We start from the raw sequence: 57,671 nt of genomic DNA on the forward strand, positions 1-57,671 counted from the left end.
GCCGCCTGTTCCTTCTCGTCCCGACAAAATGGGCGGATGCGCTCTATGGCTTCGTCGCCCGCAACCGGTACCGGCTTGCCGGCCGGACCGCCACCTGCTTCGTTCCAACCCCGGAAGTCAGAAGCCGCTTCATTCTGTAGAGTCTGCCCCAGCGGATTCAGGCCTTTACCGCTTTTCGCCCTCCGTATCCTCGTTCAAGAGCGCGAGATATACTTCCTCCGGCGCCGATGCCGCACGTATCGATCTCAGCGTTTCCGGCGAGCGCAGCTTTCTCGCGATCGCCGCGAGGACATTCAAGTGCGTGGCAGTGCCCTCGGTCGGCGTCAGCAGAAAGCAGACGATATCCACCGGGATGTCGTCGATCGATTCGAAATCGATCGGTTTCTTAAGGCGTACAAAGAGGAAGAACGGAGCTGCAATCCCGCGAAGGGGCGCATGTGGAATCGCTATTCCTTCGCCGATCCCGGTCGAACCGAGCTTTTCCCGGTTGCTCAGGGCGCGAAATATCTCGCCCTCGTCAATACCGAGAGACCGGCTTGCGCTTTCCGCAAAGCGATGCAGGAGCTGCCCTTTCGAAGCAGCGCCGAGATCGATGACGACGCGCTCCGGGGTGAGGATGTCAGATATGTTCATGATGCACTCGCGTCCTGATCGGAACGACAACCTCAATTCTGTTCCGCTTCGCGCAGGCGATAGCCGACGCCGGTTTCCGTGGTGATGTATTGGGGCTGGTCCGGAGTGCGCTCGATCTTCTGGCGAAGCTGGCGGACATAGACCCTCAGATACTGAACATCCGTCGATTCACCCCAGATCTGGTTCAAGAGGTGCTGGTGCGTGATGACCTTGCCCGCGTACTGCACGAGGATGCGCAGGATGTCGTATTCCTTGGGCGACAGCTTGACTTCCTTGTCTGCCACTTTGACGATCCGCTTCACCAGGTCGACGGAAAGGTCGCCGGTCTTGAAGATCGGCCGTTCGCCCTGCTGCTGCAGCCTGTGGCGAAGCGCGACGCGGATGCGCGCGGCAAGCTCCTTCATGCCGAACGGCTTGGTGACATAGTCGTCGGCTCCGAGTTCAAGCGCCTTGACGATGCCGGTTTCATCGGTCCGGCTGGAAAGGATGACGATCGGCAGCTCCAATACGTCGCTGCGCCATTTCGCCAGGAGATCGTGACCGGCCATGTCCGGCAGGCCGAGGTCGAGAAGGATCAGGTCCGGCCGCTCTTCGGCAACCTGGCTTATCGCATCCCTGGCATTGATCGCTTCGAGCACGGCATAGCCTTCGCTCGTCAGGCCGACTCTCAGCAACTTCCGGATCGCCGGTTCGTCGTCCACGACCAGAATTTTCACGTTTGAGACTGTCATGTCAGATCTTCCACATTTGGCGTTCCCGCCGGGACCGGCATTGTGATGGTAAAGACCGCCCCGGACCGATCCGTTCTGTTTCCCGCCAAGATCGTTCCGCCCATCGCCTCGACGAAGCCCCTGCAAATCGAAAGCCCGAGACCGGTTCCCGCTCGGACATGGTCGCCCTTGCGAACGCGATAGAAGCTGTCGAACACGCGTTCGAGATCGCCGCTCGGGATGCCGGGGCCTTCATCCATGACCTGAAGAGTAACGGCGCTTTCGTCCACCCAGGCGCGAATTCTGATAGTCGAGCCCGGCGGAGCATATTTGGCTGCATTGTCGAGCAAGTTGAAGAGCACCTGCTCGGAGAGGACGGGGTCGAGCTTCAGCATCGGCAGATCCGGAGGCATTTCAATCACCGTCTTGTGCCGTGCCAGCATCTTGGCGGCCCGCCGGAGCGCCGTGCCGACCACGTCGCCGACGTCATGGAAGGAGGCGTTCGGCTCGGTCGCGCCCGACTCGATCCTCGTCATGTCGAGCAGATTGGCGATGAAGCGGTTGAGCCGCTCCGACTCGTCGACGACCGTCGAGAGCAGGTCGGTGCGGTCGTCCTCGGGCATCGCGCCGGAATAGTCGCGCAGCGTGCCGGCCGCCCCCATGATGGCGGCAAGCGGCGTCTTGAGGTCGTGCGAAATCGACGTGAGGAGAGCGGAACGAAGCCTGTCGGCCTCCGCGGCCAGCCGCGCCCGGTCGACGTCGGCGACCAATTGTACCCGCTCGATCGCCAGCGCAGCCTGGTCCGCCAGGGCATCGAACAGCCGCTGCTGTTCCGGCGTCAACAACGGTCCCTGCCTGTCATTGTCGAGACCGATGACGCCGATGGCGGTGCGGCCGGTCCGCAGCGGCAGATAAAGACGCTTGGCTCCCGGCAGTGTATCGGCGCCGCGACCCGCCGGCCGATCGTTTTCCCATGCCCAGCGAGCCGCGGCGATATCCGCATCGACGAGCGTATCGTCGGGCGGATAGCCTGCCTTGACCGCAATCGAGCCGTCTTCGGGCAAAAGGATCACCACTCGAACCTTGAGCATCGACGCGACCTGATGGGCGGTCGCCCACAACACGTCATCGAGCGTTCCGGTGCTGGCGAGCTTCTTCGCGAAGAGATAGAGATCCTCCGTCGTCCTGGCGCGCTGGCGGGCCGCGGCGGCCTGGCGTTGGACGCGGGCCGTCAGGTTGCTCGCAGTGACGGCGACTACCAGGAAGAACACCAGCGCCAGCACGCTTTCGGGATCCCGGATCGTAAAGGTGTACCGCGGCTCCAGAAAGAAGAAATTGAAGGCGAGCGCACTGACAAAGCAAGTATAGAGGGCCGGTCCCAGACCCGCCGTCACGGCAGAGGTGAGAACGCCGATCAGCAACACGAGCGCCAGGTTGCGGACGTCCAGCACCTGGTCAAGTAGCGCACTGAATGCGAGTGCAATCGAGATGTAGAGGGTGCTGAGAAGATAGGGCTGAAGCTTGACCTGTTTCGGCGGCGGCGCGGTCTTCACGCCCCTTGCGGCCGGCGGCGCGCGCTCCGCGCCGGACACCACATGCACGCTGATATCGCCTGCGTGCCGGATCAGGTCATGCGAGACGGACCCTTCGACCAGTTCGCGCCAGCGTGGCTTGTTCGGTTTTCCGGTCACCACATGGGTGACATTGTGGGCCGCCGCGTGCCGAAGAATGTCGCGCGCCACGCTCTGCCCCGGAATGGTCATGGCCTCGCCGCCCAGTTGCTCGGCAAGCCGCAAGTGCGAAGCCAGCCGGTCCTTGCCGGCGTCGGGCAGATTGATGGATCCGGACGTCTCGACGTGGATCGCGGTCCAGGGTGCCCGCAACCGGTCCGCCTGCCGCTTTGCGTAGCGGACAAGGGCCGCGCCGCGCGGGTCATGGTCGATGCAGACGAGCACACGGTCTCCCGCCGCCCAGGGACCCCGGATCGCATGCGCCTGCATGTGGCTCAGGAGCTGGTCGTCGACGCGCTCGGCGGTGCGGCGCAGTGCGAGTTCGCGAAGCGCCGTCAGATTGCCGGGAGAAAAGTAATTGGCTATCGCCCGCTTTGCGGTCGTCGGCAGATAGACCTTTCCCTCGTGCAATCGCTTGATCAGATCGTCGGGGGTGAGATCGATGATCTCGACATCGTCGGCGCGGTCGATGATCGAGTCGGGCACCGTCTCGCGCACCCGGATCCGGGTGATCTGTGCGACGATGTCGTTGAGGCTTTCGATATGCTGGACATTCAGCGTCGAATAGACGTCGATCCCCTGAGCGAGGATTTCCTCCACGTCCAGATAGCGCTTCGAGTGGCGGCTGCCCTCGACATTGGTGTGCGCCAGCTCGTCGATCAGGACCAGTTGCGGACGGCGCACGAGGATGGCGTCGAGGTCCATTTCATCGAGGACGTGGCCCTTATACTCCACCTTGCGGCGGGGTATGACCTCGAAGCCGTCGACGAGCGCCTGGGTCTCCTGACGGCCATGGGTCTCGACGATGCCGATGACGACGTCATTGCCCTCGGATTTCCGGGCCCGCCCGGAGACCAGCATCTCGTATGTCTTGCCCACCCCTGGCGCAGCACCGAGGAAGATCTTCAGCCGGCCGCTCGCCTCGCGTTCGGCATTCTCGAGGAGAGCGTCGGGCGAAGGCCTTGTGTCGACGTCGCGTCTTTCGTCGGGCATTGATAAGCATTCCCCTCGCGGTCAAGGCTGGGGCTGCGTTTGGCCCCAGCCCATTCCGTTATTGAGCAGCGGGCCCGTCAAGCGCAAGGTTCAATGCCAGAACATTGACCGTTGGCTCGCCCATGAAGCCCAATTCCCGGTCTTTGATGTAGCCATCGACCAGCGACTTGACCGCCACTTCATCAAGGCCACGCGCCTTGGCGACGCGGGGCACCTGGAAATAGGCCGCCTCGGGCGAGATATGCGGATCGAGGCCGCTGCCCGACGTCGTTACCAGGTCCATCGGGACCGGGGCAGCGGGGTTCGTCGCCTTCAGTGCCTCGGCGTCGGCCTTGATGCGGTCGATCAATTTCTGATTGGTCGGCCCAAGGTTGGATCCGCTGGAGCCGGCGGCGTTATAGCCGTCGCCAGCAGCGGAAGGCCGGCCGTGGAAATACCGGTCGCTGGTGAAGGCCTGACCGATCAGCTCGGAGCCGACCATCTTACCGTCCTTCTCGATCAGGCTTCCGTTCGCCTGATGCGGGAAGAGGGCCTGGGCGATGCCGGTCATTCCAAGCGGATAGACCAGTCCGGTCAATACCGTGAGTGCGATGATCATGACGATCGCGGGTTTTACTTGCTTCCACATGGGAGCGCTTCCTTATGCGAGGCCGAGCGTCGTGATGACGACGTCGATCACTTTGATGCCGATGAAGGGAACGATGATGCCGCCGAGGCCGTAGACCAGCAGGTTGCGCGACAACAGCGCGCCGGCGCCGATCGGCCGGTATTTCACGCCTTTCAGCGAGAGCGGGATCAACGCGACGATGATCAGGGCGTTGAAGATGATCGCCGAGAGGATGGCGCTCTCCGGCGTTTTCAGCCCCATGATGTTGAGGGCGCCGAGCTGCGGGTAGAAGGCCAGGAACATCGCCGGTATGATGGCGAAATACTTGGCGACGTCGTTGGCGATCGAGAAGGTCGTGAGGGCGCCGCGCGTCATCAGCAACTGCTTGCCGATCTCGACGATCTCGATCAGCTTCGTCGGGTCCGAATCGAGGTCGACCATGTTGCCGGCCTCGCGAGCCGCCACCGTGCCGGTGTTCATCGCGACGCCGACATCCGCCTGGGCGAGCGCCGGCGCGTCGTTCGTTCCGTCGCCGCACATCGCCACGAGCTTGCCTTTCGCCTGCTCCTCGCGGATGAGGCTGAGCTTGTTCTCCGGCGTCGCCTGGGCGAGGAAGTCATCCACGCCCGCTTCCGCCGCGATCGCCGCTGCCGTCATCGGGTTGTCGCCGGTGATCATCACGGTGCGGATGCCCATGCGGCGCAATTCGGCGAAGCGCTCCTTGATGCCGCCTTTGACGATGTCCTTCAAGTGGACGACACCGAGCAGCCGGCCGTCCTTGACCACGGCAAGCGGCGTGCCGCCCGCCTTGGCGATCTCATCGGAAATGGCTTGAACCTCGCGGGCGGTCTGCGGCTCGCGCACGACCAGGCTCGCAGTGCCGTTGGTGCTCGCGACCGTCGCATGATCGACGTGCTGGAGGACGGCGTCGACCGCGCCCTTGCGGATGCTGGAGCCGTCGAAATCGACGCCGCTCATCCGGCTCTGCGCCGTGAACGGCACGAAGTGGGCATGCAGGCTTCCCATGTCGCGGGCGCGGATGCCGTATTTCTCCTTGGCGAGCACGACGATGGAACGGCCCTCCGGCGTCTCGTCGGCAAGCGACGCAAGTTGGGCCGCATCGGCCAATTCCTGGTCGCTGACGCCGCGCACCGGCTTGAATTCGGTCGCCTGGCGATTGCCGAGCGTGATCGTGCCGGTCTTGTCGAGCAGCAGCGTATCGACGTCGCCTGCCGCCTCGACGGCGCGGCCGGACATGGCAAGCACGTTGAAGCGCACCAGCCGATCCATGCCGGCAATGCCGATCGCCGACAGAAGCGCGCCGATCGTCGTCGGGATCAGCGTGACGAAGAGCGCCACGAGAATGAGGACCGGGATATAGCCGCCGGCATAGGTGGCGAAACTCGGGATCGTCGCCGTCGCCAGGACGAAGATCAGCGTCATGCCGGCTAGCAGGATGTTGAGGGCGATCTCGTTGGGTGTCTTCTGCCGCTCGGCACCTTCGACGAGCGCAATCATGCGGTCGATGAAGGTCGAACCAGATGCGGCGGTGATCCGGACGCGGATCCAGTCGGACAGCACCTGCGTGCCGCCGGTGACGGCGGACCGGTCGCCGCCCGATTCCCGGATGACGGGCGCGGATTCCCCGGTGATGGCCGCCTCGTTGACGGAGGCGACACCTTCGATGACTTCGCCGTCCGAGGGGATGATGTCGCCGGCCTCGACGAGCACGACATCGCCGACCTTCAGGCTCGTGCCGGGGACGATCTTGAAGTTCTTGATATCGTCGCCCTTCAAGAGCTTCGCCTGGGTTTCCGTGCGCGTGCGGCGCAGCGATTCCGCCTGCGCCTTGCCGCGCCCCTCGGCCACCGCTTCGGCAAAATTGGCGAAGAGCACGGTGAACCAGAGCCAGATGACGATCTGGAAGGAGAAACCGATGTTCTCCCCGCCTGTGATCAGATCACGGAAAAGCAGGACAGTGGTCAAAGCGGAGACGACGGTGACGACGAACATCACCGGGTTCCGGGCAAGCGCCTTCGGATTGAGTTTCCGGAAGGCATCGCCAATGGCGGGTATGAGAATGCGAGCGTCCAGGATGCTCGTGGATTTGGACTGGCTCATAGGAGACTCCAGCTGAATGTTGTGAACGCCGGCGATCAGATCGCTGCGAACAAGTAAGTGAACGCCTTGCCGACGAGCACGAGCAGCGTCATCCCGCCCAAGATCAGGCAGAGGATGGTCGAGACCCGTGGCGGCGCCTCTCCCCGCGCCGCATGTCCGGCGCGGGGATGGAACTCTTTGCGTGAATGACGGACGAGCTGAGCCATGGCGCCACCGTTAGAAGGTTTGGCCGAGGAGCATGGCGAGATGCTCGACGATCGGCCCGACGGCGAGGGCGGGGAAGAACGTCAGGCCGCCGACGATCAGGATGACGCCGCTGAGCAGGCCGACGAAAAGCGCTCCGTCGGTCGGGAAAGTGCCTGCGGAAGCGGGGACGGTCTTCTTGGCGACGAGCGAGCCGGCGATGGCCAAGGCCGGGATGATGACCAGGAAGCGACCCATCAGCATGGCGATGCCGAGCGTCAGGTTGTACCAGACCGTATTGCCCGTCAGGCCGCCGAAGGCAGAGCCGTTATTCGCCGCCGCCGACGTGTAGGCGTAGAGGATTTCCGAGAAGCCGCGCGGACCGGGATTGGCGATCGACGCCACTGCGTCCGGCAGCACGACCGCGATCGCGGTCAGGACCAGCATCGCAAGCGGAAGGCACAGGATGGCAAGAACCGCCATCTTGACCTCCTTCGCCTCGATCTTCTTGCCGAGATATTCCGGCGTGCGACCGACCATAAGACCAGCCACGAAGATCGCCAAGACGACGAAGAGCAGGATGCCGTAGAAGCCCGCGCCGACGCCGCCGACGATGATCTCGCCGAGCTCCATGTTGATCAGCGGGATGAGACCGCCGAGCGCCGTGAAGCTGTCATGCATCGCGTTGACGGCACCGCAGGAGGCCGCCGTGGTGATGACCGCGAAGAGCGCCGACATGGAAATGCCGAAGCGAACTTCCTTGCCTTCCATATTGCCGCCCTGAAGGCCCAGCGCGTGGACGAGCGGGTTGCCGGCAGCCTCGGCCCAGTAGCAGACGACGACGCCAACGAGAAACAGGGCGGCCATCGTCGCGAAGATCGCCCAGCCCTGACGCTGGTTGCCGACCATGCGGCCGAAGACATTGGTGAGCGCCGCTCCGATAGCGAAGATCGAGACCATCTGGATGAGATTGGAGATCGCGTCCGGGTTCTCGAAGGGATGGGCGGCATTGGCATTGAAGAAGCCGCCGCCATTGGTGCCCAGCATCTTGATGGCGATCTGGGAGGCGACCGGGCCGAGGGCGATCGTCTGTTGCGCGCCTTCGAGCGTCGTGGCTCCGACATAGGCGCCAAGCGTCTGGGGCATGCCGAGATAAACATAGACGAGGGTCAGCACCACGCAGAGCGGCAGCAGCACGTAGAGCGTTGCCCTGGTCATATCGACCCAGAAGTTGCCGATCGACTTCACCGACGCCCTGGAAAATCCGCGGATCAGGGCCACGGCAATGGCGATGCCGGTTGCCGCCGAAACGAAGTTCTGCACGGTCAGGCCGGCCATCTGCACGAGATAGGACATCGTGCTCTCACCGCCATAGTTCTGCCAGTTCGTATTGGTCATGAAGCTGACGGCGGTGTTGAAGGCAAGTTCCGGCGGGACGGCGGTCATGCCGGCCGGATTGAACGGCAACGCCCCCTGGAAACGCTGGAGCAAATAGAGCAGCAGGAATCCCGCCAGGTTGAAGAACAGAAGGGCGGCCGCGTAGGTCGTCCAATGCTGCTCCTCCCGCTCGCTTGTGCCGGCGACGGCGTAGAGACCGCGCTCGACGGGTGCGAAGATCCATGAAAGAAGCGTGCGCTCGCCGTTAAAGACGCGCGTCATGTAGCCGCCGAGCGGCTTTACCAGCAAGGCGACGATCCCGCAGAAGACAAGGATCTGTATCCATCCGTTGATAGTCATAGGTATGGCTTTCCGAGCATGAGGCCTTGGCGATCAGAACCGCTCTGGGCGAATGAGGGCGTAGGTGAGGTAGACGAGAAGGAATACGGTCACCGCGCCACCGAGCGTGTATTCAACGAGCATCTTTCCGCTCCGCTATTAGAGGTTGCTGCACGCCCGGACATAGGCAAACGATAAGGCGAAGAACACGATGCCTATTGCGAGAACGACAATGTCCATGTCGGTAATCCCTGTGCGTTGTTTCTACTGACTGCGCGTCACCTGGAGGCAGCGCCGGGCCGCCCGGCAGGTGATCGCGATCGATGTGCGCATCCCCGGCGCGACGATCGAGACGGCGCGGCGGTGGATGAATCTTGTCAGGAATATGGCTCCGAACCGCATAAAGGTTCGAGAGAGCCCCAAGAGGAAAGAAATAGGATTCCTATAGGAATTTGGCTGGCCGCAGGCCGCCTGAGCTACTGCATGAATCCTTAAAATCGGAATCGATATAAGGACAAAAGCATGCAGAATTTCAAAGTGCTACAGCGACCTTGCGCGTCCGATTGGACGCGGGGCGCTGTAATGCGTGACCGCTCTGACGAGCGGAGCGCGCCGCCGGTCATGGTGCGGACGGAATGCGCGATAAGCGAGTCCAAGCGCATCCAGGCAAACGTTTTTTCAGCCAAGGCGCACCAGGCGGCGCACAAGACCTTGCCGGCCGCGTTCCATGACGACCGCATGGTTCCAGCTGAAGACAGGCTTCAGGATGAAGGCAAGTCTGACCATCCAGGGCTTGGTGACCGTGACGATCCAGTCGTAGCGGATATTGCATTTCGAACCATCGGGTCGCAGCGTCCATCGGCCGACACCCTCGAGTTCACCTGACGCTTTCCCCTCGATGAGGGACGGCGGTTCTACCCTGGTCGTTTCCATGTCGAAAACCAAGTCATAGGGCAACGCCGTGGACCATTTCATCCGACGCACGGCGCCGATGCCGGTCTCGTCGCCTGGGCGCAGGAGCGTGACCTCTTTGACAGAGGGCCACCAGTCCGGCCAGGTCTCGGGCTGGTTCAGCACCAGCCAGACATCCTCGACGGAGGCATCGATGGTCCAGTTCGTGACAAGATGAAACTCGGTCGACGACATCGCAATCCGCCTTCGCCGATGCAGAGAGACTGACGGTGAAGCCCTGCAATCATAGGATATCCGACAGGCGACTGAAATAGGGCGGCCCCAGCGTTTGGGACCCGCCGCTCTCAGGAGCGGTGCGTCCTGAGACTACGCGCGGATGCGGGCATCCGGGGCGGGCTATGCCACCGACCTGATATCAGCGGGCTCCAACTCGCGGACGGATTCCTGTCGCCTAACATAAGCAATCAGGTCCTTGATCGTGATCAGCCGCAGAGCGTGATGTTGGGCGAAACGCTTGAGTTCAGGAAGACGCGCCATCGTGCCGTCGTCGTTTGCCACCTCGCAGATCACCCCGGAGGGTGCCAATCCGGCAAGGCGGGCCAGCTCGACTGCCGCTTCGGTATGGCCAGGCCGCGCAAGGACGCCGCGCGGGTTTGCCCGCAGTGGGAAGATGTGGCCGGGTCGCGCGAAGTCGGCGGGCCGGGATTTTTCGTCGATGAGGGCGAGGACCGTCGCCGCGCGGTCCGCAGCCGAGATGCCGGTTGTGGTGCCGTGGAAGTAGTCGACCGAAACGGTGAATGCCGTTTTGTGGAACTCGGTGTTGTCGGGCACCATCAGCGGAATATCGAGTGCGTCGAGGCGTTCGCCTTCCATCGCAACGCAGATCAGACCGCGCGCATGCTTCATCATGAAGGCTATCGCTTCGGGCGTCACCGCTTGCGTCGCCACGACGACGTCGCCTTCGTTCTCCCGATCCTCGTCATCGACGACGACCACCATCTCTCCGCGGGCAACAGCCGCGATCGCATCCTCTATTTTCGAAATCATGCTTTCAAGCCTTTCAAGGGTCGCGCCGGTGTTCCGGCGAGTTTGCTTCGCTCATCGATCGATGAGCGGACAATTTTCCCTTGGGCGAACAAGGAACCAACGCCTTCAGGGCCTGAAGGCGCGATCCGCATTGCTCTCTTCCATCCGGACTGTACCGTCGGCTCCGGCCTCGCACCGGATCTGCTGACCTCCCGGCCTGACCGGAAGCGCTCGCGGGCTCCGGGATCACTCCCGATACCGCCGGTGGGGAATTTCACCCCGCCCTGAGAACAGGGCGAACATAGGTTCTAAGGACGCCGAAGCGCAAGTCCTTCTGCGACCTTCCGCTGCGTATATTTCGTCGTCCGGGCGTGAACACACTGTCTCGCAGAGCTGTCGGGAACTCACGACATGATCAGGCCGCCATCCACATTGATCGTCTGTCCCGTGATGTAGGCGGCGTCGTCGCTGGCAAGAAAGGCGACGAGGCCGGCCACATCCTCTCCCGTGCCGGCCCGTTTCATGGGAATGCCGTCGACCCATTCCTTCATCAGCTCGCCGGGGGCGTAGTCGCCCAGAAGCTTTCCCCAGGCCGCGTCATTGTAGGCCCACATGTCTGTTTCGATGATGCCCGGGCAGAAGGCGTTCACGGTGATCCTCTCCGTCGCCACCTCCTTCGCGAGGCTCTGCGTGATGCCCACCACGCCCATTTTCGACGCCGCGTAGTGGGGCGTGAAGATGAACCCCTCGCGCGCCTGTCCGGACGCCGTGTTGATGATCCGGCCGCCACGCTTGTGCTTGCGCATCCTCGATATGGCTTCCTGGGCGCAGAGGAATACGCCCTTCGTATTCACCGCCATGACCTTGTCCCATTCGGCTTCGGTCATCTCTTCGATCCGGGCAATGGTGATGACGCCTGCGTTCTGGATGGAAACGTCGACCGATCCGAATGTCGCCTCGGCCGCATCGTAGAGAGCGACGACGCTCGCCTTGTCGGTGACATCGCCGACGAAGGCGATCGCACTTCCGCCATCTCGCTTGATGTCGTCTGCGACCGCATGAACGGATTCCTCGTTCGCCGAGACAACCAGGTTCGCTCCCTCCTTTGAGAAGCGCTTCGCAATCGCCGCTCCGATGCCGCGGCTGGCTCCGGTGATCACGACAGTTTTCTTTTCAAAGCGAGACATCGGACCTCCGATCCTGTTGATTTTGTCCACCCGGCGCCGGAACCGCGGCGCATCACCAGCAGCAGAAACCGCCATCCACCAACAGGTCGACGCCCGTTACGAAGCTCGCTGCGTTGGACAGCAGAAACACGGCGGGCCCGACCATTTCATCGACGGTCGCCATGCGTTGCATCGGCGTCTGCTCCTCGAAAAGCTTGGTCTGATGAACCATCTCAGCGCGGGTGTTCATGGGGGTCGCCGTATAGCCGGGCGAGATCGTGTTGACGCGGATGCCGCGGTCGACCCACTCCATGGCCATCGACTTGGACATATGGATCACGCCCGCTTTCGAGGCGTTGTAGTGGGCCTGCTTCAGACCACGGTTGACGATCACGCCCGACATCGACGCGATGTTGACGATCGAGCCCCGCCCGTGCTTCAGCATGGCCTGCGCTTCCGCCTGGCAGGAGAGGAACACCCCTTTCAGGTTGATGTCCATCAGGGTCTGATACTGCTCTTCCTCCATCTCCTCGGCGGGATTGGCGTTGGCGATCCCCGCGGCGTTCAGTGCAAGCGTCAAATCCCCGAGTTCTGTTTCCGTCCGGCTGACCGCTTCGGCGAGCGAGGCCTTGTTGGTTACATCCGCCGCGATCTCGATCGACTTCCGCCCCGCCTTCCGGACAAACTCGGCCGTTCTGGCAAGACCGTCGTCGGTGCGGCGGTCGAGCAGCGCGACGTCGGCACCGCATTGCGCCAGGCCGATTGCGATCCTCTGCCCGATTCCGCTTCCGGCGCCGGTGACGATCGCGACCTGACCTGAGAGATCGAACAGCTTGGGAGCATTGAGAGTGATGTCAGCCACCGCCCTTCCTTTCCTGATGCCTTTATATGGTTGCCAATTCCATGACCGAGACGTCATTTGCCTGGTCGCGGTCGAGAATGCCGGCCTGTTTGCCCTGGGCAAGCACCAGGATGCGATTGGAGACCCCGAGGACCTCTTCCAGATCGGAACTCACGACGATGACGGCGACCCCTCTCCTGGCGAGATTGACGATAATCTCGTAAATGCCGGCGCGCGCGCCGACGTCGATGCCGCGGGTGGGCTCGTCAAGCACGACCACCTTTGGATCGCGCGTCAGCCATTTGGCGATGACGACCTTCTGCTGGTTTCCGCCTGAGAGGTCCGATGCCAGTTGGTCTCCGCGTCCTTTGACTCCGAACTTCGAGATCGCCCGGTCGGCAAAGTCACGCTTCATCCTCGGCGTGATCCAGTGCCCGCCGAAGTGGTCGAGGTTCGCATAGACGAGGTTCTCGCCTATCCGGTGTCCGACGATCAGCCCCTGGTCCTTGCGGTCTTCCGGGACCATCACGATCCCCTGTGCAATGGCGTCGGCTGGAGTGCGAAGCGACAGCTCCTGGCCGTCGAGCCTGATCTTGCCGGCACTGATCGGATCGGCGCCCGAGATTGCACGCACCAGCTCGGTGCGCCCTGCCCCGACCAGCCCCGCAATGCCGAGGATCTCGCCGGCCCGCACGTGGAAGGAGACGTTCCGAAACGAGCCGTCTGCGGCGGTGAGGCCCTCGACCTCGAGTACCGACCGTTTCTGCGGTTCAGGCAGAGGTGGGAACATTCTATCCAGAGAACGGCCAACCATGCTTTCGACGATCGTTCTTACCGGCGTGGCGCTGTCGGCGAATTCCTGGACGCGCTCGCCGTCGCGCAGCACGACGATGCGATCGGTGATCTGCTTGATTTCCTCCATCCGGTGGGAAATGTAGATGATCCCGACGCCTTCGGCGCGCAGCTTGCGAACCTGGTCGAACAATGCCTCGGTCTCGGCTCCGCCCAACGCAGCCGTCGGCTCGTCAAGGATGAGGAGCCTGGCATCGAGCGCAAGTGCCTTGGCGATCTCGACAAGCTGCTGGTTCGCCGTGGAAAGACCCGCCACTTTGCGCGTGGCGGGAATGTGCAAATTGAGACGCGAGAGCTGTTCCTGCGCGCGGCGCACCATCCGATCCCGGTCGACGACGCCATTTTTCGTCGGCCACCGGCCGAGAAAGACGTTTTCCGCAATCGACAATTCGGGCAGGAGCTGCAGCTCCTGGTGAATCAGCACGACGCCTTTGTCGATCGCTTCTCTTGGCGAGGCCGGGGCATAGGGCTGCCCCCGCCAGGTCATGGTGCCTTCGGAGGGTGCGCGCGAGCCCGCGATAATGCCGGACAATGTGGACTTGCCTGCACCATTCTCGCCGAGAAGTGCCACGACTTCGCCAGCGTAAACGTCAAGACTGACGTTCTTCAGCACCTGGAGCGGACCATAGCGCTTGGATATGCCCCTGAGTGACAGGACCGGATCGGTCATGGCGCACCCTCCTTCAGATCACGTCGTCTGGACGATTACGGGTGGTTGGCGATGAAGCCGTCCACGTTGTCCTTGGTGGTGAGGGTCGCATCCATGAGCTGAACCGGCTCGACCTTCTCGCCGCCGACGATCTTGATCGCCTGGTCGACCGCCATGCGGCCCATCTTCTGCGTCTGCTGCGTTGCCGTCACGTCGAAGACGCCATTCTTCAGAGCCTCGAGCGCCGCGGTGTCTCCGTCGAAACCACCGACAATGATTTTCTGGGAAGGATTGGCCACCTTGATGGCCTGCGCAGCGCCGAGTGCCAGGCCGTCAGCCTGGGCGAAGACGATGGTGACATCGGGGTTCGCCTGCAGCATGTTCTGCATGATCTGGAAGCCTTCGTCCTGGCTCCAGATATTCGACCACTGCTCGGCCACGACCTTTACGCCAGCGTTGGCGCTGACCGCTTCCAGGCAGCCCTTGGTACGGTCGACCTCAGGTGTCGTGCCTTTCTGGCCGTGGATGATGACCATCTTGCCCGACCCGCCGGCCTTTTCGATAATGTGTTCGCAGACCGCCTTGGCCGAGGCGACCGAATCCGTCGCTAGGAAGGTGTCGCCGGGGGCGCCATCGGCGTTGCGATCGACGTTGATGACCGGTACCCCTGCGGTACGCGCCAGCTTCACCGGCACGGTCGCCGCCGCGGCGCCCGCCGGAATGTAGATGAGCGCGTCGATATTCTGCGTCAGCAGGTCCTGGATCTGATTGACCTGCGTAGGACCATCGCCCTTGGCATCGACCGTGACGACCTCGATGCCGCGGCTCTTCGCCTCGGCCTCGACGGACTGCTTGATCTGGTTGAAGAAGTTGGCCTGCAGGTTGGCAACCGCGAGGCCGAGTTTCTTGACCTCTTCGGCGCGGGCCGGACCGAGCGAAAGCGCGACAAGAGCAGCCGAGGTCAGCAGAATGCGGGAAAGTTTCATGAGTTCCTCCTGAGTTAAACCTGACCCTCGGGCATTTCCTCCCCCTCAGGCCTGTAATCCGCTCCAACATTTTCGGAGTGGAATCTGGACCGCACGGACCGATCTGTGGCCACCGCGGGATTTACGCCCTCTTGCGCCGGAGGGTCTCAACCCCGACCGCAAGGACGATGACGACGCCGATGATCACCTGCTGAAGGAAGGGCGACACGTTGAGCAGGTTGAGGCCGTTGCGCAGCACGCCGATGATGAGAACGCCGATCAGGGTGCCGCCGATGCCCCCGGCGCCGCCGGAAAGCGACGTCCCGCCGATGACGACTGCAGCGATGGTGTCGAGCTCATAGCCGAAGCCGCTCGACGGCTGCACCGAATCGAGCCGCGCCGCCAGGACGATCCCTGCGAGGCCGGCGAGCAGCGCACAGACGACGTAGACGCCGATTGTCACCAAGGGCACGTTGATGCCGGCAAGACGAGCGACCTCGGGATTTCCCCCGACCGCATAGAGCATCCTGCCCTCCGGCCGGTATTTGAGGAAAAGCCAGGCAACCAGCAAGACAGCCAGCATCAGGAAACGGTGGCGGTGAGGACGCCGAAGTGACGGTCGATGGCAAGCATCATGAACCAGTCGGGAAACCCGACGATCTGCTGGCCGTCCGTGATCATGTTGGCGACGCCGCGCGCCGCCGACATCATTGCCAGCGTCGCAATGAACGCAGGGACGCGGAAAGCCGTCACCAACAGCCCGACAAGCAGTCCGCAGAAGGCCGACCCCAGGAGGACGAACAGGATTGCGACGCCCATCGGCAGCCCGGCGATGTTGGCCGTCCAGCCCATGACCATCATCGAGAGCGCCAGGACCGAGCCGACGGACAGGTCGATGCCGCCGATCAGAATGACGAACGTCATGCCGACTGACATGATCCCCAGGACGGTGATCTGATCGAGGATATTCAGGCCGTTTCGCACCGAGAGAAACGTATCGGTGCCAAGGCTCAGGAAGACGCACAGGGCGAGCAGTCCGATCAGCGGGCCCGTAGCGCCGCTCAATCGTGCCAGACCATTTTTGGGCGAACGTCCCTGCTCCTTGATTTCAAGCGCGAGCATCTCACTCCTCCCTGATCCCAAGGCCGACGTGGGCCCGAGCTGTTTTCGTGTCGCATATTTATTCATTAGTGTTGGAAAATTCATTATCAATGTTTAATTGGGCTGTCAACGATCTTTGCCGGTGCCGCGGCGCGGAGGTTGGGGCAGAATCTCAAATCTCGACTTGACTATCGTTTCAATTTTGCAAATATATTGTATATTGCATATTTATTCACGAGGACAAAATGCAGCCGAAGGAACTCGAACGGGTCGCGCGCCAGATCCGCCTGCGCGACTTGCAAGCAGTCTACGCGGCCGGCGCGGGTCACATCGGCGGAGAGATGTCTGTGATCGATATCCTCACGGCGCTATATTTCCGCGTGCTGCGCATCTGGCCGGACGAGCCCAAGCGTCCCGAAAGGGATCGCTTCGTGCTGTCCAAGGGCCACGCCGCCTGTGCGCTCTATGTCACGCTCGCCAAGCGCGGCTTCTTCGCTGAGGACGAGCTCTCCACCTTTCTGCAGCCCCACTCACGGCTCAACGGTCATCCGAACTGCAACAAGGTACCTGGCGTCGAGACCAATACCGGCCCGCTGGGGCATGGCCTTCCGGTGGCGGTGGGAATGGCCAAGGCGGCTAAATTGTCCGGGGCGGACTATCATACCTACGTGGTAACCGGGGACGGTGAAATGCAAGAGGGATCCAATTGGGAGGCCATCATGGCGGCGGCCCAGTTCGGCCTGAACAATCTCACATTGGTCATCGACCACAACCGCTTCCAGCAGGGCGCGGCTCTTTCCGACACGAACGATCTTGCGCCTCTCCGGCCGAAACTCGAAGCGTTCGGCTGGGAAGTGACCGAAATCGACGGCAATGACATGGAGCAGGTGGTGCCCGCTCTCGAGCACCGCGGTTCGCTCCCCCATTGCATTGTCGCCCATACCAACAAGGGCCAAGGCATTTCGTTCATGCAGGACCGCGTCGAGTGGCATCACAAGGTGCCGAACAAGCAACAGTATGAAATTGCTTTGGCCGAGCTTTCGGAGGCACTTTGATGAACGCGCCAGTGTCCACCTCCAATCTGCACGATTGCCGTGATGCCTTTGCGGCAACGCTGGAACGTTTGGCGGCTGAGGACGCCAAGGTCGTCGCCGTCTGCAACGACTCCGTCGGCTCGTCGAAACTGGGGGACTTCAAGGCGAAGTTTCCGGAGCGGCTCGTGAATGTCGGCATCGCGGAGCAGAACCTGGTCGGCATTGGCGCCGGACTTGCGAATGGCGGGCGATTGCCGTTCGTCTGCGGCGCCTCCTGCTTCCTGACCGGGCGGGCGCTGGAACAGATCAAGGCCGACATCTCCTATTCCAACGCCAATGTGAAGCTCGTCGGCATTTCCTCGGGAATGGCCTATGGCGAGCTTGGACCGACGCACCACTCGATCGAGGATTTTGCCTGGACGCGGGTGCTGCCGAACCTGCCGGTCATAGCGCCTTGCGACCGGATCGAGACCGCTGCCGCCGTCGAATGGGCGGCTAGCTACGCCGGCCCCTGCTTCCTGCGGCTTTCCCGCGTCGGGGTTCCCGATCTTCTTCCGGACGATCATAAGTTCGTGCTCGGTCGTGCCAATGTCTTGCGCCAGGGTTCGGATGTAACGCTGATCGCCAACGGAACGCTCACGCACCGACTGGCGAAGGCTGCGGAGATCCTCGCAAGCCGCGGAATCGAAGCCAGGGTGCTCAACATGGCAACTGTACGCCCGATCGATGAGGAGGCGATTGTCGCCGCGGCCAGGGAAACCGGTGCGATCGTCACGGCCGAGGAGCATTCGATCTTCGGCGGCCTTGGATCCGCAGTTGCCGAAGTCGTCGTCGACCATGCCCCTGTGCCGATGAAGCGCCTCGGTGTACCGGGTATTTATGCGCCGACCGGTTCGGCAGAGTTTCTGCTCGACGAGTTCGGCATGGCGCCGAGCGCGATCGCGGACCAGGCCGCAAGCTTGATCATGCGGAAGTAGGCATTCGCATACAAGAAGGAGGCCGGGCATCGCCGTTTTCCCGGTCCCCTTTTTCGGAGGAGGATACCGATGCGGGCCATTCTGGCAATCGACCAGGGCACGACCAACTCGAAGGCGATCCTGGTTTCGGAAGCCGGCGCGGTGATTTCTCGCGGCGCGTCTCCCGTCGGGATCTCTTACCCGCAGCCGGGATGGGTCGAGCAGGATCCGAAGCGGATCTGGCAATCCGTCTGCGAAGCCGTGAGGGCCTGTCTCGATGCAGGACCTGACGTCAGCATCGAAGCGCTTGCCGTCTCAAACCAGCGGGAATCCGTCACGGCCTGGGACGCCGAAACCGGTGAGCCGCTCGGGCCGGTGCTGAGCTGGCAATGCCGCCGTACCGCGCCGGACTGCACCCGGCTCATCGACGAGGGTCACCTCACCCGGGTCCAGTCGATTACGGGCCTTCCCCTCGACCCGATGTTCCCGGGCCCGAAGTTGCGGCGGCTTCTCGAGGGCGCACCGAAGGGAAGGCGGATGAGGCTCGGCACGATAGACAGCTGGCTCATCCATTGCCTCACGGGCGGCCGGGTTCATGCATGCGACGCCTCGAATGCCGCACGCAGCCAGCTCTTCGATCTTCGGGTGCAGACCTGGAGCGACGAGCTCTGCACGCTCTTCGGCGTGAGCAAGGCAGCGTTGCCGCAGGTGCTGGACAGTGCGGGCGACTTCGGTTCAACCCTGGACCTGCCCGGCGTCGCCGACGGCACCCCCATCCGCGCGGCGATCGGCGACAGCCATGCCGCGCTCTTCGCGCACCGCGCCTTCAATGCTGGAGACGGCAAGGTCACCTTTGGCACGGGCTCATCGGTGATGACGACGCTATCGGGTTTCATCACACCTGCCGGCGGAATCACCACGACGGTCGCCTGGCGCATTTCGGGAACGCCGACCTTCGCCTTCGAGGGCAACATTCTCGTTTCCGCAGCGAGCCTTCCATGGATGACCGAGATTCTCGGCCTCCCCGACGTCGGCGCGCTCATAGACCTTGCCGCAACGGCCGAACCTGGCGGGCCCGGATTCGTACCGGCATTCGTGGGACTTGGCGCCCCTCATTGGGACTCCGAGGCGCGCGCCCTGTTTTCCCGGATCGATTTCAGCACGACTCGCGCGCAGATGGCGCGCGCCGTCACCGATTCCGTTGCGCTTCAGGTTCGCGACGTCTTCACCGCGATGCAGCTCCAGTCTCGGACCGGCCTCGGCGCCCTTTACGTCGATGGCGGGCCGAGCCGGAACCGGTTTCTCATGCAGTGCGTCGCCGACCTCCTGGGCCACCCGATCGTCCAGTGTGAAGCCCCGGAAGCCTCCGCCCTCGGCGCGGCCTATCTCGCGGGGCTTTCGCTGGGAATCTGGCCCGATCTTGCGGCGATTTGCGATCTGCCCGGAAATAACGAACTCATCCGGCCGCAAGCGAGCGACACCAGCGGGCAACTTCAAACCTGGCACGACGCAGTTGCCCGCTCGACCTTTCGTCCCTCTCACGCTAAAGGTGAATAAAAATTCATCCTCGGAAGGCACATGGGACGGCTAAACGAACTTCGCCTGATGTCTCGCGTCGCTCAGATGTATTACATCGAGGGCAAGCGCCAGGCTGAAATCGCCGAGCATCTCCGTCTTTCGCAAGCGACGGTGTCGCGAATGCTCAAGCGCGCCGAAGCGGAGGGCATCGTCCGTACAACCATCATCCCGCCCGTGGGCACTTATGCCGAGCTTGAAAGCGCGCTCAGGGACCGTTTCAATCTTGCTGAAGCCGTCGTTGTCGACTGTTCCGAAGACCGCGACGGCGCGATCATGTCGCGCATCGGCGAGGCGGCCGCGCATCTCCTGGAAGTCACGCTTTCCCAAGGCGAAATCATCGGGGTTTCCAGTTGGAGCCAGACCATTTTTCGGATGGTCGAGAACATTCATCCTCAGAAGAGCGCACAGGCCAAGTACGTCGTCCAAACCCTCGGTGGCATGGGCGACCCTTCCGTACAGACGCATGCGACCCAGCTCACGACGCGGCTAGCGCGGCTTGCCGGGGCCGAGCCGAAGCTGCTGCCGGTGCAAGGCGTGACCTCTTCGCGCGAGGCGAAGCTGCTGATGCTCGCAGATCCGTTCGTCCGGGAAACAATGGAGCTCTTCGGCAGCATCACACTGGCAATCGTCGGTATCGGAGCGGTGGAACCCTCCGAGCTGCTCGCCCGCTCGGGGAACATATTTTCCGCCAGAGAGCTCGCCGATCTCGCCGACGCAGGTGCGGTCGGAGACATCTCGCTTCGCTTCTTCGACAAGGAGGGAAAGCCCGTCAAAACGCCGCTCGACGAGCGTGTGATCGGCATCAACCTCGAAGAGCTCGCAAGGGTCGATAGAGTAGTGGCGCTGGCCGGCGGCCAAAAGAAAACCGACGCTATCGCCGGCGCACTCCGTACGGGCGTCATCGATATGCTGATCACGGACAGGTTCACCGCTGAACGGCTGACCCCCTCGGAAAGCTCCACGGATGCTCGCGCGTTCGCAGACTAGATCCGAACGTTCCCGTCGCTGCATTGTGCGACGTCGGCGTCTCGGCTGGAGGCCATCACAGCCTACCCCTGCCGTCGCATGCCCCACCACCACCAACTTTTCTGAAGAAGCATGAAGGTTTGCCTTGACCTTCCCACCGTTGGAAGCCCCATGGTCAAGGAAGTTACATTGCAAGGAAAGTCACCATGGCATCCCCGAGTGCCGCCAGACATCTAGAAGAAACGCATAGCGTGAGCCTTTCCGTGGAGGGCATGAACTGCGCCTCCTGCGTGGCGCGCGTCGAGAAGGCGATCCGCGCCGTGCCGGGCGTGGTTTCAGCGTCCGTCAATCTGGCCACGGAGCGCGCCGACGTCCGCTTCGATACGACGGCGAAACCGGCTGAAATCATCAAGGCGATCGCGAATGTCGGCTACGGTGCGGTTGAAGACACGATCGAGCTCGGCATCGAGGAGATGACCTGCGCGTCCTGCGTCGGGCGGGTCGAGAAGGCGCTGAAGGCCGTTCCCGGCGTTATCGAGGCGAATGTCAATCTAGCCAGCGAGAAAGCCTCGATCCGGCTGGTCAAGGGGCTCGCGTCCGCCGACATGCTGTTGGACGCGGTTCGCAGCGCCGGCTATGAGGCACATCAGCTTGGCGACGAGCGGGATATCGATCGCGAGGAGGCAAAGCGCGAACAGGAGCTTGGTCGACTGCAGCGAGACTTCCTGATCGCCGCTTTCCTGACGCTTCCGGTCTTCGTCCTCGAAATGGGGTCGCACTTCGTGCCGGCGATCCATGATTTCGTCATGACCCGTATCGGCATGGCGGAGAGCCGGTACCTGCAGTTCGCTCTGGCGACGATCGTTCTCTTCGGCCCCGGCCTCCGCTTTTTCGCGAAGGGCGTGCCGGCGCTGCTGCGCACCGCACCCGACATGAACTCGCTGGTGGCGATCGGCACGGGGGCCGCCTGGGGCTATTCCGTCGTCGCGACCTTTGCTTCCGGGCTTCTTCCGGCGGGGACCGCCAATGTCTATTATGAAGCGGCAGCCGTCATCGTCGCACTGATCCTGCTCGGACGGCTGCTCGAGGCGCGCGCCAAGGGCCGCACATCGGGGGCGATCAAGCACCTGATGGGCCTTCAGCCGAAAACGGCACGCGTCCGGCGCGGGGGCGAGACGCTGGAGATCCCGATTGCCGAAGTGCGCGCCGGTGACATGGTGCTGGTACGGCCCGGCGAGAAGGTCGCCGTCGACGGCACGGTCGTCGAGGGCGGTTCCTATGTCGACGAATCGATGCTGAGCGGCGAGCCCGTGCCTATCGAAAAGACGAAGGGATCGGAGGTCGTCGGCGGCACGATCAACAAGACCGGCGCCTTTACCTTCCGCGCTACCAAGGTCGGAGCCGCTACGGTCCTTGCCCAGATCATAAAAATGGTCGAGCAGGCACAAGGCGCGAAACTGCCGATCCAGGCGCTCGTCGATCGCGTCACAGCCTGGTTCGTGCCGGCTGTCATGGGCGTCGCCGCGGTGACTTTTGTCGCCTGGTTCGTCTTCGGACCGGACCCGGCCCTGACCTTCGCACTCGTCAACAGCGTTGCGGTGCTGATCATCGCCTGCCCCTGTGCCATGGGCCTCGCCACGCCAACCTCGATCATGGTCGGCACCGGCCGCGCCGCCGAACTGGGCGTGCTGTTCCGCAAGGGCGAAGCCTTGCAGACCTTACGCAATGCAGAAATCGTTGCTGTCGACAAGACCGGCACGCTGACCAAGGGCCGGCCCGAACTCACCGACCTCTACACCGCCCCGGGCTTCGACCGCAATTCCGTCCTGGCTCTGGTTGCCGCCGCCGAGGCGCGCTCCGAGCACCCGATCGCCGAAGCCATCGTTTCGGCGGCCGGGGCCGCCGGCCTAGAAATAGCCTATGCCGACAAATTCGAAGCTATTCCGGGCTTCGGCGCCCGTGCCGAGGTCGCCGGAAGGTCCGTCCATGTAGGCGCCGACAGGCTGATGGCGCGCGTTGGGCTCGACGTCTCGGAATTTGGCTCGGAGGCGGCCCGGCTCGGCGACGAGGGCAAGAGCCCGCTGTACGCCGCGATCGACGACAAGCTCGCCGCGATAATCGCGGTTGCCGATCCGCTGAAGGAGACGACACCCCAAGCCGTGCGCGCCTTGCAGGATCTCGGCTTGAAGATCGCCATCGTCACCGGCGACAACCGCCGGACTGCAGAAGCAATCGCGCGCAAACTCGGCATTGACGAGGTTCTTGCCGAGGTGCTGCCGGATGGGAAGGTCGCTGCCGTGAGGCGCCTGCAAGCGGACGGCCGCAACGTCGCCTTCGTCGGGGACGGAATCAACGACGCGCCGGCGCTTGCCACAGCCGATGTCGGCATTGCGATCGGCACGGGAACCGACGTTGCGATCGAGAGTGCCGACGTGGTGCTGATGTCCGGCGACCTCGTTGGCGTGCCGAATGCAATCGCGCTTTCGCGGGCAACGATCCGCAATATCAGGGAAAACCTGTTCTGGGCCTTTTCCTATAACGTGGTGCTGATTCCGGTCGCCGCCGGAGCGCTCTATCCCGGCTACGGCGTGCTGCTCTCGCCGGTCTTTGCCGCCGCCGCGATGGCGCTTTCCAGCGTCTTCGTGGTCGGCAATGCGCTGCGCCTCAAACGATTTCGAGGTCTTGAGCGGCAGGCGTGAACGGGCAGCTGTGAGCAGGCATGCCCTTGGCGCCCGCTCAAGGGAAATCCTATATTTGGCGTGTCTGCCACCTGTTGAACGAGGATGACATGATTATCGGCGAACTCGCACGCGCCTCGGGCGTCTCGGCGAAGATGATCCGTTACTATGAGAAGATTGGTCTCATCCCGCCGGCCGACAGGAGCCAATCCGGCTATCGCAACTACGGCGACAACGACGTCCATACACTGTGCTTCATTCGGCGGGCCCGCGACCTTGGCTTCACCGTCGAGCAGATGACGGACCTCCTGGCACTTTGGCGCGATCGTTCGCGGGCCAGCAGCGAGGTCAAGAAGATCGCGCTCGATCAAGTCGCGATGCTCGAACGCAAGGCGGAAGAGTTGAAGGCGATGAGCCGGACCCTCAAGCATCTCGCTGCCCATTGCCACGGCGATGCGCGGCCGGATTGCCCGATCATAGATGACCTGGCGGATGCCGGAAGCGGGGCGGAGAAACCGCTCGAGCCCGTCCTATTCGGCCGCGGCGGCGTCGAACCGGTACGCGGGGTGCGGCGATCTGGTGCATCGACACGCTGACCGTCCCGGGTGCAGAAAGAGATGCGATCGTCAGCGGATCGCTGCTGAAGCAAATAGCAGCAGAAAGGGTGTGCCCATGAGCATCCGGCGCAGAGAATTCCTTGCCGGCACACTGGCAGCTCCATTCCTTATCTCACTCGGCCCCCCCTTCGCGCTGGCAAGTGCCGAGCGCATGGTGATCTACAAGGACCCGCTCTGCGGCTGCTGTGAAAGCTGGGCGGCAGCCATGAGGGCCGCGGGCTTCGCCCTCGAAATCCACAACGAGACCGACATGACGGCCATCAAACGCCGCTTTGCCATTCCGGCGGACATGGACGCGTGTCACACCGCCATGCTTGACGGCTACCTGATCGAAGGACATGTGCCGCTCGAGGCGATCAGACAACTGATGGCTGGGCGTCCGGACATTGTGGGCCTCGCGGTGCCCGGCATGCCTGCCGGTTCACTTGGCATGGGAGACGATCCCCAGGCCGCCTATGACGCATATGCGCTAAGCAAGACCGCCGGCGCGATGCCAACCGTTTTTTATAACGTTCGCCCGGCTGGGTAACACGTCACCTTGGCGCGTCCTTTTCGCCTCACTTTGCACTGCATGATTTTGTCCTTAAATCGGAATCGATTTAAGGACAAAATCATGCAGCACTTCAAAGTGCTACAGCGACCCTAGCGCGTCCGATTGGACGCGCGGCGCTGTAGGAACAGCAGGTCGAAGCCTCTGAGTTCGCGCCGGGCTATCGACTTGCGCACCGCCGTCCAGATCGCCGACCGATTTTCCAGGCGAAAGCCACGAAAGCTTCGGATCAACCGCGCGGTTGCTGCCATGGTCCGGATGAGCCGCAGCACGGCGGGGCCGGAAAGCGAGGCCGCCAAGATCTGCGGATGCACCGCCAGGAGCACGCCCGCCGTTCTCTTCCGGTCGATTGCCCGGAACTGGTCAAGCGCCTTGTATTCATAGCCTTCGATGTCGACCTTGAAGCAGAGGCGCTCGGTCTTCGCCATCGCCTGAAGCTTCGGGATCGTGACGGTTTCGGCGGAAATCGCCATGCCGGTGTCGTCGGCGATGAGGGCCGAGGTCTCGGAACTGCCGAAACCGCCGCCCACGGAGTGGAGCACCAGGCGCTCGTCCTGCGACAGCGCGGCGTTGACGAGCTCGACCTCACCGATATTGTCAGCCTTCATCTGCGTCAGGATGTCGAAGCACACCGGATCCGGTTCGACGACGATGACATTGTCGGCGCTCTGAGCCGCCCAATAGGGCGTAACCCCGATCCAGCCGCCGATGTCGATGAAGGTCGTCTTCGCGTCGACGAGGCGCGCGATGTTCTGAAAGGTGTCGGGCTCCCACTGGCCCGATTGCAGGCGGGCAAAAAAGCGTTTCTTTTCCGGCTTGTCGGGGAAGTAAACGGTCTTGTCGAAGTATCTTATGGCGCGCATGGCGCCTCTCTACTGCATGATTCCGGAAATCGGAACCGGAATAAATTCATACAGCCGCTCAAAGCGCGGCAGACTGTTGGGAACGTCCAGGAAACCTATGCCTCCGCCCGTTGCGCGCGGCTACGGGCTTCGGTGAGCTCGGAGGTGGTTTGGCTGAGGCGGTCGGCCAGGACACGCATGATCTCCACCGCCATCTCAGGGAAATCGGCCAAGAGCTTCAGGAAGTCGTCCTTGCGAATTCGCAGCGCCTCGAGCGGCGTGGTCGTCTGGATGGTGGCGGTGCGCGGCGTATTGCAGAGAATGGCGATCTCGCCGACGATCGAATTCTGCTCGACCTCGGCGACCTTCAACTGCCCGGTCGGCGTCGAGACCAGCACATCTGCCTTGCCGGAAAGGATAACGTAGGCGGCGTCGCCGATATCTCCTTGGTGGAACAGGTTTTCGCCGGCGCTATACATCACCCGGTCGGAGGTGAAAGCGAGTAGTTTGAGTTTCGCAGGCGGCAGGCCGGAAAAAAGTGTGATCCGGCGCAACATTTCCACTTCGTCTTTTAGGAGCATATCAGTCCGCTTCTCCGAATGTGTCGTGGGCGCTAACACGTCCCTTCCCGACCGACCGGGAAACTACGTCTGCCTCCCGATGCTAATACTACATCAAGATGCCAGTTCCTTATAGTCGCTGCCTTTCGACGGCGTTTCCACCGCTTCTTCATGTACCAACCGGCCGTTCTCGAAATGCACCACCCGGTCGAAGAGTTCCGAAAGGGCGGGATTGGAAAGGACCCATACGATCGCCGGATCGCGCTTCTCGTCATGCAGGAAGGCGAAGATGTTGCGGGTAATCTGGTCCTGTGTGCGTTGGTCGAGAGCCCGTAGCGGCTCATTGAAGATATAGAAATCGGAAAGCCGGATCAGGGCGCGCGCCAGATTGAGCCTCTGCCGTTGGCCGGCAGTCAGTCGCTTGCCGCCGGCACCGACGTCGAAGTCGAGGCCGAAGGCGAGCACCTTGTTGTAGAGACCGAGCGATTCGAAGAGATCGCGAACTATCGCCCGAATTTTGTCCGAGCCGTCCGTGTGCTTGTGGCCGATACGACCGAAGAGCACGTTGTCGAGAATGCTGGCCGAGGCCATGTAGCGGTTCGGCTGATAATGCTCGATGACGCCGACGAGATCGGCGGGCAGGCCGTCGCTGAATTCGCGCCGCGCCTCGACGATCTTCTGCATCAGATCCTCGGTCAGAAGACCGAATCGATGCCGCGGCTCGATATAGCCGAAGCACAGCCGGATGATCCGAATCGCATCTTCCTCCGAGACTTCGTCGAGCGGCCGACCCCTGAGCTTCTGGAGAAGCGCCTCGTAGGCCGGGATTTCCTCGCTGGTCATGAAGGTAAGCTGCTGGAAGAACGGGTGATCGGGTGGCAGGTCGCGGAACAGTTCGACGACGTTCTCGGCGATTTCGAGTCCCATTTCGTAGAAGGTCTCGTGAAGGCCGGCCCTCTTCAGGACGGTCTTGAAGAACGGGTGGCCTTCCAACGCCGTTTCCCACCTCGTCCTGTCGGTGACCGTGCCGAACAGCAGGTTTTCGCCGACCGTTGCTTCGATATTGTAGGAGCCCGGCTCGAAGAAGACGACAAGATCGCTGAGCTTCTCTGCCTCGAGACGGCGGCGGAGCGCGCCGCGCATCTCGACGATTTCGTTCGCGAATGCCTCGTGTTCGACGGAATTGATGGTCGAGCGGACGGCGAGCGCCGAAATGTCATTGGTCAGGAGCACGACGTCGAGGACGGCCCTGATCTTTCCGAAGAGATCTTTCGGGCCTGTGGCCCCGGCAGCTCCGTAGTCGATCCAATCGCTATTGAGATCGAGTGAGGGATTTCCGGCGAGCTTCGCTTCGAGCAGCTCCCACCGGCGATGAGTCGCCTTGTCGCCCTCGTAAACCACCTCGGTCAGCGGGGCGTGCTTGAGGCCGTAGAGGAGGTTGTCGCCGAGGCTGCCCTGGAAAGTGTAGACCTCGGAGGAGGCATAGGAAATCCGCCGCCCGATGACCGCTTCCGGCAGCTCGTGAATATCCTCGTCGCCGACGACGATCCGGCCGCTTGCCGGCCAGGCCAGGCGGCCAAGGGCTTCGGCCAGCGCCTCGCCGCCGCCTCCCGTGCCGCCTGTGATGGCGACCGTCTCGCCGGGGCGCAGCCGGAAAGATACATGTTCGATCACCTTGGCGCCGCCGTCGTCGGCAATCGTGAGATTGACGGCAGCAAGTGCGCCCGCGAGCGCCGCAGGCGGAGCAACGGAGACCTCCTGAACCTTCGGGTCGATCAGCGGCTCGACACTGAACTGTTCCACGACCTGGGTATACTTGACCTGGACGTCCTGACGCGCCTGGTCCCAATCGATCAGTTCCTTCAGCGGACCCGGCAGATCCTTGTAAGCGCCGATCACCGCGACAAGCTGGCCGATGTCGAGGCGCCCTTGCAGGGCAAAGTAGCCGCCGATCGAATAGAACAGGAAGGGCGTCACCTGGGCGAGGAAGTTGTTCAGGAATTTTACCAGGAACTTCCATTGATAGATGTCGTAGCGGATCTTGAAGATCCGGCCGAGGCGCGCCGCGATGTCCGCTCTCTCGTAGTTGGACGTGTCATGGCCGCGGATCGTGCCGATACCGTCCACGATTTCGCTGACCCGCCCCGAGAGCTCGCGCGCCGTCAGTTGCCGTTCGCGCCCGAGCACCAGCAGCCGCCGACGCATGCGGGGGATGATCACCGCCTGAACCGCGACGATGACAAAGGCGATGATGCCGAGCCAGAAGCTCTGGATCAGGATGAAGATCAGCGCCGTCAGCGCCTGGCCGCCGAGAAGCGCCGGCTGCACGAAGGCATCGCCGGTGAAGCCGCCCATGGGCTCGACCTCATCCTTGATCATCGTCGAGATTTCGGCCGGCTTCACACGCTTCAAGTGATGCGGCGGGAAGCGCAGGACGCGATCGACAAGCTCGAAACGGATGCGCCTGAGGAGCCGCTCTCCAAGCCGGCCCTTGTAGGTGTTGATGTAGAACTTGAAGAGACCGTTGATGATCACCAGCAGGAGAAAGACGAGGCTGAGTGCGAGCAGTGTCCCCTGCCGCCCGAGTTCTATTCCGGAAAAGAGATTGACCTCGCCAAAGAATGGCAGGCTGAGGGAGATCGGCATGAAGAGCTGGGTTGACCCGGGCGTCTCGAATCCCTGCCCCTGGATCGGCCCATTGACGATCTGCTTCGGCAGATCGAAGGACATGAAATAGGGGATCATCGACAGCGCGACGATCAGGAGGATCCAGAGCTGCGACTTTCGGGTATGGGTCCAGATGTAGCGGGAAAGACGTGGTTCCATGGGCGGGTAATGAGACCTAATCTAAAATTCGGGATCGCAGGCCCGCTCCGGAAGCGGACGCTGGCCGCAAATGGTTCCTCTCCACCAGATCTTCAATGGCGTGCGCCTTTTCCGCGAATTCGTGACTGCCTGCCATGAGAGCAGAGGCGTACTCGATGTCAAGCGCTTGACCGGCCAAGCAAACTCCTTCCAGTCGCGGCTTTCTTGCGCGCCTTGCGCTTGCCGGGCCCTGAGCTTACAACAGCCGCATGACGCATGCCAGCCACTCCCCGCACAGTTCCAACGATTGGCACGAAAACGGTTACGACCTCGCGCGAGGGTTGGCCGCCTATACGGGAAGCTCACTCGTCGGAGGCATAGCCAGGGTTATTGCGAAACACCCGCAAGCGAACATCGCCAATGCCTTCAATCACAAGCAGGTTCAGTGCAAGCTCTGGGCCCGCGACGAGCTCTTGAAGAATGCCGGCTCCGCCTATGGCAGAATCGTTGTTCTCGGCGGCTGGTACGGTGTTCTGCCGGCCATGCTTCTCGAAGATTCCCGCTTCGACATCGAGGCGATCGACAGCTTCGACATCGACCCGGCGGTCGAACTGGTGGCGCGCACGCTGAATTCCGGTTTCGGCGACCGATTTCGCGCCATCACCGCGGACATGTATGCGATCGACTATCGCAGCCTGGAGGCTGACCTCGTGGTCAATACGAGTTGCGAGCATATCGCCGACCTCGGCGCATGGCTCCGCCTCGTCCCCTCCGGCACCCGCGTGCTGCTGCAGTCGAACGACTATTTCAGCGAGCCGAGCCACATAAACTGCGTTTCCTCGCTCGATGAATTCCGAGCCAAGGCCGGCCTTGCCCGCGTCGATTTCGCCGGCGCGCTGCCGATGAGGAAATACACGCGCTTCATGCTGATCGGCTCGATCTGACGCCTTCCATCCGCTTCAGATGCTCCTCGAGGATCGTCGCCGTGCTGTCGGCTCCGTCGAGGTCGAGCGGCGGGATTTCGGGCTTCGAACGAGCGAGCAACGTTCCTACCTGCCGGGCGAGATCCTGCGGGGTGATCCCCTCCTCGGGCAGAACGGCGGCGAGGCCAAGCCTCTCCAACCGCATTGCGCGCGTACTCTGTTCCGTTTCGCCGCCGGTGGTGAAGGGAATGAGCAGGGAGTTGCATCCGGCGCGCAGTATATCGCAGACGGTGTTGTAACCGGCCTGTGAGACGGAAAGGCGCGCGCCGGCAAGGAGGCTCGCAAAATCCCGCCGGAAACGGAACAGGCCGACGCCGTCCGGTGCTGCGGCGGCGAGTTCGTCGAAATCCGGCCGTGGCAGGTTCGGGCCGGTCACCAGACACCAGCGCAGGTCTTGCGGCAAAATCCTGGCGGCCCCGAGCGCGGCGCCGATGAGTTCCTTGCCGACGGCGCCGCCACCCGCGGAAACAAGCACATCGAACGTCTCGGCGGGGTCGTCCGGCGGTGGTGGAGCGACAAGGCCGGTATAGGCCACCCGGTCGGCGATCTCACTTGCAAGCGGAAAGGTCTCCTCGAGTCGAGCGAAGGCCGGGTCGCCGTGGACGAGCACGAGGTCGAAGTGCTTTTTCACCAGTTCGACCGTCTCCTCGGCCCGCCCCGGCTTTACCCGCTCCTGCAGGATGTCGCGCAGCGACGTCGCTACCAGCGGTCGGCGTTCTATTGCTTCGATCGCGTCAAGCAAGGGCAGAAGCTCGAAGCGCATCTGCCGGCGGCCGAATGGAAAAGCCTCGATAATGACGACGTCCGGCTCCGAGAAGCGAAGCGCTTCGAGTAGCATACCCTTGCGATGCTCCTGAAAGGCCGCGGTGACCGGGTTGCCCTCGGCGTCGGCGAGGCCGGAGAAACCCTTGTCGCCGGCCGTCACCGGCGGCAGCACGATCGTTCTCACGCCCTCTTGCGGGAAGCCAGGGACGGGCAGGCCGCCGGTCACCATCGTCACGTCGAAGCCGCGCGCCAGCAGGGCCTTTGCAATGCGGCTCGCCCTTGCCAGATGCCCGATGCCGAGCAGGTGCTGCACATAGAAAAAAACGCGACGCTTGCTCAAGGAGACTTTCTCCATTCGCTTTCGAAAAGGCCGCTCAACTGGCTGACGCTCGAGTGATGATCGAACTCGGCCCGCACGCGCCGTTCGGCCGCAGCCCCAAGCCTCCTGCGCAAGGCCGGATCGCGGATGAGCCGCTCGAGCGACGCAGCGAGAACGCGTGGATCCTCAGGCGGCACCACAAGGCCGTTCTCGTCATTGTTCAGCAGTTCCGGAATGCCGGATACTCGCGTCGAAACACAGGCAAGCCGTTGGCTCGACGCCTCGACCAGCACGTTCGGCAAGCCGTCGCGATCGCCGTCGACCGCGATCCGGCAGGCGAGCGCAAAAATGTCGCTTGCACGGTAGCGTGCGAGCACGTCCTTCTGGTCGAGCGCGCCGTGCCAGGTGACGCGAGGAGCAAGGCCGAGATGCTCGGCGAGCGTCCGGAGCTCCCTCGTCAGATCGCCGGCGCCGATATGCTCGAAGCGCCAGTGGAGATCGGCGGGCAGCAGCGACAGCGCCTTGAGCAGGACGTCGTAGCCCTTCTTGGCAACGGCGCGGCCGACGCTCAAGATGCGCACCGGATCGCTGGCATCCGATCCGTCGCGATTGGAGTGATCGCCTTCGAAGCTCGGGAAACGATGCAGATCGAGGCCGTGATAGCTCAAATGCACGCGGGACTTCTCGTCCGTCAGGCTTTTGAGATGCTCGAAGCCGCTGCGCGTGCAGGTAACCGTCCAGCGCGCCCGTCCCAGCTTCTCCGACAACTCCCAATCCGATGAAGTCCAGATATCCTTGGCATGCGCCGAGCAGGTCCAGGGAACGCCGGCCATGATGCTCGCATAGGCCGTCACGGAGGCGGGAGTATGGATGAAGTGCGCATGCAGCCAGCGCGCCTCTGCCGGCCACTCGGCGAAAAGCACCAGCGCCTGGCCGAAGCGGCGGAAGCGATTGCGCGTCCAGTCGCGTCCGAGATCGCGAATGAAGGGCACCAGGGCCCGCCAGAACCCGGCCTTGGGCAGCGATTTCATCAGCGAGCGAAACACCCGCCAGGGCTCGTCATGCAGATACTCCGGCAGATAGAATACCTTGGCCCGGATCTCGTCATGGACGGGATGACGCTTCGCGTCGGTTGGGCGCCGCAGGGCGACGAGCACTAGGTCGTGCCCTGCCCTTTCGAGGCCCAACAGTTCCTGGGCAATGAAGGTCTCGGAAAGGCGTGGGTAGCCCTTCAGCACAACGGCGATCTTTCGAGTTTGCGACACGGGTATTTCAGCTTGTCCGCTTGACGATGCTCAGATGTTCCTTCGATCGGTGATCGAGCCATTCCCCGACAATCCCGGAGATATGGACGAGGCCTTCGAGCCTCAGGCCATTCCTGTTAGACGAGGGCGCCGCCCGCTGCGGCAGGGCCTTGAGTGCCGCTGCGAAGCGCAGCGGGTCTTCCGCCTCGTGCGGCAGCAACATATCGACAAGGCCGAGTTCGGACGCACGCCGCGCCCGAATCAATTGTTCCTCACGCGGCTGCAGCCGCGGCACGATGAGCGCCGGTTTGTCGAAGGACAGGATCTCGCAATAGGTGTTGTAACCGCCCATCGATACGACTCCCCGGGCGCCCGCAACAAGTTCCTCCATGCGATTGTCGAACTCGATGATCTTGATGAACGGAATACGTCCGCCCTTGCGGATCAACTTGTTGCGCTGCTTGGCGGGCATATAGGGACCGAGGACGACAAGCGCATTGTGCGTCAGGCCCGGATCCTGCTGGTAGGCGTGAATGACGTTGTGGATGAGCTCGGCGCCATCGCCGCCGCCCCCGGTCGTCACCAGAATATACTCGCCCTCCGGCCTGTGATCGGGCAATCCGTCATGCGGAACGCTTCTTTGCAGGAAGCCTACGAAATTCATGCGGTCGCGCACCGCCGCCGGCACGTCGAGCCCGACCAGCGGGTCGTAGAAATCCGGCGGGCCGTAGACCCAGATCGCGTCGTAGAATTGCTCGATCTTGCGCATGGTGTCGCGGCGCTTCCACTCTTCCTCGAGCAGGTGCGGGGCATCCATGACTTCTCGAAGCCCGAGAACCAACCTCGTCCCGTGGGTCTTCAGATAGGTCAGCGTATCCTCGACCTCGCCGCGCAGTCCCATCGGCTCCTTGTCGACGATGAAGATGTCCGGCTGGAAGCTCTCGGCGGTCGAGCGAATGATCGACTGACGCATCTTCAGCGTCTCGTGCAGATCGATGTGGCGGTCGAGCGACGTGTATTCGCCATTCCTGAGCTTGATGACGCTCGGGATCTTCACGAAATCGACGCGGGCCCGATAGTCGAAGGCGCCGGCGATGGTAGCGCCGGACACGATCAGCACCTGCAGCCCGCTATAGTCCTCGACGAGCGCATGCGCGATCGCCCGACAGCGCCTGAGATGACCGAGGCCGAAGGTGTCGTGGCTGTACATGAGAATCCGGGCATCTTCGAAGCGCCGTATCATGCGAAGAACCTTTCTCTCATAGGTGAAAACACCAAGTCCGCTGCAGCGCCTACTTGGATCGACCGGCGATACCGGGGTTAGCGATACCGGGGCTATTTGTAGGGATCTGCGGCGTCGCGCAACCCGTCTCCCAGGAAGTTGAACGCCAATATCACAAGAATGACCGGTATAGTCGGAAACAACAGCCAAGGATAGAAGGCAATCACGCTCACACTCTTTGCCTCCGTCAGCAGAATACCCCAGCTCGTGATCGGCGGGCGCAGCCCGAGGCCGAGGAAGCTGAGCGCCGTCTCGCCGAGAATCATGCCGGGAATGGAGATCGTTGCCGTGGCGATGAGATGCGACATGAAGCCCGGCACGAGATGCCGACCGATGATGCGGCTGCTCTTCGCGCCCATCAACTGAGCGGCGAGCACGTAGTCCTCTTCCCGCAGCGCAAGCAGCTTGGAGCGGACGGCACGCGCCAGGCCAGTCCAATCGAGAAGGCCGAGAATGACGGTTATGCCGAGATAGATGAGGATCGGGCTCCATGTCGCCGGCATGATCGCCGCCAGGGAAAGCCAGAGCGGAATGCTCGGTATCGACTGAAGAACTTCGATCAAACGCTGCACGACAAGGTCGAACACCCCGCCGTGATAGCCGGCTAGGCCACCGATGACGATCCCCAGCACGAAGCTGACGGTAATGCCGAGCAGCCCGATCGTCAGGGAGATCCGCGCGCCATAGATGATGCGCGACAGGACGTCGCGTCCCAGCCTGTCGCTGCCGAGCAGGAACATCTGGCCGTTTTCCGCCGGGCAGACCAGATGCACGTTGCTCTCGAACAGGCCCCAGAAGCGGTAGCTGTCGCCCCGACAGAAGAAGCGGATCGGCTGGATGTCCGCTGGATTGTCCGTGTAGTTCCGCTTCAGCGTATCCATGTCGAGTTGCATCGTCCGCCCGTAGACGAAGGGACCGACGAAGGAGCCATCATGGAAGAAATGCACGCGTTGCGGCGGCGCGTAGATGAAATCCATGTTGCGGGTGTGCAGATTGTAGGGCGCCAGAAACTCGCAGATCACAATCATCCCGTAGAGCGCCGCCAGGAAGATGCCGGACGCCAGCGCGACCTTGTGCCGCTTGAACTTCCACCACATCAACCGCAGCTGCGACGCCTGATTGACGCGCACCTGCTCCTCCGTCATCACCTCGACGGAATAGGGATCGAACGGCGCCGTCGACACGTAATGCGCTAGCGGCTCGCCGGGGGCAGGAATCGGTGACGTCACTTGGTGCTCCTGCCTTGCAGGCGAATTCTGGGATCGAGGACGGCGAGCGCCAAATCGGAAATCAGCACGCCGATGACCGTGAGGAACGCCAGGAACATCAGGAACGATCCGGCGAGATACATGTCCTGGCTCTGCAGCGCCTTGATCAGCATCGGCCCGGTGGTCTCGAGCGAAAGCACGATCGCCGTGATTTCCGCCCCGGAAATGATAGCCGGCAGGATCGAGCCGATGTCCGAGATGAAGAAGTTGAGCGCCATGCGCAGCGGATATTTGACGAGCGTTCGCGTCGGCGAAAGGCCCTTGGCCCGGGCGGTCACGACATATTGCTTCTGCAGTTCGTCGAGCAGGTTGGCTCTCAGCCGCCGGATCATTCCGGCGGTGCCCGCGGCGCCGACGATGATCACCGGGATCCAGATGTGTTCGAGGATGGACTTCGCCTTCGCCCAGCTCATTGGTTCGGACAGGTATTTCTGATCCATCAGATGGCCGATCGACGTGCCGAACCAGATATTGGCGAAATACATGAGGATCAGCGCCAGCATGAAGTTCGGGATGGCGATGCCGATGAGGCCGATCAGCGAAAGGCCGTAATCGCCCCAGCTGTACTGGTTGGTCGCCGCATAGATACCGATTGGGAAGGCGATGATCCAGGTGAAGATGATCGTGAAGAACGAGACCAGGATCGTCAGCCACAACCGGTCTCCGACAACCTCGCCCACCGGCAACTCATATTCGAAGGAATAGCCGAAGTCGCCCTGCAGCATGCCTCCGACCCAATAAATGTAGCGCAGCAGCGGCGGCTGATCGAAGCCGTATTGCTGCCTGAGCGACTCGATCTGTTCCATGTCGACGCCTTCGCCCTGCGCCCTGAGCTCGGCGATGTAGCTTTCGAAATAGTCGCCGGGCGGCAGCTCGATGATGGTGAAGACGAGCGCGGAGATGATGAGCAGGGTCGGCACCATCACTGCGATACGCCAGAGAATGTACCGCAGCATCTCAGCTATCCTGTTCCAGCCAGAACGTATCCGGCTTGTAGGCACCGAAGTAACTCGTCGGGTCGAAGCCCCAAAGCGCCTCTTCCGGCATGTTGCGCAGCCTCGTCGTGACGAGGATCGGCTGAAGCGAACCGTTGACGAGGCCGATCGAGAAGACCTGGTCCGTGTAGATGGACAGCATCTGCCGCCATATGTCCGCCCGCTCCGCATCATCGGCGGAGTGCCGCCAGCGCTTGAGCAGGGCGAGAAGCTCGACGACCGGCTCCAGGTCGGGTGCCTCGCCCATTTCGCCGTGCGAGATGTAGTTCAGGCCCCAGACCGGCCATTGCAGCTTGTCATCGGCTGTCGGCGCGAGTTCGCCCGGATTCATGTCCGCCGTCGGCACGCCGTTGTCGATGCCGAACCACATGGACATGGTGATCTCGCCGCCGACGGCCCGGCTGCGGAAGGTGTCGCGCTGCGAGGTCCGAATGAAGAGCGAGATACCGACCTTCTGCCAATAGTCGGTGATGAGTTGCAGCACATCCGTGTCGAGCGTGCTTTCGCCGGGCGTTTCCACGACGATCTGGGCCCTGCGGCCATCGGGCAGGATGCGGATGCCGTCGCTGTCGCGCTTTGCAAGGCCGGCCTGGTCGAGCAGGGCATTGGCCTGGTCCGGGTCATGGGCGATCCAGGCGTTCGCGAACTCGGGTCGGAACAGTGGACTATCCGGCAGGACCGTGTCGGCGCTCTCTTTCGTCAGCCCATAGAAGACCGCCTTGTTGATCTCCCGCCTGTCGATCGCCAGCGACAGGGCGCGGCGGACCCGCACGTCTCTCAAGAGCGGCCGCCACACCGGGTCGGCGCAGTTGAGATTGGGAAGCAGCGCCAGGCGCGAGCCGGAGGTCTTCTTCCACAGCTTGACCTTCACGAGATAGCGCTTTTCCGCATCCTTCAGGTAGGTATAGTCGATGAAGTCGATGCCCGCCGCCTGCAAGTCGCTCTCGCCGGTCCCCGCCTTTGCCGGAATGAGCGCCGACGAACTGACGCTGAGCACGAACTTGTCGATGTAGGGTAGCTGCAGGCCGTTCTCGTCAACCCGGTGGAAGAACGGATTGCGCTCGAAGATGAACTGTTCGGCCGGCAGCGGCGTGGTGTTGCGCCACGGGTCGAGGGTGGGCAGATCCGGGTTCTCCGGCCGATAGGAGCGCGCCATGCGCTGGTGAAGCTGGTGCCATTTCTTGACCCTCTCCTCCTTCATCAGCACCTTCAGCTTGTCCTCTTCCTGGTATTTCTTGTGGAACTGCTTGAGATAGGCGGAGGGCATGGCGAGAACCAGCGGCTGCGGCGCCGCTAGTTTCTGCAGGAAGTCCGGATTGGGCACCGCCCAGGAATAGCGCAGCGTGCGTTCGTCGAGGACCTCGAACTTCGCCGCCTCGCCGTCCATGACCATCGCCGTGGGCAGACCGGCTGGTGACAGGTCCTCGTTGAGCAGCACGTCCTCGAAGCAGTAGCGGAAGTCCTCGGCCGTCAGCGGCGTGCCGTCCGACCACCTGTGCCCCTCGCGCAGATGGAAGGTGAAAATCCGGTCCTCGACCGTCTCATAGCGCTCCAGCACGTCCGGGTGGAGTTTGAGCGTCTCGTCATAGCCGACCAGCCGGGCATAGCCGTAGATCGTCATCAGACGAATGTCCTTGGCGCTGCCGATCAGGCTGCGGATTGTCCCGCCATGCTGGCCAGGTTGTCGACCCATCGCCGCGATATCGATCACCCGCGGCGTTTTCGGCAGGCGTTCGTTCACCGGCGGAAGCTTGCCTTCGGCGACAAGCGGCGCCAGCGCGTCGGCCCCGCCCGCGGCGGCGAGCAAAACCTTCGGCAGAGCGGTGGAAGCGAGGATGGCGAGTGCTGTTCTTCGGGTAATCACAAGCGTAACTCCCTTGCATCTGCCGATTTCCGGGCGAGCACATAGTGACCGCCGCCGAGATCGGCCGGAAAGAGAGCGTTCTCCTCGCCGCCGTCCGAGAATTGCGCTCCCCACTGACGCTGGTCCGAGCCCCCGCTCGCCTGAAGCGAGTCGAAGTCGAGTTTCCGATCCAGATCGGGATAGGGTACGGCTGCCAGCAGCGATTTGGTATATGGATGAACCGGATTGCGCATCAGCACCTCGCGCGGTGCGAGTTCGACGATCCGCCCCGCACACATCACGGCGATGCGGTCGGCCATATAATCGACCACCGCGAGGTTGTGCGAGATGAACAGCATCGTCAGGCCGAGTTCCTTCTGCAGATCCTTGAGAAGGTTGAGGATCTGGGCCTGGACGGAAACGTCGAGAGCCGAAACCGGCTCGTCGCAGATCAGGAGCTGGGGAACGAGCGCGAGCGCCCGGGCGATGCCGATGCGCTGCCTCTGACCACCGGAGAAACTGTGCGGATAGCGATTGATGAACCGCTGGTCGAGGCCGACCGCCTGCAACAGGGAGCGGACGGTCTCGACCCGCGATTTCGGGTTGCCCCGCCCGTGGATCTCGAGCGGCTCGCTGAGGATGTTCTTGACCGTCATTCGCGGCGAAAGCGACGAGACCGGATCCTGGAAAACCATCTGGATCTTGGCGCGCAGTGCCTTGAGTTCTGCGCCATCGAGCTTCAGGACGTCGACGGCGCCCTCCCCGTCGTCGAAGGTGACCGAACCCTGGTCGGGCGTCACCGCGCGCATCAGGATCTTGCTGACGGTCGTCTTGCCGCAGCCGCTTTCACCGACAAGCCCCAGGCATTCGCCGCGACGGATGTCGAAGCTGACATCATCGACGGCGCGGTGACGCGACGTGCTGCCGCTGCCAAACCAGCCGGACGAACGCGTCGAATACGTCTTGCACAAATTGCGAACCGAGACGAGCACGTCCGGTCCGGTGGCTTTCGTGGCTCCCTGGCGTCCAAGAAGCGTCCCGGCCTTGACCGGCACTTCGCGAAGCGCCTTCAGCCTTTCGCCCGGCTTCATATCGAAATGCGGCACGGCCGCCATCAGCCCCTTGAGATAGGGATGCTGCGGGTTGCGGAAGATCGCGTCGACCGGCCCCGCCTCAACGATATCGCCGTGATAGATGACGACGACTTCGTCGGCCATGTTGGCGACGACCCCAAGGTCATGCGTGATCAGCAGCATGGCCATGTTGAGCTTGGACTGGAGCTCGCGCAGCAACTGCAGAATTTGCGCCTGAACCGTCACGTCGAGCGCCGTCGTCGGCTCGTCGGCGATCAGCAGTGCCGGACGGCAGATCAGCGCCATGGCGATCATCGCCCTTTGCCGCATTCCGCCGGAAAGCTCGAAGGGGTACATGTCATAGGCCCGCTTCGGATTGGCGAAACCGACATCGCCCAGAAGCTCCTCGGTGCGCGCCCGCCGCTCCGCCTTGTCTGCGTCCGTATGGATCTGCAGCACTTCGGAAATCTGGTTGCCGATCCTGTGGAGTGGCGAGAGCGAGGTCATCGGCTCCTGGAAGATCTTGCTGATGCGCGCGCCGCGGATCTCCTGGATCTCGCTTCCATCGGTTTCAAGCGAGAGCAGATCGACCGGCTTTGCCCCGGCTGCCGTATCGTTGAACAGGACCCGGCCACTTACCTTGGCGACGCTCGGCAGGATACCCATGACCGCCTGGCTGATCGCCGATTTGCCCGAACCGGACTCGCCGACGAGCGCTGTCACCTTGCCCGGCGAAATCCTGAAATTCGCTCCCCGGACGGCCTCCACTTCGCCGCCAAGCACGGAGAATGTGATCCGCAGACCCTCAACCCTTAGCAGGTCCGCTGCTGAAGTCATTGCAACACACCACCCTCATTACCCCTCCTGCACGATACCTTGCCGTCCGGCACGGTATTATGCAGCAATTTCAAGTGTCACAGCGACCCTGAGCCCCGCGGCGCTGTAGCGTACGCCACTGGCGAAACAGTAGCTTAGCTTCCGCAGGCTGTCCAGCATACCACGGGGCGGCGGCGAGGCAGGGTTCGGAAGCCGACGCCGGATCTCAAGGAAAGGGACAAACGCCGTCCGTCAGGACATCGGCACAGCGCGGCGAGCGGCGGAAGTCGTCGTAATAGAGCGTCCAATCGGTCGTGTCGGCCGCGCGATAGGGGCCGAACTTGAAATACTGATTCTCTCCCAGTCCCTTGTCGGCGTGGCCGATATGCCCCTTGACCGTTATGATCGGCTTACCATTGGCAAACAGCTCTATGTGCCCTGTGCCATCCGGCCCAGGCTTTGTGAAGATCGCGAAATCGATCCAGCCGGAATTCGGTTCCGGGAGAGCATTGCCATGACTGGTGACCGTCACCGCCTTGGTACAGGAATTGAATAGGCTGCTATCCGGCGTCGTCCAGTTTGGATCCGTGGCAACCAGGATGCGCACCTGGTTGACGTCTGGCCGGACCCAGGCCGGCACCTCACCCGGTCCGCAGCGGGCCGGCGTGCCCTCCGGTCCGGTGGACACCGGCGGCTGATAATTGGTCTCGACCGTGGCGAAGAGCTTTCCGAGGTCCATGCGCAGCGCCAGAAAAGGGCTGAAATCCCCGTCGGCGCCGGGGTCGATCTCGCGCTTCCACTGCGCGATCAGATATCGATGGTCACCGCTCGGAATGGGGTCCTCGAACTTGACGGCGAAGCCATACCAGACGCCCTGATCGTAGGGGACGCGCAGGGCCGTCTTTTCCCAGATTTCCGCCCTCTCGCTGCAGCCGTCGTCCAAGGTCGGGCAATGCGGCACGACGCTGAGCTTCAGCCCGCCATTGCCGGTTCGTTTGACCCCACTCTGAAACTCGACGGTTCCGGCGCTCTGCTCGAAATTCTCGCGATAGTAGAGGCCGCCCTCGGGCGCAAAGTCATTCCCTTCGAAACCGTCGACCAGCTTCTGCTCCAGAGGCGGTTGTTGCTGCAGCGCTTGAGCATTTGCGATGCTCGGTACGAGAAGAGTGGCGGCCAGCAAAGCTACGCGAAACATATATCCCTCATTGGAGCATCTTATCGATCAGGCCGCGCGGCCCCGGCGGCCCGATCTTGTTGCGGTAAAGCAGCATGACATGCTCCGCTTCGGAAAGTCCATCCTCCGCCTGATCGTCGCGTTCCTGTGCGACGGCGGCAAGGGCGGCATCCTTTGGATAGAGCACGGTGAACTTCTGGCGCACGCCGCGCAACGTCTCCTGCCCGAGCGTCAGCCAGTCGCCGCCGCAATAATTGACGAAGGCTTCGCTCGCGACGACGTTATGGCCGTATTTCTTCGTCAGGTTCTGCAGCCGCTGCACCTCGTTGACGGCCGAACCGAAAACCGAAAAGGTCAGCCGGTCCCGCAGTCCGACATTGCCGAACATGACGTTGCCGACATGCAGGCCGACGCCGTAGCCGATCGGTTCGCGACCCTGCCTTTTCCGCTCGGCGTTGAGAGCGGCGACGCGGGCGCGCGCCGTGCCGACTGCAGCGAAGGCTTCGCGGCTCGCCAGCTCCGAAGGTTCCTTGTGCCGGCCGCAGGGATAGACGGCGATGAACCCGTCGCCGACGAAGCTCAGGATCTGTCCGCCGTGGCGGTTGAACGGCGTTGCGATCGCGTCGAAGAAGCCGTTCAGCGTTTCGATATAGGCTTGCCGGCCCTCCTTCTCCGCAAGAACGGTCGAGTCGCGCATGTCGGCCATGACCAGGACCGCGCGAACCGTCTCGCCGTCGCCCCGGCGGACCTGGCCGCTCAGGACCCGCCGCCCGGCATTGGCCCCGAGATAGGTGGTCAACATGTTGTCGGCGAGTTTGCCAAGCACGGCGACCTTGGCGGCAATCGCCAGGTGGTTCTGCAGCCTCAGCAAGGCGGCAATGACGTCGTCGCTGAAGCCGCCGTGGCGATCCGTCGTCCAGGAGCCGACCATGCCATGCTCGGAGACGGCGCCGAGCGGCTGCATGAAGGCGATATAGTCGGTCGCCCCCTGCTCCTTGAGTTCATCGAAGATCGGAAACTCCGAAGGCTGAGCCGGATCGATGCGCCGCCGCACATGATCGAGGTTGTTGCTGAGCAGATAATAATAGGGGCTCTTGAGGAACCGATCGGGATTGAGCGCCAGTTCCTCGTGGCGAAGGCCGCTCACCTCGACGCCGCGGCCGCGCCACCAGGTGAAGCCGAGCGCGTCGTAAAGCGGATGAAGCATCGAGAAGGACAGATGGACGCGCATGAGCGGCAGGCCGGCGGCTGCCAGGCGCTCGCAGAAACCACGCACGATCGTCTCGAGCGATTCGTCGCTCAGCGACGTCCGCATCAGCCAATCCGCGACCTTGTCCAGGAGGATTTCGGAAACATTGTCGTTGATCGCACTCATTCCACATCCTCATTTGTCGCAAATGGCGAATACCGCCAGCACGCCGGTGGAAACTGGCGAACGAACTCGCCTGTCCCGGCAGCATTTGGCTGTGGCACCCGTCAGTAAAGAATGGCTCCGACCGCATCTGACGGCGGCCGCACGCAGCGATCGGATCGCCACGTTATGTCTGCAGATATTCACCGCCGAGCCCGATTTCCAGAGACGTCCGCAATTTTAATCGCAGGTGAATGCTACACGGGATGGCCCTTCCGAATACACCCTCTAATTGTCGGGGTTATCGGCGAACGCTACTGCATGTGCCCTTAAGTCGCAGCCGATTTAAGGATAAAAGCATGCAGCAATTCGAAGCGCTACAGCGTCGTTTATGCGTCTGAAACGACGAACGGCGCTGTAGGCCCGCGCTTGACTTGGCGCCGCTTTCTCGCCAACAAACGAAACCAACTCGCGCGGCCGCCCCTCGCAAAACGGCTTGTTCGCCAACAAATTCGGAAACGACCTTGACCTCCCCTCATCACGACAGGCTGCTCGAATCGATTTCCGCGCGCACCGCCAGAATCGGTGTCATCGGCCTGGGCTATGTCGGCCTGCCTTTAGCCATCGCGGTTGCGCGCTCAGGTTTTCCGGTGATTGGTTTCGACATCGATCCTGCAAAGATCGTCGCGCTCGACGGAGGCCGCTCGTATATCGAGGCCGTCTCTAACGATGCGCTCGCCCGGGAGGCTGGGGCCGGGCGTTTTCGCTCGACGACCGACTTTGCCGAGCTCGGCGGTTGCGACGTGATCGTCATCTGCGTACCGACGCCGCTCACCAGACATCGGGACCCCGATCTTTCCTTTGTGGAAAAGACCTCCCGCTCGATCGCCGCCTGCCTGCGGCCGGGCCAGCTCGTCGTTCTCGAGTCGACCACCTATCCAGGCACGACCGACGGCATCGTCCGCTCGATCCTTGAGGAGACGGGCCTGAAATCGGGTGGGGACTTCTTCCTGGGCTTCTCGCCGGAGCGGGAAGATCCCGGCAACCGGAACTTCGAGACGGCGAGCATCCCGAAGGTCGTGGCCGGCGACGGACCGCTCGCGGCAGGGCTGATGGAACGCTTCTACGCCGCCGTGGTCGAGACCGTCGTGCCGGTCTCCTCCAACGCGACGGCCGAGGCGGTGAAGCTGACGGAAAACATCTTTCGGGCGGTGAATATCGCCCTCGTCAACGAGCTCAAGGTCGTCTACGAGGCGATGGGCATCGATATCTGGGAAGTCATCGACGCCGCAAAGACGAAGCCGTTCGGCTATATGCCGTTCTATCCCGGCCCGGGGCTGGGCGGCCATTGCATCCCCATCGACCCGTTCTATCTGACCTGGAAGTCGCGCGAATACGAACTGCCGACGCGCTTCATTGAGCTTGCGGGAGAAATCAACTCGGCCATGCCACGCCACGTCGTGACGCGGCTTGCCGAGGCGCTCGACCTGAGGCAAGGCAAGGCACTCAGCCGTTCCAACGTGCTGATCGTCGGCCTCGCCTACAAGAAGAACGTGCCGGACATTCGCGAAAGCCCCTCGCTCCGGCTGATCGAACTCATCGAAGAGCGCGGCGGCAAGGCGGCCTTCTACGATCCGCACGTCGAGGAAATCCCCTCGACCCGCGAGCACATTTCACTCAAGGGCCGCCGGTCGATCGTCTTCAAGGAAAAAACGGTGCGTAGCTTCGATGCCGTGCTCGTCGCAACGGACCATGACGCCATCGATTATGCCGCCCTTCGCGACTGGGCGCCGTTGATCATCGATACCCGCAACGCCTTCGCGCGTCGCGGCCTCGCTGCCGATCACGTCGTCAAGGCGTGACCGCGCGGGCTTGCGGCCCGTCTTCTGCAAGCGTTGCCTTGAGATTGCGCGCCGCCATGGCGTAGCCGCCGGCCGCCCCGTCGATGAAATGCATGTGGTCGCGGCTCATGGGAGACGGCACGATGCAGGTCATCAGCGCGGATTCCTGCCGATGCAGCCCGTAGCGACAAACGCCCTGCTCCGCGCCGCGCTTCAGTCGCTCCTCGATCTGGGTCAGTCGCCTGGCACCGACATCGATCGTCATCTTCAGGCCGTCGTCGAACTTGCGGAAGTCGGAATTTTCGGCGAGATCGTGCTTGTACTGCGTGACGTCGAAGCTGCCGATATTCAGCCTGATCTTGAAGCACACGAACAGAAGTACGCTCTGCAGCGCGATCCAGGGCCAGACGAGGAAGCTTTTGCCCGGTGATGCCCTGGCGCGGGACTCCATGGCAATCCCGCGCATCGAAAGGCGAGGCTCGGGCCCATTCTGCGGGACGGGGTGGCCGCCCCGCTCCTCGCCCTCGGCGAGCGCCACAATGTCGGCGATCAGCGCCTGAAATTCCGGCCCGTTGCCACCCGCAACAGGCACCGCGATGATCGACACGATGGCGCCGTGGTGGGAGACGATCGGGTTCCAGCGGCAGGACAGACCGGTCAGGTCCGGCCTGGTTCCGGGCGCCGCAGCGTCGATCTGGTAGCGGCCCGCCTTCATCTCGGCTTCCGCCCAGCTTGCGCCACCGCCCGAGAACATCGCGTAGGAAACCTCCTCGCTCGTCTTGAAGCGAGCGACGCGCATGTCGAGACCCTTGGCGCGAATGTCGGCGACCGGAACAAGCGCGGCCCTGAGTTCGAGACCGAGTTCTTCCGCCACCCAGGTCTTTGCCGCGGCGAGAGCCGTGCGCGCCTTTGCCGCCAAGGCCGCGGGTATGGCGGCGAGCGCCCCGTCGCCGCCGAAGACGAAAGGCAGATCTCTTTCTTCCAGCGCGTTCATGAGGGCCGAGATCACGCTGGCGCCGGCCATGTTGACGCTCTTGTATCGTCCTTCCGCGATCGCCCCGGTCGAATCGACGATATCGGCAACGGCCAGCGACCAACCCTCCGGCAGCGGCCGGTAGTTCGCCTCGTCGGCCACGCCTTCGAACTCTTCGAAGAGCGGCAGGCTCCCGTAGAACTGCATGTCGGCCACTTGCGCCATAAATGCCCGCCCCCTACCATGCGAATGATGCCATCGATTTTCAGACTTAGAGCGGAATTTCTCAATCCTGAATCGCTGAATACAACCTTTAAATCAGGTTGAACCCGGCGATAAGCTTTCAATAAGGACCGAATGTCGACAGCTTTCCGCGTCCCAGAGTCAATGGCATTGCAGGACCCTCCTGATTTGTGCTTGTCTAATCAGCGCGCCCGGGCAAAGTGCCCGAGGCGGGTAGGATGAACCGAAACGGAATGCAGGACGACACCTTTCGAGTGAAGTTTTGGGGCGTACGAGGCAGTTTGCCGGTGTCCGGCGAACAGTTCCTGCGCTATGGAGGCAACACGCCCTGCATCGAAGTCCGATGCGGCACCGAGGTGTTGATCTTCGACGCCGGCTCGGGATTGCGCGAGGCAGGTCTGTCGCTGATGTCAGAGGGCGTCTCCGAGTTCGACGTCTTCTTCACCCACACCCATTACGACCACATCATCGGGCTGCCCTATTTCAAGCCGATCTACCGCTGCAGCTCGGCGGTCCGCTTCTGGTCCGGCCATCTGCACGGCAAGATGTCCACCGCGGAAATGATCGACGAGTTTATGCGACCGCCGTGGTTTCCGGTTGGTCCGGGCATCTGTCAGGCAAGCCTCGACACGGTCGATTTCCGTCCGGGTGAGACCCTTTCGCCTCGAAAAGACGTTACGGTCCGCACGATGAGCCTTGTCCACCCGGGCGGCTGCGTCGGTTACAGGGTCGACTGGGGCGGCCGTGCCGTCGCCCTCATCTATGACACCGAGCACGAGCCGGGCATCCTCGATCCTGAACTGCTCGAATTCATCGCCGGCGCCGATCTGATGGTCTATGACTGCACCTATCTCGAGTCGGAGATGGCGGCCTATCGCGGCTACGGGCACTCGACCGGCATACACGGTTCGCGCCTGGCGATGGCCGCCGGCATTCCGCGCCTTGCGATGTTCCACCACGACCCCTCGCGCAGCGATGCTGCACTTGCCGCGATGGAACAGGAAGTACAGGCATTCTTCGCGGGCGCTTTTGCGGCCCGCGACCATCAGGTCATCGACTTATGAAATCGGACACCTTCCGCCAGCGGCTGGCCGGGTGGGTGGCCGTAATCTCGAACAGCTTCGACAGAAACGCCCACACATTCTCGTCGTGGACGAGGTGATGCGTGAGAATACCGACCGAGCCTCCGCCCTTGGCCACCTGCTCCAGCCTCGCGAGAATGTCTCGAACGATCTGCGCGTGATCGCGACAGGCGCGGCTTCCGCGCCAATCGATGACATCCACATGCGTGTTGATGATCTGTAGGCCAGGCCGAAGAAGAGCGGCGGCCTTGCCGCTCGCCTCCGGTCCGAAGACCGAAAGCGCCCTGAATCCGATGGCGCCCAACTCCGTCACGACTTCCGTATCGATCCTGTTCCACGGCGGGACGAGGAGCGGCACGAAAGAACCGGGAAAGAGAGCCTTGAGACGGGCATATCCGCTGCGCAGTTCTTCGGAAACCGTGCCGCCGGGTCGATGTCCTCCGAGTTCCTGGCGTTTCTCTCCCTGAGGCGCATGGTTCGCGTGCGACCAGCCATGAACCGCGACGCCGATGTCACGGCGGCCCGCGAGGCAGCGCTCGAGACGCTCGTCGGTATGCGCCGGGATCACCGCCAATGTCAGCGGCACCGAATACCGGTCCGTCAATTCGAGCAACCGATGAAGCGCCGCCGTCGGTTCGACCGCATCGTCGTCGCGCAACCAGAAATCGGCGCTCTGGCCGGCTTCCTGCATTTGGTCGAGCCTGTCGATCAGCGCCTGCCAGATGGCTCCGGTATTCATCCTGACCTCCTCGCAAACGCGGTGAAAATCGCCTCCAGACGCCGAGTGGCAGCCATCAGCGAGCGCTCCTCCAGAACAAAGCGGCGCGCCCGATTGCCGAGTTCGGCGCGCAGCGCAGCGTCGCCGAGCAAGCGCCTGATTGCTTCCGCGAAAGCATTGGCATCCCCCGCCGCCGTCAGCAGCCCGGTCTCCCCGTTTCTGACAACTTCGGGTACGCCGGCAGTCGCCTGCGCCACAACCGGCAGGCCGGCCGCCTGCGCCTCAAGATAGGACAGGCCATAGGCCTCGCCGAAGCCCGGCCAGACATAGAGATCGCTGCCGAAGAGGAGGTCCGCCACCGTTTCAGGCGCATTCTCGCCGGCCCAGTCCAGCCGCCTCGCCGGCAACCGTGCGAACGTCTCTTGCACCGCCGCACGCGACGGACCGTCGCCGACGATGGTTAGCGTCCAGGGTATGTCGACGACCAGTCGCAGCGCAGCCGCGAGCATCCGATAGCTGTCCATCTTGTCGCCCGGGCGCATCATAGCGACCGCGATCAGGCGAGCGTCGCCCGATTTCGCCTTAGGCGTCCCCTGAAACTGCCCCACGTCAATGAAAGGCGCAAGCATGGCATAGCGCCCGTCCGGTATCGCCTCTTCGAGCCCCCTACGATCTCGCTCGGTAAAGCAAATGTTCACCGCCGCCCGGCCAACGCCGTCGGCGACCGCGTCCTGGGCAAGCTTCCACGCCCCTTCGTTGCGGCGCGACGAATAGGAGCTTTCGGCCGTCAAATAGGGAATGGCGAATTCGGCAGCGAGCGCGGGACCGAGTAGGTCGGGGGCCTTGTAATAGGGATGGTAGCAGAACCATGCGTCCGGCGGTCCGTCCTTGGCCCAGGTCCGGCTAAGGCGAACGATTTCCGCGTCCGCCTGCTTGCGCAGATCCAAGAAGGCCGCATCCGATGCTTCGCGCGAAAAGGCGCGCAGCGTCGAGGCGATTTGGACGTCGTGTCCTGACAGCCTGAGCGCCTCGATCAGCATGCGAGCCATCTGCCTGTCGCCAGAGGGGACGGGATGATCCGGAGATTTCAATGGCGCGTAGAAGGCGATCCTCATGCGGCGCGAGCTATCCCGTCTTCGCCTTCCGATGTCAACATGGAGGCGACTGGCCGCGGCCGGCACCCTCCCCGGTCGATCTATTCCGCGGCGGCCTCCCCTCCTTGTTGCGCAGCCAATGCGGCGTTCTTCTTGGCGATGGCATCGCGGGTCGCGGCGGCGGCCGCGGTCGCTTGCCCCTCGTCACCGGCGACCTGCACAGTCGGCGAGGCAAAATTGATACCATTGGCGTCAAAGGCCTCCTTGATCATCGCCTGAGCCCGCCGCCTGATCTGGGTTTGGTGACCGGGCTTGGTGGTCATGGCGAAGCTCAAGGTGATGCCGTAGTCGCCGAACTGCTCGACACCCTTCATCTTGACGGTCTCGATGATCAGCGGCCCGAGTTCTTCGTCCTCCAGGAGCGCGGCGCCTATGCCTTTCACCACCTTCTTCACCTTGGCGACGTCGGCATCATAGGAGACGTTGATCATGAACTTGTCGATGACCCAATCACGGCTCATATTCTGGACAGCGCCCAGCGTGCCGAAAGGCACGGTGAAGACGGGGCCGCGGTGATGGCGCAGCTTGACGGAGCGATGCTGAAGGATTCGACCGTGCCCATATAGCTGCCGCTCTGGATGTATTCGCCGACCCGGAAGGCATCGTCCATCATATAGAAGATGCCGCTGATGATGTCCTTGACGAGCGTCTGAGAGCCGAAGCCGATGGCAACGCCGAAGACGCCGGCGCCAGCGATCAGCGGGCCAATCTCGACGCCGAGGCCGGAAAGCACCATCATGCCGGCGACCACGGCGATGAAGGCGGCAAGAAAGTTGCGCAGAATCGGCAGCAACGTGCGCAGACGCATGTTGCGGGCGAGCTGAATTGGATCCGCGACGTCGACGCCGGCTTGCTTCACGCGAAAATTGATGAACTCCTTCGCCAGTTGCCAGATCAGGTCCGCCGCAAGCAGGATGACGATGCCGGCAAGGACACCGCGGAAGACGCGGTTGAAGACGTCGTCCTGCATCATCGAGCTGCCATTGAAGCGGAAGACGATGGCGAGCCAGGCGGCGGCGAGACCAATGATTGCAAACCGCGCGCCGCGGTCGATCAGCACATTACGCATCACCCGGATGTTGCCGGCCGCATCGGCGTCCAGCATCGTCCGCGTCGCAGCGCTGACGATGCGCAACAGCGGCGGCAGGCCGAGAGCATAGATGCCGATCCAGAATCCGACCCTCATGCCGGCGACCCAGAGGAGCCACAGCAGGATGAGGAAAGCAATGAGCAGCGCGTTGCGCAAGATGCGCCGCCCGACCGCGATGTCGGGGGGTGGCCGGCGGAGCACCGTGTCGATGCCGATGCAGAGCAAGACGAGGCCGAGAGCGGCGCCGGTCAGGTCCCGAACATCGGCCGAGAACGAAAGGGCCTGCATCATATCCATGACGGCCCAGAGGGCGGCGGCGGCACAGACGATCAGCACGAAGCGCCTGTACCAGAACCGTACCACGTCAGGTGCGGGCGACGTGCCTGGCTCCGGCGTCTCGACCCCATCCGCATTCTCGTATGCCGGCCTCGCCATTGCCGCAGCGACGGCAATCAGCAACCGGGCGACGATCCAGGCGATCAAGAGTGGCGCGACCGCCGCCTCCAGCCGGCGCGGCCAGTCGGCCAAGACGAAAGCGGCAATTGCCGCGATCGCGAAGACCACGAGCGGCGCAATGCGAACAAAGGCGGCAAGGCCATATCCCGGCTGGACTGCACTTCGATGTGCACTCCGCCGCAGTAAATAGCGCAGAAGAAACTCGGCGCCGTAGCCGACAAGGAGCACGAACCCGAAACCACGCAGAATCGGCATGCTCCCCTCGTGCATTTCTGCCGCAATGCGCTCTCGTGCCGCCATCCATTCCGGGACCATCCGCGGAGCGGCTTCGCGCATGCCGCCAAGATGTCTCCTGATCTGAGCGACCCACTGCGAGGCGACGCCGCCCGGCGGCGTGGCGGCCTGCGGCTGCGGCGGCGTCTGCTTGGCGGCCAGCCATTGCCGCACCTCCGGATCATCCGTCAACTCGATCAACTGCTGGACTTTGGCCGGCGGCGCAGTCGGCGTAGCCTCCTGTGCAGCCACAGGAGCGCCGAAACCGAAAATCAGCTGAAGAAGCACGAACAGGACGATGGCCGAACCCTGCCCAACAGGCCTGAAACTCGAACTCATGCAAGCGCCCCCCGTCATCGCGCTGAATAGCCGCGCAAGGCCAGTTATATCAAATATTTGCGGTATACGTCAGGCCGGAAACCGTTCGGACGGTTCAGACGCGCAACGCACCGATTGCCTAAGAGCCATACGACGCGGACAAAAGGCTACGAGAGGCGTGCGCAGATGCGTACGCCGTGCGCCGCCGTCAAGCAACGGCCCGAAGGGGACGCTCCGATTAGCCGGCGTTATCAGGCGTCTGCGAATGCATCTTCGACGCCTGCTTCAATACGCATGAGACCAGCACATCCCATTCGGTAAGTATCTGGTCGGGCATGTACCTTTGGGCGCTCGCCGCAGCGCTCGCCCCCAGTTGTTCCCTGAGCGCACGATCGCCAAGTATCCTGTCAAGTGCCTTCGCAAGGGCTTCGACATCCTCTCTCGGCACCAGTATGCCGTCGCTCTGATGCGTTATCATGACCCGGGGTCCCCAGTCGCATTCAAAGGAAACAACAGGCAGGCCAGCAGCCATGGCTTCCAGCAAGACAATCCCCCATCCCTCGTAACGCGAGGAAAGGACAAACGCATCTGCAGTTTCAATCCAAAGTCCGGGTCGTTCGGTGATCCCGGGCATGTCTACGCGTTTCTGCAATCCGAGCGCGTCGCGCAATGCCTCGAGACTAAGCCGTTCGTCGCCCTCCCCCCAAATTACCAAACGCCATTCGGGATGCGCGTCGGCGATCCTGGAGAAGGCGTCAAGCAAGAGGTCGAAGCCCTTCTGGTGGGTCAATCGTCCGACCGCTGCCAAAATACGCTTTCCGCGTCTATTCTGCCAATCCAGCGGCAAATCGACGGGATTCGCGATAACCCATCCGTTTCGGCGAATGTTCGGCGGAAAATAATCCAACGCCCCTTGGGTCATCGTGACCAGACCGAATGCTCGAGGGTACAGGCTTGTCTGAAGCCACCTCCAAATCGGCCCGAAGGGCTGCGAAGCTGGGTTATTGCGCTCGGAGATGACCACCGGAACCTCAAGGCCGATCGTCGCCAGGAGCGTCAAGACATTCGTTCGCGTCAGAAAGCTTAAGACGAAGTCCGGCTGAGACCGCCGAATGGCCGACCGCAAGCGCCTCAATCGCTGAAGCACGAGGAGGGCCGACCGCAGTTTCGAGGCTTTACGGGGCGGCACACCCAGGCGGACAACGGCAATCGCCGGATCAAAATGGTAGTAAGGCCGAGCATCCGACGGCTCCAGCGTGATGAGCGTCACCGTGCAACCGGTGCTGTTCCAGTGGTTAGCAATAAGATTGACGACGTGCTCGGTACCGCCCGCGCCCAAGGCCGGGACGATGATCGTTATCCTTGCTCCCGCGATCTCCGGCAATCCGGACGCTCGAGAAGCTGCACGCTTGTCCATCCCCGCCTCCACCGTTCTCCAGCGATCGGAGCAAAGACCGCACCTCAGCTCCCGTTGACCACCAAGCGGATCCGCAGGGTGCCGGCGCCACAGCGCCTAGTGCGCGGCCGCGGCGCAATGGCCAGTGCGTTGTCGACAGAATGCGAACTTTCCATCTGACAATCAACTTACCGAACTGATTTTCGTAAAGCTCTGCCAGCGGCGCCATGCGGCTTTCAAGGAGCATTTGCCAAATCGAGAAGGATTGCGGATTGGCCTTTCGACAGTGCGGAATCGTTGCTGCATTGGCAGAGACGCACAATCAGTCCCTAAAACTGTGTCCTAGAACATTCCTTGCAAGCTGGGTGTTTCTACTGGCTGTGTCACGAAACACATGATAAAAACTACAAGAACACTGACGTGCAGTATACACGCGCGTGTATTCATCGACAGCACGACAAATTTGCATTCCTTCGGCACAACAAGCTTATGGTTCCCTCAAGGCTGGGGCGCATATGTCGGCGAAGTATTTGCTCAGACTGAAGTCGCTTCATCGACCATTCAAACATCCGCAGGCATCTGGCGGGGGTAACCTAGCCTGATCGGCCGCCCCATCGCCTACTGCCAGACACCGGGGAGATCGTAGCCGGATCGCAGGGCGATCTCGTCTGATCGTGCGAAGAGGTGGAAGACACTTGAAAAATCTGATCGCACTGTTGGTGTCGGTGACCCTGGCGTTGGGAGCCGGGGAAGCAATGCTGCGCATGTTTACGCCGTTTCCGATCGGCACGCAGTCGCATCGGAGTATCGACGCGAAGTACGGCTATCGCCTCGATCCCACTCTTGGCGACATTGACGAGGACGGCTTTCGGAATCTGGCTGGCGCACATCATGGCTTCCAAGTCGCGGCGGTCGGAGACTCGATGACATACGGCAACAACGTCGAGAGCGCTCACGCCTGGCCGGCGGCTTTCGAGGCAATCACAGGCGAACGCACATACAACTTCGGTGTTGGGAGCTACGGCATCTACACCTACCACGCCATTGTACTTGATGCGCTGGCGGCTGGGGCGAAAGGAGCTATTGTCGCCGTTTTCCCTGGCAACGACTTCGCGATGGTATTTTCCGCTTGCGATATAATGGACGCGCATTCTGACTTCTGGCTTGCAGAGCAGGAGCGACTTCAGTTGCAAGCCCGTATCGGTCAAACCGAAGGCCATTCGCAATGCACCAAGGCGCGATCGACTAGCCTCAAGACGAAGCTCGTCGAGAATGTCGCGATTCTGAGCGCCTACCAATACGTGATAAGGGACCGCGCGAAGAGCTTGTACGCTTACCTTTTCGCAGCCAACGATCGTGTACTATCCGAATACTATATGTTTCCGGACGGATGTCCCTTCGTGTCGAGGCGCTCTGTCGACGACGCTGGTCGAATGGCGGACCTGAGCTCGCCCGAGATCGCCGCAATGTTTGCGGATTTCGAACGCTTCGCGACCGATTGGGGCGAACGAGGGCGGGGCCGGGTCGGACTCTTGGTGCTTCCGTCAAAAGAGCGTGTGATCTATGAACATCTGCGTCGCCGCGGCCAACTTGCAATCGCCGAGCCCGGATTCATTCGCAGCGTTGAACGGCAGGTGGCGCTCGAGGAGAAAATTCGGGAGGTCGCCGACCGTCTTGATTTGCCGTATCGCAGCGCCGTTGCTGTAACTGCCGACGCGTTGGAGGAAGCTATCCTGGCCGGACAGCGCTTTTATCCGGACAGCGACGGCCATCCGTTTGAATCCGGTTATAGTGCTTTCGCAAGAACCGCGTCGTCGCTGTGGGATGAGATGCAGGCGGCGGCTTCCGAGGCGAGCCATTAGCTGCGCCGGCAGCGAGACCGGATGACTACCATACTACGTGGGCTGCCTGCCGATTGCATCCCTCATCCGCCAATTGGTACATTCGCGCTGACGCACTACTCGATCGTAGCGGTGGGACATGGACTATCGCGCGTGATCTTCGCTATCGATCCTAGCCACTCTCGTAAGACCAACCTCGCAGACGGGAGTTTTCGGTTCGAGTTCCACGTTAAATAGTATCCACCCGGTGAAGTCGTCACCAGACCGGTGAAGCGAACCAGAGGTCGCTGAAAAAATCAAAGCCGCCCTTTGAAACTACAAGGAGCGCGGCCTATAAACTGCGCGCTCTTTTGGCTTCCTGATCACCACGAGGACCAGAAAGGCGCGTCGGATTTTCCAAGGCTCCCCCTCAGTTGCTCTGCCTGCGTTAAGGCAAATTTTACCACGACAGCCAGCATCTGAGTTCCCGCTCCCTAGTGCCGCGTTTTGCGCACATTCACCTCGCCAATATGCGGGATGGATAGAGCAGGAATGACCTTTCTGGCGCTCATTAGCATCCTCATCGCTGCCGTGATGAGCATCCTGGCGTTTAATCCAACAGATGAGCCACCGCCCCCTAGACCGGCAATAGTGCCGACCAACTACTAGGCTGTTACGCATGCGCCGAGGATCGAGCACCGTTCCACCTCCTCGAAAGCTTCGACAGGCCCGTGGCGGTTCTTCTGCCGGGGCTATGACGTCCGACCCACACGGCGAGATTCTCTCGTTGAGGTGGCGCTTGCCATTATCTCCCGGAGAACCTGTGCAGCCCTCCCCACCGCAGCCGTGTCGAGAGCGGGATCGACGAGGAATGCGAGGCTCGTCTCTCCGAGCTCGCGCGCGTTCGGCAATCTCTCGACTGGCCCCATGCTTAAGTCCGCAAATGCCTTCTCGAGGTAAATCTCCGAGCAGCTGCCGCTGAAGCAGGCGACCCCGGCACCGTTAATCTCCGCGACGATCCGGTTCCTGCTCCATCCCAGCATAAGAAACTCCGGCTTCAAGAACGTGTAGAACCGATACCAGGCATGCCGGGCACCCGGGGGAGGAAGGGGCGTACGCAAAGCGTCGATCTCCTCGGCGGCCTTGGCGAGAATGGCAGCATTGTGCGCCCGAATGCTGTGCCATTGCTCGAGGCGCCGCAATTGTCGCGATCCCAAGACGGCCTGGATAGATGTCATGCGCCAGTTTGTCCCGATCGATTCGTGCAGCCAGCGGAATCCAGGCGGGTGGTCTCTGTTGTAGACGGCATCGAAAGACTTGCCGTGGTCCTTGCGGCTCCACGCCTTCTTCCACAACTCGTCATCGCTCATCGCCACGAGCCCGCCTTCGCCTCCGGTGGTAATGATCTTGTCCTGACAGAAGGAAAAGACTGCAATGTCAGCGAAGCTGCCGACCGGTCGACCGTCTATCTGGGCCCCGTGCGCCTGGGCGCAGTCCTCGATCACCCACAACCCATTTTCGCGCGCGAGTACCATGATCGCCGCCATGTCGCAGGGCCACCCGGCAAGGTGGACGGCGATAATGCCCTTGGTCTTCGGTGTCAGCTTCGCCCTGATAGTCTCCGCGGTGATGTTCTGGCTATCGCGATCAACATCGGCAAAGACCGCGATCCCGCCCGCCATCGGCACCGAAGAGGCCGAGGCGATGAAGCTACGCGGGGTAACGATCACCTCGTCGCCAGGCTGAAGCCCGAGCGCATATAGCGCCAGGTCCAGCGCCACCGATCCGTTCGCCAGGGCCACCGCGTGCTTCACCCCAAGAAAGCGCTCGTAAAGCTTCTCGAAGTTGCGGACATGCGGTCCGGTCCAGGCATTCACCTCGCCCGATCGAAGGACCGAGACGACGTCTTCGATCTGCTCCTCGTCGTAAATCGGCCAGCGCGCCATTTATCCCTCCAGCTCCGCATTTCATCCGCCTCCGACCGGAGCCGAAACGCCGCGGTCGGTGGTCTCCAAGTCAAACGACGTGTCGAACCAGAACGAACGCTTCGGCCGCAGGACGCATCACCGTCGCCCCACGCAAAGTGGCGAGCGCACGCAATGTCGCTATGGAACGCTCGTGTGGTGGTTCGCGCAGCTGCGATGCAAATAGCTGCATGGCCTTAACCTTCGCCTCGAGATGCTCGGTGATGTCCATGAAAAAATTCGGCAGAAATCCCGGAGACAAGTACGGAGCATTCCAGTTCGTTTCCGAAAGCGTCTCGTAGGCGAGGATCAGCTTCGGAAACCCCGCCTGATGCGGCCGACAAGCAACCAGCGCCGAGGTGAAGGTCAACTGATGATCCATATGCATGTCGCCCACAAACGGAACGAGCACGGTTTGCGGGCACAGATGCCGTATAAGGTCAAGCAGCGCATCGTTGAGCGACGCGTGCGCGGTTTCCGCAAGCTGTGCGGCAGGCAAACGCAGCCAAAGCGTTTCCCGCACGCCCAAGACTTGGTGCGCCTCCTTCGCCTCGGCCTGAATCTTGGCGATCGTCGCTGCATCGAATGTCGGCGGCTTTCCCTCGGTTACGATCGCGACAAAGACCTCCTCGCCCTGTGAAGCCAGCTTCGCGATCGTCCCGCCGGCGCCCAGCACCTCATCATCAGGATGCGGAGCGACAACCAAAGTGCGTCCAAAAGACAAATGCGAACCGTCCATGGAAACTCCAAGAGACCTTGTCGCCATCGACGCGCATCCCCGCGTGGCGAACAAAATATGCGCCCAGGTTTTTGCGCCCGACTCCCCCTGTTCTGGCGGGCCCGAACCATCGCCTCCTTCACCGGACCTGCTGCGAGACGCTATCGCATCATCCCTCGTGGCTGCGGACCGCAGGAATGACGTAGAAGAAATTCCATCGCCATTTTAAGGTGCTTTTCGTTGACGCGCTCGCCGAAAACGATTGTCTTCAGGGTCAACAGCAGAATTCGCACATCGAGCCAAAGGCTGGCGTGCGCGACATACCAGAGATCAAGCGCGATCTTCTCCTCATCCGATAACAGTGTATTGCCATTCACCTGGGCCCAACCCGTCATGCCGGGAGCGACCAGCGAGCGCAGGCGGCCAAGGTCACCGAAGCTTGCAACCGTCGCTAACGGAAGCGGGCGCGGGCCTACGATCGACATGTCGCCTCTTAACACGGCAAGGAGTTGCGGCAGCTCGTCGAAGCGAAGCCTGCGCAGCACCGCGGTGGCAGCGGCCTGTCGCATGTGGTCCGGCAACAATGCGCCGTCGGGTCCGTGCGCGTCCGTCATCGTGCGAAACTTGGCGACCGTGAAGACCCGCATACCCGAACCGGTGCGTGCCTGGGTGAAGAACAACGGCGACCCAAGGCTCACCCAAACGACGATCGCCGTTACCGCCATCAGCGGTACGCAGAGGACGACAAGCATTCCGCCAAGCGCACACTCGAGAACGCGCTTGAGACGATATGATCCCGACGAGGCAGACAAACCAAAAGCGAAGACTGCATGCTCTCGATTGGGCTTCACTTCAATGGCCCTCGGCGCGTGGTGTTCTCAAATATCACTTGCCTGCGAACGTTACATTCCGGTGATACTCACGACGACAACATCGCCCGGCAGCAATTCTGTGACGAGGGACGCCGGAACGCTGGTCGGTTTGCCGCCAACCGGGTTTCGACGGATCTCATAAGCATAGGAGATTTGATTTTTCTTCGATTCATCCCGAGCCACCGCGGCCATGAGGAGGATCTGCTCTTCAGCGGAGCGCTGCTCCGAAATCAGTTTCTTGATGGCAATTTCACGCTCTTGGAGCTGGGTCAGAATATCCTTCTTCCTGTCAGCTGCGAGCTTCACCAGTTGCAATTTCAGCTCACTCACCTCCTGGCGCGTACGCGCAAGGGTCGCAAAGGTTTCCAGGAGTTGGGCCTTTTCCGTTGCCGCGCTGTTCTCCGCGCGCGAGAGCTCGCTTTCGGTGTTCAGCCCGCGCTGACGGAGCGCGCCGACGCGCGCCACATCGTCAACGCTGTTACTCACGATATCCTTTTGCTGCTGCACGAGCTCGTTCAGTATCTCTATCCCACCCTCGGCCTGGGCAATCCCCTCCGTGAGAATTTGCGCTTGCGATTTATAGGCGGCGAGATCCTCCTTTAGGATCTTCTCCTCAAGCTCGATGACGCCCTCAAACGGCAATTCCTCGACATGCGTGCGGGCGACCTCCGGAACGTCGTTAAGGTCGACCTTCTCGCTGGATTTCAACTGCGCCGCAAGTCTCGCCGCGTAGATGGCCTCATGAACGATTTCGGCTCTTGCGGACTCTATCTCCCCGCGCAGGCGGGCGCGTACGATGAGCCGGTCGGACGCGTTCGCCGCGACAGTCTGCATACCGCCTGCGAGGCC

At 62.2% G+C, this 57,671-nt stretch carries 46 protein-coding genes, 2 pseudogenes and 1 riboswitch (2 of these 49 cut by a window edge); of the genes and pseudogenes, 12 read left to right on the plus strand and 36 right to left on the minus strand.

All coding sequences use genetic code 11. The features are described 5' to 3' along the window. Positions 1-140, plus strand: the final stretch of a protein-coding gene (locus N181_RS01860) for a thiol-disulfide oxidoreductase DCC family protein (protein ID WP_014331916.1). 307 nt of this gene lie to the left of the window's left edge; 140 of the gene's 447 nt are visible here — the last part of the coding sequence; the start codon falls outside the window, past its left edge; the stop codon is at positions 138-140. Positions 141-165: 25 nt separating this feature from the next. Here N181_RS01860 and N181_RS01865 read toward each other — a convergent pair whose 3' ends face one another. The 15 genes and pseudogenes from N181_RS01865 to N181_RS01930 form a co-directional block, all read right to left on the minus strand. Next, entirely contained in the window at positions 166-633 is a 468-nt protein-coding gene (locus N181_RS01865) for a PTS sugar transporter subunit IIA (RefSeq protein WP_037435441.1), read from the minus strand. A 32-nt stretch (positions 634-665) separates the two neighbouring features. Then, positions 666-1,364 carry a response regulator transcription factor gene (locus N181_RS01870; RefSeq protein WP_014331918.1) on the minus strand — a complete coding sequence of 233 codons (699 nt, stop codon included), beginning with the start codon at positions 1,362-1,364 and terminating at the stop codon, positions 666-668. Then, a complete protein-coding gene (locus tag N181_RS01875) occupies positions 1,361-4,066 on the minus strand; it encodes a sensor histidine kinase (RefSeq protein WP_037435439.1) in 2,706 nt (901 codons plus the stop codon). Before N181_RS01875 ends, N181_RS01870 begins: the two co-directional genes overlap by 4 nt. 58 nt (positions 4,067-4,124) lie before the next feature. Next, the gene (gene kdpC, locus N181_RS01880) at positions 4,125-4,694 is read right to left on the minus strand and encodes a potassium-transporting ATPase subunit KdpC (RefSeq protein ID WP_037430330.1); all 570 of its coding nucleotides are present in this window, start codon (positions 4,692-4,694) and stop codon (positions 4,125-4,127) included. Positions 4,695-4,706: 12 nt separating this feature from the next. After that, positions 4,707-6,794: a potassium-transporting ATPase subunit KdpB gene (kdpB, locus tag N181_RS01885; RefSeq protein ID WP_037430325.1), complete on the minus strand. Its 2,088-nt coding sequence runs from the start codon at positions 6,792-6,794 to the stop codon at positions 4,707-4,709. Positions 6,795-6,829: 35 nt separating this feature from the next. After that, positions 6,830-7,000, minus strand: coding sequence for a hypothetical protein (locus tag N181_RS33900; RefSeq protein WP_162832824.1), 171 nt, complete (start codon positions 6,998-7,000; stop codon positions 6,830-6,832). A gap of 10 nt (positions 7,001-7,010) precedes the next feature. Next, positions 7,011-8,714, minus strand: a complete 1,704-nt coding sequence (kdpA, locus tag N181_RS01890) for a potassium-transporting ATPase subunit KdpA (protein ID WP_060563216.1) — start codon at positions 8,712-8,714, stop codon at positions 7,011-7,013. 33 nt (positions 8,715-8,747) lie between these two features. Next, complete coding sequence (locus N181_RS01895; RefSeq protein ID WP_037430321.1) at positions 8,748-8,837, minus strand: K(+)-transporting ATPase subunit F; 90 nt, start codon at positions 8,835-8,837, stop codon at positions 8,748-8,750. 534 nt (positions 8,838-9,371) lie between these two features. Further along, on the minus strand, positions 9,372-9,839 hold the full coding sequence (locus tag N181_RS01900; protein WP_037430319.1) for an SRPBCC family protein: 468 nt from the start codon (positions 9,837-9,839) through the stop codon (positions 9,372-9,374). A gap of 162 nt (positions 9,840-10,001) precedes the next feature. Further along, positions 10,002-10,652: a 3,4-dihydroxy-2-butanone-4-phosphate synthase gene (gene ribB, locus N181_RS01905; RefSeq protein ID WP_037430317.1), complete on the minus strand. Its 651-nt coding sequence runs from the start codon at positions 10,650-10,652 to the stop codon at positions 10,002-10,004. A gap of 128 nt (positions 10,653-10,780) precedes the next feature. Continuing rightward, positions 10,781-10,927, minus strand: a riboswitch (FMN riboswitch). A gap of 108 nt (positions 10,928-11,035) precedes the next feature. Continuing rightward, on the minus strand, positions 11,036-11,818 hold the full coding sequence (locus N181_RS01910) for a glucose 1-dehydrogenase (protein ID WP_037391509.1): 783 nt from the start codon (positions 11,816-11,818) through the stop codon (positions 11,036-11,038). A gap of 52 nt (positions 11,819-11,870) precedes the next feature. After that, a complete protein-coding gene (locus N181_RS01915) occupies positions 11,871-12,659 on the minus strand; it encodes an SDR family oxidoreductase (RefSeq protein WP_037391508.1) in 789 nt (262 codons plus the stop codon). Between the two features lie 22 nt (positions 12,660-12,681). Next, positions 12,682-14,160, minus strand: a complete 1,479-nt coding sequence (locus tag N181_RS01920) for a sugar ABC transporter ATP-binding protein (RefSeq protein WP_037430315.1) — start codon at positions 14,158-14,160, stop codon at positions 12,682-12,684. A gap of 35 nt (positions 14,161-14,195) precedes the next feature. Continuing rightward, entirely contained in the window at positions 14,196-15,125 is a 930-nt protein-coding gene (locus N181_RS01925) for a sugar ABC transporter substrate-binding protein (protein ID WP_014331931.1), read from the minus strand. A 121-nt stretch (positions 15,126-15,246) separates the two neighbouring features. Beyond that, positions 15,247-16,226, minus strand: a pseudogene (locus N181_RS01930) (ABC transporter permease). A gap of 224 nt (positions 16,227-16,450) precedes the next feature. Here N181_RS01930 and N181_RS01935 point away from each other — a divergent pair. The 7 genes from N181_RS01935 to N181_RS01965 all read left to right on the plus strand — a co-directional run bounded on the left by N181_RS01935 (position 16,451) and on the right by N181_RS01965 (position 24,563). Next, positions 16,451-17,260, plus strand: a complete 810-nt coding sequence (locus N181_RS01935; RefSeq protein WP_037430311.1) for a transketolase — start codon at positions 16,451-16,453, stop codon at positions 17,258-17,260. Further along, positions 17,260-18,216, plus strand: coding sequence for a transketolase family protein (locus tag N181_RS01940; RefSeq protein WP_037430310.1), 957 nt, complete (start codon positions 17,260-17,262; stop codon positions 18,214-18,216). The genes N181_RS01935 and N181_RS01940 overlap by 1 nt, the downstream gene beginning before the upstream one ends. A 69-nt stretch (positions 18,217-18,285) precedes the next feature. Next, the gene (locus N181_RS01945; RefSeq protein WP_037430308.1) at positions 18,286-19,752 is read left to right on the plus strand and encodes an FGGY family carbohydrate kinase; all 1,467 of its coding nucleotides are present in this window, start codon (positions 18,286-18,288) and stop codon (positions 19,750-19,752) included. A gap of 21 nt (positions 19,753-19,773) precedes the next feature. Then, complete coding sequence (locus N181_RS01950) at positions 19,774-20,760, plus strand: sugar-binding transcriptional regulator (protein WP_037430307.1); 987 nt, start codon at positions 19,774-19,776, stop codon at positions 20,758-20,760. A 185-nt stretch (positions 20,761-20,945) separates the two neighbouring features. After that, on the plus strand, positions 20,946-23,438 hold the full coding sequence (locus N181_RS01955; RefSeq protein ID WP_037430306.1) for a heavy metal translocating P-type ATPase: 2,493 nt from the start codon (positions 20,946-20,948) through the stop codon (positions 23,436-23,438). Between the two features lie 89 nt (positions 23,439-23,527). Then, positions 23,528-24,013 carry a Cu(I)-responsive transcriptional regulator gene (cueR, locus tag N181_RS01960; protein ID WP_037430305.1) on the plus strand — a complete coding sequence of 162 codons (486 nt, stop codon included), beginning with the start codon at positions 23,528-23,530 and terminating at the stop codon, positions 24,011-24,013. Between the two features lie 76 nt (positions 24,014-24,089). Further along, positions 24,090-24,563, plus strand: a complete 474-nt coding sequence (locus N181_RS01965; protein ID WP_080579056.1) for a DUF411 domain-containing protein — start codon at positions 24,090-24,092, stop codon at positions 24,561-24,563. A 113-nt stretch (positions 24,564-24,676) separates the two neighbouring features. Here N181_RS01965 and N181_RS01970 read toward each other — a convergent pair whose 3' ends face one another. The 3 genes from N181_RS01970 to N181_RS01980 all read right to left on the minus strand — a co-directional run bounded on the left by N181_RS01970 (position 24,677) and on the right by N181_RS01980 (position 28,812). Next, on the minus strand, positions 24,677-25,447 hold the full coding sequence (locus N181_RS01970) for an FkbM family methyltransferase (RefSeq protein WP_037430304.1): 771 nt from the start codon (positions 25,445-25,447) through the stop codon (positions 24,677-24,679). Positions 25,448-25,542: 95 nt separating this feature from the next. After that, a complete protein-coding gene (locus N181_RS01975) occupies positions 25,543-26,007 on the minus strand; it encodes a cyclic nucleotide-binding domain-containing protein (RefSeq protein WP_014331941.1) in 465 nt (154 codons plus the stop codon). Positions 26,008-26,100: 93 nt separating this feature from the next. After that, positions 26,101-28,812, minus strand: coding sequence for an ABC transporter transmembrane domain-containing protein (locus N181_RS01980; protein ID WP_037430302.1), 2,712 nt, complete (start codon positions 28,810-28,812; stop codon positions 26,101-26,103). A 248-nt stretch (positions 28,813-29,060) separates the two neighbouring features. On the opposite strand from N181_RS01980, the gene N181_RS01985 reads away from it, so the two are divergent. Continuing rightward, the gene (locus N181_RS01985) at positions 29,061-29,735 is read left to right on the plus strand and encodes a class I SAM-dependent methyltransferase (protein ID WP_037430300.1); all 675 of its coding nucleotides are present in this window, start codon (positions 29,061-29,063) and stop codon (positions 29,733-29,735) included. On the opposite strand, the gene N181_RS01990 is transcribed toward N181_RS01985, so the two are convergent. The 9 genes from N181_RS01990 to N181_RS02030 all read right to left on the minus strand — a co-directional run bounded on the left by N181_RS01990 (position 29,713) and on the right by N181_RS02030 (position 41,928). Beyond that, entirely contained in the window at positions 29,713-30,894 is a 1,182-nt protein-coding gene (locus N181_RS01990; protein ID WP_037430298.1) for a glycosyltransferase family protein, read from the minus strand. The genes N181_RS01985 and N181_RS01990 overlap by 23 nt on opposite strands. Continuing rightward, positions 30,876-32,123, minus strand: a complete 1,248-nt coding sequence (locus N181_RS01995) for a glycosyltransferase family 4 protein (protein WP_037430296.1) — start codon at positions 32,121-32,123, stop codon at positions 30,876-30,878. The genes N181_RS01990 and N181_RS01995 overlap by 19 nt, the downstream gene beginning before the upstream one ends. A gap of 7 nt (positions 32,124-32,130) precedes the next feature. Next, positions 32,131-33,345 (minus strand): glycosyltransferase family protein, encoded by a 1,215-nt coding sequence (locus N181_RS02000; protein ID WP_037430293.1) that lies wholly within the window; start codon positions 33,343-33,345, stop codon positions 32,131-32,133. Positions 33,346-33,437: 92 nt separating this feature from the next. Further along, on the minus strand, positions 33,438-34,613 hold the full coding sequence (locus tag N181_RS02005) for an ABC transporter permease (protein WP_037430290.1): 1,176 nt from the start codon (positions 34,611-34,613) through the stop codon (positions 33,438-33,440). Beyond that, positions 34,610-35,608 carry an ABC transporter permease gene (locus N181_RS02010; RefSeq protein ID WP_037430286.1) on the minus strand — a complete coding sequence of 333 codons (999 nt, stop codon included), beginning with the start codon at positions 35,606-35,608 and terminating at the stop codon, positions 34,610-34,612. The genes N181_RS02005 and N181_RS02010 overlap by 4 nt, the downstream gene beginning before the upstream one ends. A 1-nt stretch (position 35,609) precedes the next feature. Further along, entirely contained in the window at positions 35,610-37,511 is a 1,902-nt protein-coding gene (locus N181_RS02015; RefSeq protein ID WP_037430284.1) for an ABC transporter substrate-binding protein, read from the minus strand. Then, positions 37,508-39,400, minus strand: coding sequence for an ABC transporter ATP-binding protein (locus N181_RS02020; RefSeq protein WP_037430281.1), 1,893 nt, complete (start codon positions 39,398-39,400; stop codon positions 37,508-37,510). Before N181_RS02020 ends, N181_RS02015 begins: the two co-directional genes overlap by 4 nt. Before the next feature lie 205 nt (positions 39,401-39,605). Beyond that, complete coding sequence (locus N181_RS02025; RefSeq protein WP_037430279.1) at positions 39,606-40,574, minus strand: polysaccharide lyase family 20 protein; 969 nt, start codon at positions 40,572-40,574, stop codon at positions 39,606-39,608. Positions 40,575-40,581: 7 nt separating this feature from the next. Then, positions 40,582-41,928, minus strand: a complete 1,347-nt coding sequence (locus N181_RS02030; RefSeq protein WP_037430272.1) for an adenylate/guanylate cyclase domain-containing protein — start codon at positions 41,926-41,928, stop codon at positions 40,582-40,584. Positions 41,929-42,428: 500 nt separating this feature from the next. On the opposite strand from N181_RS02030, the gene N181_RS02035 reads away from it, so the two are divergent. After that, a complete protein-coding gene (locus tag N181_RS02035; protein WP_037430271.1) occupies positions 42,429-43,766 on the plus strand; it encodes a nucleotide sugar dehydrogenase in 1,338 nt (445 codons plus the stop codon). On the opposite strand, the gene N181_RS02040 is transcribed toward N181_RS02035, so the two are convergent. Continuing rightward, the gene (locus tag N181_RS02040) at positions 43,756-44,943 is read right to left on the minus strand and encodes a DUF3095 domain-containing protein (protein WP_037430269.1); all 1,188 of its coding nucleotides are present in this window, start codon (positions 44,941-44,943) and stop codon (positions 43,756-43,758) included. The two genes, N181_RS02035 and N181_RS02040, sit on opposite strands and share 11 nt — an antisense overlap. Before the next feature lie 251 nt (positions 44,944-45,194). On the opposite strand from N181_RS02040, the gene N181_RS02045 reads away from it, so the two are divergent. Next, the gene (locus tag N181_RS02045; RefSeq protein WP_037430267.1) at positions 45,195-46,025 is read left to right on the plus strand and encodes an MBL fold metallo-hydrolase; all 831 of its coding nucleotides are present in this window, start codon (positions 45,195-45,197) and stop codon (positions 46,023-46,025) included. Here the strand turns inward: N181_RS02045 and N181_RS02050 are convergent. The 4 genes and pseudogenes from N181_RS02050 to N181_RS02065 all read right to left on the minus strand — a co-directional run bounded on the left by N181_RS02050 (position 46,012) and on the right by N181_RS02065 (position 51,469). Beyond that, a complete protein-coding gene (locus tag N181_RS02050; protein WP_060563217.1) occupies positions 46,012-46,782 on the minus strand; it encodes a polysaccharide deacetylase family protein in 771 nt (256 codons plus the stop codon). The two genes, N181_RS02045 and N181_RS02050, sit on opposite strands and share 14 nt — an antisense overlap. Next, on the minus strand, positions 46,779-47,876 hold the full coding sequence (locus N181_RS02055) for a glycosyltransferase family 4 protein (RefSeq protein WP_037430264.1): 1,098 nt from the start codon (positions 47,874-47,876) through the stop codon (positions 46,779-46,781). The genes N181_RS02050 and N181_RS02055 overlap by 4 nt, the downstream gene beginning before the upstream one ends. Before the next feature lie 80 nt (positions 47,877-47,956). After that, positions 47,957-50,073, minus strand: a pseudogene (locus tag N181_RS02060) (mechanosensitive ion channel family protein). 217 nt (positions 50,074-50,290) lie between these two features. After that, the gene (locus N181_RS02065; RefSeq protein WP_037435423.1) at positions 50,291-51,469 is read right to left on the minus strand and encodes a glycosyltransferase family 4 protein; all 1,179 of its coding nucleotides are present in this window, start codon (positions 51,467-51,469) and stop codon (positions 50,291-50,293) included. A gap of 674 nt (positions 51,470-52,143) precedes the next feature. Between N181_RS02065 and N181_RS02070 the strand changes: the two genes are divergently transcribed. Further along, a complete protein-coding gene (locus tag N181_RS02070; protein ID WP_037430242.1) occupies positions 52,144-53,310 on the plus strand; it encodes an SAM-dependent methyltransferase in 1,167 nt (388 codons plus the stop codon). 710 nt (positions 53,311-54,020) lie between these two features. On the opposite strand, the gene N181_RS02075 is transcribed toward N181_RS02070, so the two are convergent. The 4 genes from N181_RS02075 to N181_RS02090 form a co-directional block, all read right to left on the minus strand. Further along, positions 54,021-55,214, minus strand: coding sequence for a DegT/DnrJ/EryC1/StrS aminotransferase family protein (locus N181_RS02075; protein WP_037430241.1), 1,194 nt, complete (start codon positions 55,212-55,214; stop codon positions 54,021-54,023). A 70-nt stretch (positions 55,215-55,284) separates the two neighbouring features. Then, entirely contained in the window at positions 55,285-55,971 is a 687-nt protein-coding gene (locus N181_RS02080; protein ID WP_037430239.1) for a PIG-L deacetylase family protein, read from the minus strand. Between the two features lie 140 nt (positions 55,972-56,111). Then, entirely contained in the window at positions 56,112-56,801 is a 690-nt protein-coding gene (locus N181_RS02085; protein ID WP_037430237.1) for a sugar transferase, read from the minus strand. A 51-nt stretch (positions 56,802-56,852) separates the two neighbouring features. Further along, positions 56,853-57,671: the 3' portion of a polysaccharide biosynthesis/export family protein gene (locus N181_RS02090; RefSeq protein WP_370009464.1), read on the minus strand. 330 nt of this gene lie beyond the right edge of the window; 819 of the gene's 1,149 nt are visible here — the last part of the coding sequence; its start codon lies off the right edge, out of view — the gene reads right to left on this strand; it ends in the stop codon at positions 56,853-56,855.

This window comes from Sinorhizobium fredii USDA 205 (genome assembly GCF_001461695.1).
Taxonomy (GTDB): domain Bacteria; phylum Pseudomonadota; class Alphaproteobacteria; order Rhizobiales; family Rhizobiaceae; genus Sinorhizobium; species Sinorhizobium fredii.

Coding starts and splice junctions, on each gene's coding strand:
- ribB (WP_037430317.1), bottom strand. CDS start 10,652: ATGATTTCGAAAATAGAGGATGCGATCGCGGCTGTTGCCCGCGGAGAG.
- N181_RS02040 (WP_037430269.1), bottom strand. CDS start 44,943: ATGGCGCAAGTGGCCGACATGCAGTTCTACGGGAGCCTGCCGCTCTTC.
- N181_RS02065 (WP_037435423.1), bottom strand. CDS start 51,469: ATGGACAAGCGTGCAGCTTCTCGAGCGTCCGGATTGCCGGAGATCGCG.
- N181_RS01865 (WP_037435441.1), bottom strand. CDS start 633: ATGAACATATCTGACATCCTCACCCCGGAGCGCGTCGTCATCGATCTC.
- N181_RS01965 (WP_080579056.1), top strand. CDS start 24,090: ATGAGCATCCGGCGCAGAGAATTCCTTGCCGGCACACTGGCAGCTCCA.
- N181_RS01870 (WP_014331918.1), bottom strand. CDS start 1,364: ATGACAGTCTCAAACGTGAAAATTCTGGTCGTGGACGACGAACCGGCG.
- N181_RS01940 (WP_037430310.1), top strand. CDS start 17,260: ATGAACGCGCCAGTGTCCACCTCCAATCTGCACGATTGCCGTGATGCC.
- N181_RS01955 (WP_037430306.1), top strand. CDS start 20,946: ATGGCATCCCCGAGTGCCGCCAGACATCTAGAAGAAACGCATAGCGTG.
- N181_RS02050 (WP_060563217.1), bottom strand. CDS start 46,782: ATGAATACCGGAGCCATCTGGCAGGCGCTGATCGACAGGCTCGACCAA.
- N181_RS01970 (WP_037430304.1), bottom strand. CDS start 25,447: ATGCGCGCCATAAGATACTTCGACAAGACCGTTTACTTCCCCGACAAG.
- N181_RS01875 (WP_037435439.1), bottom strand. CDS start 4,066: ATGCCCGACGAAAGACGCGACGTCGACACAAGGCCTTCGCCCGACGCT.
- N181_RS01935 (WP_037430311.1), top strand. CDS start 16,451: ATGCAGCCGAAGGAACTCGAACGGGTCGCGCGCCAGATCCGCCTGCGC.
- N181_RS01985 (WP_037430300.1), top strand. CDS start 29,061: ATGACGCATGCCAGCCACTCCCCGCACAGTTCCAACGATTGGCACGAA.
- N181_RS02025 (WP_037430279.1), bottom strand. CDS start 40,574: ATGTTTCGCGTAGCTTTGCTGGCCGCCACTCTTCTCGTACCGAGCATC.
- cueR (WP_037430305.1), top strand. CDS start 23,528: ATGATTATCGGCGAACTCGCACGCGCCTCGGGCGTCTCGGCGAAGATG.
- N181_RS01895 (WP_037430321.1), bottom strand. CDS start 8,837: ATGCTCGTTGAATACACGCTCGGTGGCGCGGTGACCGTATTCCTTCTC.
- N181_RS01945 (WP_037430308.1), top strand. CDS start 18,286: ATGCGGGCCATTCTGGCAATCGACCAGGGCACGACCAACTCGAAGGCG.
- N181_RS02055 (WP_037430264.1), bottom strand. CDS start 47,876: ATGAGGATCGCCTTCTACGCGCCATTGAAATCTCCGGATCATCCCGTC.
- N181_RS02020 (WP_037430281.1), bottom strand. CDS start 39,400: ATGACTTCAGCAGCGGACCTGCTAAGGGTTGAGGGTCTGCGGATCACA.
- N181_RS02000 (WP_037430293.1), bottom strand. CDS start 33,345: ATGATACGGCGCTTCGAAGATGCCCGGATTCTCATGTACAGCCACGAC.
- N181_RS01975 (WP_014331941.1), bottom strand. CDS start 26,007: ATGCTCCTAAAAGACGAAGTGGAAATGTTGCGCCGGATCACACTTTTT.
- kdpB (WP_037430325.1), bottom strand. CDS start 6,794: ATGAGCCAGTCCAAATCCACGAGCATCCTGGACGCTCGCATTCTCATA.
- N181_RS01990 (WP_037430298.1), bottom strand. CDS start 30,894: ATGGAGAAAGTCTCCTTGAGCAAGCGTCGCGTTTTTTTCTATGTGCAG.
- N181_RS02045 (WP_037430267.1), top strand. CDS start 45,195: ATGCAGGACGACACCTTTCGAGTGAAGTTTTGGGGCGTACGAGGCAGT.
- N181_RS01980 (WP_037430302.1), bottom strand. CDS start 28,812: ATGGAACCACGTCTTTCCCGCTACATCTGGACCCATACCCGAAAGTCG.
- N181_RS01920 (WP_037430315.1), bottom strand. CDS start 14,160: ATGACCGATCCGGTCCTGTCACTCAGGGGCATATCCAAGCGCTATGGT.
- N181_RS02010 (WP_037430286.1), bottom strand. CDS start 35,608: ATGCTGCGGTACATTCTCTGGCGTATCGCAGTGATGGTGCCGACCCTG.
- N181_RS02075 (WP_037430241.1), bottom strand. CDS start 55,214: ATGGCGCGCTGGCCGATTTACGACGAGGAGCAGATCGAAGACGTCGTC.
- N181_RS33900 (WP_162832824.1), bottom strand. CDS start 7,000: ATGGCTCAGCTCGTCCGTCATTCACGCAAAGAGTTCCATCCCCGCGCC.
- N181_RS01900 (WP_037430319.1), bottom strand. CDS start 9,839: ATGTCGTCGACCGAGTTTCATCTTGTCACGAACTGGACCATCGATGCC.
- N181_RS01910 (WP_037391509.1), bottom strand. CDS start 11,818: ATGTCTCGCTTTGAAAAGAAAACTGTCGTGATCACCGGAGCCAGCCGC.
- kdpC (WP_037430330.1), bottom strand. CDS start 4,694: ATGTGGAAGCAAGTAAAACCCGCGATCGTCATGATCATCGCACTCACG.
- N181_RS01950 (WP_037430307.1), top strand. CDS start 19,774: ATGGGACGGCTAAACGAACTTCGCCTGATGTCTCGCGTCGCTCAGATG.
- kdpA (WP_060563216.1), bottom strand. CDS start 8,714: ATGACTATCAACGGATGGATACAGATCCTTGTCTTCTGCGGGATCGTC.
- N181_RS01925 (WP_014331931.1), bottom strand. CDS start 15,125: ATGAAACTTTCCCGCATTCTGCTGACCTCGGCTGCTCTTGTCGCGCTT.
- N181_RS02030 (WP_037430272.1), bottom strand. CDS start 41,928: ATGAGTGCGATCAACGACAATGTTTCCGAAATCCTCCTGGACAAGGTC.
- N181_RS02080 (WP_037430239.1), bottom strand. CDS start 55,971: ATGGACGGTTCGCATTTGTCTTTTGGACGCACTTTGGTTGTCGCTCCG.